Below are 56,467 nucleotides of genomic sequence, written 5' to 3'. Positions count from 1 at the left end.
CCACACCGAGGATGTCGACGGCGGCCGAGGTGACCTTGCGGAAGCGCGCGGCCTCGCGGTCGCAGAAGATGCCGCCCCACGTGAAGCGCTCGGGGGCCTCGCGCACGGCGATGGTCTCCGGGAAGAGCACGGCGGAGTGGGTGTCGTAGCCCGCGGTGAAGTCCTCGAAGGTGATGCCGAGGAAGAGCGGGTTGTCGTACCGGGTGCGCTCCAGCTCGGAGAGCCACTCGGGCCACACCATCTTCAGCGCGACGGCCTCCAGGTTGCGGTCCGGGTTGCCGTTCTGCGTGTACATGGGGAAGACGACGAGGTGCTGGAGCCCGTCGGCGCGCTCGGCGGCCGGGTGGAAGGCCAGCAGCGAGTCGAGGAAGTCGGGCACCTGGAAGCCGGCCGCGGCCCACTTGCGCAGGTCGGCGACGAGGGCCTCGTGGTACGCCGTGGCGTGCGGCAGCAGCGGGGAGAGCTCCTCGACGGCGCGGATCACGCGGCCGACGGCGGCCTCGGCCGTGTGCTGGGCAGGTGCGCCCTCGGCCTCGAAGTCGATCGACCCGTCCTTGGACTGCCAGGGGCGGATCTCCTCCACGGCGGCCTTGAGCTCGGGCCACGCCGGGTGGTCGACCACCCGCGCCCCGGCGGTTATTGCGGCCCCGCCGATGCCCGGCACAAGAGTTTCCGTCATGTCACTTCCTCCACAGGAGAACCTCACGTCAAGGCAGCGTATGCATATGAGGCTCTCCCGTTCAAGAGGTGAAGCGGGAAATTATCCTGCGTCACCCCCTGCTTCACCGGAAGTCTTCCCGTTCGAAAGGGTGGAACGTATGGCTCCGCCCAACCCGTCCAACGCGGCCCGGGCCACCGGCAGTACGCCCGCCAGTGCCAGGAAGCCGTGGAACAGCCCGGGACGGACATCGAGGACCGATGTGATCCCGGTCTCCTTCAGCCGTCGGTGGTACGCCACGCCCTCGTCCCGCAGCGGATCGCATCCGGCGACGACCACGTGGGCCGGAGGCAGCCCCGCCGGGTCCGCGCGGAGCGGCGAGGCCAGGGGATCGTCCGCGCGGCCGTCCGGCCCGAGGTACTGCGCCCAGAACCAGCGCATGTGGGCGGCGGTCAGGAAGCAGCCCTCGGCGTCCGCCCGGTACGAGGCGCTGTCCTGGGCCGCGTCCAGGGCGGGGTAGACCAGCACCTGGAGCGCGACGGCCGGTCCCCCGCGCTCGCGGGAGAGCAGCAGCGAGGCGGCGGCGAGGTTGCCGCCCGAGCTGTCCCCGGCGACCACCAGGGCCTCAGGGGCGCCCCCGAGCTCGTCGAGGTGGGCGCCGGCCCAGCACAGGGCCGCGTGGACGTCCTCCAGAGCGGCCGGGAAGCGGTGCTCGGGGGCCCGCCGGTAGTCGACGCAGACCACGGCGGCGCCGGCCGCGCGGGAGATGTTGCGGGCCGTGGTGTCGTGGGAGTCGAGGTCGCCGAGCACCCAGCCCCCGCCGTGGCTGAACACCACGGTCGGGCGGGGGCCGGGCCACTGCTCCGGGTCGGGCAGATAGACCCGTACGGGGACCGGCGGGGCCCCGGGCGGGCCCGGGACGCTCCGGTCCTCCACCGCCCCGACCCGGGGCCGCGCGGCGGCCGGGCGCGTCGCGGCGGCGAGGATCCGCCGCGCCTCGTCGGCGTCGGTGACGAGCCCGCCGAGGTCGGGGAAGCCGGCGGCGAGGGCGTCGAGGTAGGGCCGGGCGGCGGGGTCGAGACGAGCGGCGGGGGCGGGCTCGGGCATCACGCGCCCCGGAAGTGCGGGATGACCTTCTCGCCCCACTGGCGCAGGGTCTCCAGGCAGGCCTCCTGCTCGACCGTGCCCATCTGGATCAGGCACATGATCTCGTCGGCCCCCGCCGCCCTGAGCCGCTCCACGTACGCGATGGCGTCGTCGGCGCTCCCGTAGGCGTGGTCCGCGTTGAAGGTGGCCGTGGAGGTGGGCCGCACCGGGATGTCCAGCTCGTGCAGCCGGGCCACCACCTGCTCGGCGGCCTTCCGCATCTCCGCGGCCTCGTCGGCCCCCGCCACCACCGCCTCGTCCGGGATGCCGGCGCCGCCGTACCAGTGGCCGATGGACTGCGCGAAGAACCGCTGGCCCCGGATGCCGATCCGCCGCGCCTCCTCCCGGTCGTCGAGGACGATGGTCGGGCAGAGCACCGAGAAGTGGTCGTTGACGACGGTGGAGACGAACCGGCTGCCGTCCCGCCCGGCGACCGCCGCGTCGTAGACGGCGCGCATCCCCGCGATCGACTCGGGTCCGGCGAAGCCCATCACCAGGGCCCCGATCCCCAGCTCGGCGGCCTGCGCGAGGGTCTCGCCCCGGCTGCACGCGAGGAAGAGCGGCGGGTGCGGCGTCTGCTTCGGCCTCGGCAGGATCGGGTGCGGGTCGATGTCGATCAGCTCGCCGTGGTACTCCAGCTCCTCCTCCTGCCAGGCCTTGCCGATGATCCGCAGGGCCTCCTCGACCTCCGCCGTGGTCCGCTCCCGGTCCACCCCGCACAGCGAGGTCTCCTGTTCGGTGCCCCCGCGCCCGGCCCCGAGGTCGAGCCGCCCGCCCGAGAGGAGGTCGAGCATGGCGGCCCGCTCGGCGACCCGCGCCGGATGGTTGAAGTTGAAGGGCATGCACACGACGCCGTGCCCGATGCGTATGGTGTTCGTCCTGGCCGCGACCCAGGTCAGGAATATCTCGGGGGCACTCATGTGTGCGTACCACTTGAGCGAGTGGTGCTCCACGGCCCAGATCCGGTCGAAGCCCATGCGCTCGGCGAGCACGGCCTGCTCGACGCAGTCGTGGATGACCTGGTGCTCCCGCTCCACCGTCGGGTCCGCAAGCTGAGCCTCGAAGATGACGGAGAATTTCACTGTGCCTCCAGGGTTGCGTCCGGTGCCTGGCCTCACTTCAATTCGGAATATGACTAGTAGTCAGGAGCCGAAGAAGCAAGAGCTGCCACCGACCGCGTGGGCCATGCTCGGCCTCCTCTCCTTCCCGGGGGAGCGGACCGGTTACGAGCTGAAGAAGTGGGCGGACTCCTCCCTGCGCTTCTTCTACTGGTCGCCCGCGATCAGCCAGATCTACGCGGAACTGCGCCGCCTGGAGGAGCTGGGGTACGCGTCCTCCGCGCGCTCGGGTCCCGAGGAGGCACGTGCCAAGCGGCGTTACGCCATCACCGACACGGGCCGCGAGGCGCTCGCTGGCTGGGCCGCCGACACCGCCGAGGCCGGCCCGCCGGTGCTCAAGCACGGGCTGCTCCTGCGGATCTGGCTCGGTCACCTCGCCGAACCGGAGCGGCTGCGCGCGATGGTCGCCGAGCACATCGAGCGCACCCGGGGCGAACTGGCCTCCGTGCGCGAGGCCATGGAGCACGCGGCCGACGTACCGGAATGGGCGTTCCCCGCCCTCGCGCTGCGCTGGAGCGAGCGTCAGCACCTCGCGGAACTGGAGTTGGCGCAGGCCCTGCTCACCGACCTGGAGGAGCTCGACGCGGCCGCTCCGGCTGCCGGTCCGACTGCCGGTCCGGCCGGTCGTCAAGCCGATGGGGACGCGCCCACGCCCGGGTGACGCGATCACGCCGCCGGCGGCCGCGAAGGACCGCACGACCCGTGCGGGAAGCGGCCGGAGCGCCCCGTTCAGGGCCTTGCACGGGCGGTCCCTTCGCACGGCGGGCGCACTAGCATGCGTCCTCACCGCGCGGGGCCGGTCGGGACACCGCGACCGCGCGCGGAGCCGCCGTCGACGGAAGCGAGAGAACCTTGACTTTCCTCACCATCGGTCACCGCGGGGTCATGGGTGTCGAACCGGAGAACACCCTGCGGTCCTACCTGCGAGCGGAACGTTCGGGCATGGACGTCATCGCCCTCGACCTGCGCCTGAGCAAGGACGGCGCCCTCGTCGCCCTGCACGACCCCGAGGTGGACCGGACCACCGACGGTTCGGGGGCCGTCGCCAACCTGACCCTGGCCGAACTGCGCGGGCTCGACGCCGGGCAGGGCGAGCGCGTGCCGGTCTTCGACGAGGTCCTGGACACGGTCCGGGCCCCGCTCCAGGCGTCCGTACGGGACCACGGGACCGTCGGGGCGCTCGCGGAGCTGCTGCTGCGCCGCGATCTGACCTCGCGGGTGGACGTGGCCTCCCCCGATGCGACGGTGCTCGCCGAAGCGGCCCGGCTGGCGCCGGGTGTGCGGACCACCCTGCTGGCGCCCTCCCCCGCCGACGACGTCGTCGCCCGGGCGCTCGGCGCCGGCGCCTCGACGGTCTCGCTGGACGTCCGTCTCCTCAGCCTGGAGACCGTCGAGGCGGCGCACGCGGCGGGTCTGCGCGTGGTCGGCGGGCGGGTCGACACCCTGGACCTGCTGCGGCTCGCCAGGGCCCTGGGGCTGGACGGCGCGGTCACCGGCTACCCGGAGATCCGCAGCACGGGCCGCTTCACCGCCTGACGGGTGTCCTGACGGCCGTGGTGACGATGCGTCCTACAGCGCCTTGACCAGCAGCTCGAAGGCCAGGTCGTCGCGGAGCGGGATGCCGAAGCGCTCGTCGCCGTAGGGGAAGGGGCTCAGTTCGCCGGTGCGCCGGTAGCCGCGGCGCACGTAGTAGGCGATGAGCTCCTCCCGTACGTGCACCACCGTCATCCGCATCTCGCCGACGCCCCAGGTCTCGCGGACCCGGCGTTCGGCCTCGGCCAGGATCTCCTTGCCGAGGCCGCCGCCCTGGAGGCCGGGGCGGACCGCGAACATGCCGAAGTAGGCGTGGTCTCCGCGGTGTTCGAGGTGGCAGCAGGCCACCAGCTCGTCCGCGCGCTCGACGACGAGCAGGGTGGCGTCGGGAGCGTCGACGATCCGGCGGACCCCTTCCTCGTCGGTGCGCCGGCCCTCCAGGTAGTCCGCCTCGGTGGTCCAGCCGCCACGGCTGGCCTCACCGCGGTACGCCGACTCGACCAGCGCGACCAGCTCGGTCACGTCCCCCTCCCCTGCGTCACGGAAACTGAGGGGGGCGGGCTGGGCGGTCGACATCTGGCGCTCCGTTCTGTGCTGCGTTCCGTGCTGCGTTCCGTGCGATGGCATATGACATGCCGGTCAACGCACCGAGAGCCTAACCCGGGACCGCGTGAGGACGCCGTGAGGCGGGAATCCCTTCCCCTGACCGTCTCTTCGGTGGTACCGGAGAGCGCCGACGAACCGGGGGTTGTGCCGTGCACGGTTCCGCCATGTCCCTCCCCGCCTCCGTCTCCGCGTGGCTGCTGGTGCTGCTGTGCGCGGTGAGCGGCGCGTACTGCCTGGGACGGGTGCGGAGAGCGGGCGGCGCGGCGGCCGGGGAGGCCTTGATGGGCTTCGGAATGGCGCTGATGGCGGTTCCGCTCCGGCAGCACGGCGACGGGTGGCAGACCACGGCCCTGGGGCTGGTGTTCTGCGCCGCGGCCCTGCACGCCCTGTGGCTGCTGCGCCGGGGGGCGCACCACGTGCACCACTTGGTGGGTTCGCTGACGATGGTCTACATGGCGGTGGCGGCGGGGTACGGATCCGGGCACGGCGGCGGACTTCCTGCGCTGACCGGCGTGCTGCTCCTCTACTACGCGGGCTACGTGGTGCTCGGCGGGGCCCGCCTGATCACGACGGGTGCCACGACGGGCCCCGCGCTCCGGCACGCGTCCGGTGCCTGGTCGGGGTCCGCCGAGTTGACCCGGGCCTGCCGACTGGCCATGGGGATGGGGATGTTGGCCATGTTGCTCGCCATGTGAGGGTGGCGGACCACGTGTCCTGCGTCACCAATGCCCCGAGGCCATACCCGCAGGTAGCCATCGCTCATAGGGTGAAGACCATGATGGTCCCCGCCGCACTGCTGCTGCTCGGCGCCCTGACCGCGGTGCTCGCTCCCCGCCTGCTGGCCCGGGCCCGATGGCCCGAACGAGAACCGGTCGTCGCCCTGTGGGTATGGCAGTGCGTGGTCGGCGCGGTGCTCCTGTGCTTCGGGCTGTCGATGCTGCTGAGCGCGGCGGCGGCCTGGCAGGCGGTCCGCGGTTGGCTCTTCGCCTCCGCCCCGCACGGGGTGGTCGACGCCTACGCCCTCGGCTCCTCGGGCGGTCCCTGGGCCGCCGGTACGGCGCTCGCGCTGGCGGGTGGCGCTCTGTGGACGGGGGCGATGCTGACGCGGGAGGTGCTGCGGGCGCGGGCCCGGCGGCGCGCGCAGGGCAGCGAACTGCTGGTGCGGGCCCCGCTGCTTCCCGGCGAGGACCCGGTGGGCGCCCGGCTCGTCGTACTGGAGGGACCTCGGCCGGACGCGTGGTGGCTGCCGGGGACGGCGCCCCGCCTCGTGGTGACCACGGCGGCACTCGGCCGACTGAAGGGGAGCCAGCTGGACGCCGTGCTGGCGCACGAGCAGAGCCACACGGCGGCCCGGCACGATTGGCTGCTGCACTGCTCGCGGGCGCTGTCCGGGGGTTTCCCGCAGGTGCCGGTCTTCGCGGCGTTCGAGGCCGAGATGCACCTCCTCGTGGAGCTGGCCGCCGACGACGCGGCCTCGCGGCGGTACGGGCGGCTCACCGTGGCGCTGGCGCTGGTCGGACTCAACGAGGACCGAGGGGCGTTCGGGCCCGGAGCCACGCCCGATGCACACGTCCCGCAGCGGGTGCGGCGGCTGTTGACGGCCGAACCCCGCCTGCCGGCGAGCCGCAGGCTCCGGCTGACGGCACTGGCGACCCTGCTCCCGGCGGTACCACTGCTCGTCGCCTTCGTACCGGGGCTGAGCGCGCTGGCCTGAGGCGGTGAGCACCTCGGGCACGCACGGGTGCGAGGATCACCCGCATGCGGAACGATCACTTGCGGTGGGTGGGCATCGGCTGCGCATTGCTCGCGGCCGTACTGACGGCACTGGTGGTGCTGGAGTGGCCACCGCTCCTGGCCCTCGACGTGCAGGTCGCCAGCGATCTGCACGCCCATGCCGTCACCCATCCAGGTGTCACCCGGCTGATGGTGGTGTTGACCGACTGGGTGTGGGACCCCTGGACCATGCGCGCGCTGGCCGCCGTCGCGTGCGTGTGGCTGTGGCAGCGCGGCGACCGGGAGCGCGCCTGGCGGGTGGGTCTGGCGACGCTGGCGGCCGGGGTGGTGAACCAGGGGCTGAAGGCGCTCGTGGGCCGGGAGCGTCCGGTGTGGCCGGACCCGGTGCACACGTCGAACTACGCCTCCTACCCGTCCGGCCACGCCATGACGGCCGCGGTGGTGTGCGGACTGCTGCTGTGGCTGCTGCCCCGCAAGGCGGATCGGGCGGGGTCGGCGACCGCATGGGTGGCGGCGGCCTGGGTGGCGGCCGTGATCTCGGTGGCCGGGGTCGGATTCACCCGGCTCTACCTCGGGGTGCACTGGCTGTCGGACGTGGTCGGCGGCTGGTTGCTGGGCGTGGTCCTGGTGGCCCTCGCGGTGTGCCTGCCGGCCCGTCGGCCCCGGTTCGGTGCCGCCCGGCGGTGAGTGTGAAGGTGTGCCTGCCCTGGGCGATCCCCCGTGTCACCCAGAGCAGGCCGACCCGTGCGCTGAGTATATTGGCTCCGAGCCAGTCAACGCAGGAGTAAGCATGTCCCCGCGTAGCCCATCGGTCAATGAAGAATTGCGCAGACGTTCCCGGGAGCGACTGCTGCAGGCGACGGTCGAGCTCGTGTCCGAACGCGGGTACGAGGCGACGACGCTCGGCGACATCGCCGACCGGGCCGGAGCGGCGCGCGGCCTGGTGTCGTACTACTTCCCGGGCAAGCGGCAACTGCTGCAGTCCGCCGTGCACCGGCTGATGCACCTCACCCTGCACGCGGCGCTGGAGCGGGAGCCGCGCTGCGACGACGGGAGGGAGCGGCTCGCGCGCGCGATCGACGCGATCCTCGGCCTGGCCCGGGACCAGCCGCTGCTGATGCGCACCCACATGGCGGGCATCCTCACGGCCGAGGGCTTCGTGCAGTGCCCGGAGCAGCAGAGACTGGCGGAGCTGCTCCGGGACACGGTCGTGCGGTACGGCTCGGACGACGCGGACGCGGACTATCCGCTGCTGCGCGCACTGCTCATGGGCGCGGTGGTGGCGGTGCTGCTGCCGGGGGCACCCATGCCGCCGGCGAGGCTGCGGGCGGAGCTGTTCCAGCGGTACGGACTGGACTGGGAGCTGGGTGTTCCGCCGGACGGCGGGCCGCCCGGCGGAACGTCGCGCTGGATCGTGCCGGTCAGTGGTAGTCGGGCTGGCTCTGGACGTTGAGCCGGTCCAGCCAGACCCACTTGGCGCTCTCGGTGCGCCAGTCGTCGAGCCGCAGCACGTCCAGGCCCTTGGCCATGTCGTTCGAGTAGATGTGCCCGTTGTAGTAGTACGCCGACCAGGAGCCGCCGACGGCGATCTTGTCCGTCGTCAGGGGACCGCGCTCGAAGTACGCGATCTCCTTGGGCTGTGCGGAGTCGGTGAAGTCCCATACCGAGACGCCGCCCTGGTACCAGGCCTGCACCATGAGGTCGCGGCCGCCGCCGACCGGGACCAGCGAGCCGTTGTGGGCCACGCAGTTCTCGGTGTCGGCCTGGTGGCGCGGGATCTTGTAGTAGCCGCGGAAGACGAGTTTGCGCTGGTCGCCCGTGCCGGTGATGTCGTAGATGCCGTCGGCGCCCCGGTTGGGGCCGGTGGCCTCGTTGCAGGTTGCGGCGCCACCACCGCCGAGCTCGTCGGTGAACACCACCTTGTTCGCCCGCTCGTTGAAGGTCGCCGAGTGCCAGAACGCGAAGTTGACGTTGTCCTGCACCCGGTCGACGACCCGCGGCTGTTCGGGCTTGCTGATGTCGAAGAGGATGCCGTCGCCCATGCAGGCTCCGGCGGCCAGGTTCTTCGAGGGCAGCACGGTGATGTCGTGGCAGCCGGTGGTCTTGGAGACGCCCGGGTTGGTGGGCGCGCCCGGGTTGCCGCCGTCCGGGAAGAGGACCGGGAAGGCGACGACCGCGGCCTGCGTCGGCGCCTTCTTCGGGACCTTCACCACCGAGATGCCGTCGTGCGGCGGCTTGCAGTCGGGGAAGGCCTCGTTCGGGGAGTACGAGGCGACGTAGAGGTAGATGTCGCGGCCGCCCGGCACCAGGGTGTGGGTGTGGGAACCGCAGGCCGTCTCCACGGACTTGATGTACTTGGGGTTCTTCTTGTCCTTGATGTCGAAGATCTTGATGCCCTCCCACGAGGACTTCTCCGTGGCGGGCTGCGAGACGCTGTTGCAGGAGTCGTCGCTGCGGGAGGAGTCGGTGGAGAGGAAGAGCAGGTCGCCGCTGACGGAGATGTCGTTCTGACCGCCGGGGCAGAGGACCGTGGTCACGGTCTTGGGCGCCTTCGGGTTTGCGATGTCGTAGATCGTGAAACCGTTGTAGTTGCCCGCGTAGGCGTACCTGCCCTGGAAGGCGATGTCCGAATTGATGACGGTGGGGTCGACCGAGGGGATGTTGGCCAGGGGCTTGATGTTCGCGCTGTGGACGATCTCGTCCTGCCCGGGGATCTCGCCCGGGGCGAGCTCCCGTCCGGCCGCGAGGCCCGCGCCGCTCTGACCGGTGCCGACGCCTGGCGATAAGTCACCCGGGTCGGGGGTGGCCGCCGCCGGTCCGGCGGCGAGGAGTGCGGTGAACAGCCCGGCCGCCGCGACGACCGCTCCCATCCTCCCTTTTCGCACTCTCCTGTGGTGTAGCGAGGTCACTGTGCCCTCCCTTGGGAGTCCGGTCGATTCCGTTCGGGGTGGGAACGGAACCAGGACCCCGGCAGTATGGTCCTTTGCATGGACATGGCAAAAGCCCCCCGTGGCCTCATGGCCTTATTGGTACGGCCCCGCCGTTTCACCGGCGCGGCCGCGATCGCCGGAATCCTGCTCGCCCTGACCGGCTGCGACTCCGGTGGCGGGACGGACGGCGCCCGGGACGGACGACCCGTGGTGATCGCACCCGGCAGACCGGGCGAGGCGGCCCGCACACTCACTCCCGAGCAGGCCGCCAAGGAGAAGCCCGACGACAGTCCGAACGCCGCCGACCACACCTACGTGCAGAACATGATCGAGCACCACCGGCAGGCCCTGACCATGAGCGCCCTGGCCCCACAGCGGGCCTCGGCGGACGGTGTCAGGCGGCTGGCGGAGCGGATCACGGCCTCGCAGCAGCCCGAGATCGGGGCGATGGAGAAGTGGCGGGCCCTCCACCCGGCGCCGCCGGCACCCTCCGGCGGGCACGCCCACGACCACTCCACGATGCCCGGCATGGCGACGGAGCAGCAGCTGACGGAGCTGACGGCGGCCACGGGCGCCGATTTCGACCGGCTCTTCCTGAAGCTGATGACCACCCACCACGAGGGCGCTCTGAAGATGGCGGGCGAGGCGCTGGCCGACGGCAACAACGTGGCCGTCGAGGAGATGGCCACCGAGCTGGTGGCCGTGCAGACGGCCGAGATCAACCGGATGCGCTCGATGGGCTGACGGCCGGGGAGGCCGGTGTCATGCTGGGACCACCTGCGGGAGGAGCTCCGCCGTGCTTCGTGTCGCCGTCGTCGGATCGGGCCCCAGTGGGGTCTACGCGGCCCAGACGCTGGTCCAGCAGCGCGAGGTGCCCGGGGTACTCGTCGATGTCCTCGACCGGCTGCCCGCGCCGTACGGCCTTGTGCGGTACGGGGTGGCGCCCGACCACGAGAAGATCAAGTCCCTCCAGGGCAGCCTGCGCACCGTGCTGGAGGACGAGCGGATCCGCTTCCTCGGCAATGTCGAGGTGGGCGGGCCCGCACTGCCCACCGGGCGACTGCTTGAGCTGTACCACGCGGTGGTCTATTGCGTGGGCGCCGCCCGGGACCGGCTGCTCGGGATCCCCGGCGAGGAACTGGCCGGCGTGCACTCCGCGACCTCGTTCGTGTCCTGGTACAGCGGGCACCCGGACGCGGTCGACGAGAGCTTCGACCTGCCGGGGGTGGACTCGGCGGTGGTGGTCGGCGCGGGCAACGTCGCGGTGGACGTGACCCGGATCCTGGCCCGCGGCCCCGCGGAACTGGAGCCGACGGACATGCCCCAGCCGGCGCTGGGCGCGCTCGCGCTCAGCGGGGTGCGCCGGGTGGCGATGGTGGCCCGACGGGGTCCTTCGCAGGGGAAGTTCACCACCAAGGAACTACGGGAGCTGGGCACGCTGCCGGGTGTGGACGCGGTGGTCGACCCGGCCGAACTGGCCATCGACCCGGTGTACGAGGACCCGGCCGCGGCCGCCGCCCTGCCCGCGGTCGCGCGGCGGAACCTGGAGGCGCTCCGCGGGTGGGCCGAGGCCGGCCCCGGCGGGTCGGGGCGCCGGATCGCGCTGCGGTTCTACCTGCGCCCGGCGGAGATCCTGGGCGGGCCCGACGGCCGGGTCACGGGGATGCGCTTCGAACGGACCGCCCCGGACGGGCGGGGCGGGGTGACCGGGACGGGCGTCTTCGAGGACATCGAGGCGCAGCTGGTGCTGCGCTCCGTGGGCTACAAGGGCGTTCCGCTCGCCGGCCTGCCCTTCGATCCGGCGAAGGGCACGGTCCCGCACGCGGCGGGCCGGGTGCTGCGCGCGGGCCGGGCCTCGGTCGGCGAGTACGTGGCGGGCTGGATCAAGCGCGGCCCGACGGGTGTGATCGGCACCAACCGGCCCTGCGCGAAGGAGACAGCGTCCTCCCTGCTCCAGGACGCGGGCGTGCTGGCCCGGCGGGAGCTGTCCGGGGACCCCCTGGACGCCCTGCGCGCGGCCGGCCTGCGCCCGGTGGAATGGCCGGGCTGGCTGGCCATCGAGGCGGCCGAGACGGACCTGGGCCGCTCCTTCGGCCGGGGCTCGGTGAAGATCCCGGACTGGGCGGGCCTGTTGGGGGCGGCGGGCCTGGCATAGCGTGATCCGGACGGCGCGCCGGATCAAGGGAGTTGTGCGGGTGGGACGCGGGATCGCTCTGACACTGACGGTGGTGGCCTGCGCCGCCGCGCTGACGGCGTGCACGGACGAGCCGTCGCCGACCGGATTCCCGCCCGGCCCGACGGCGACGAGCACGGCGGCCCCGCCGGAGGCCGCGACGCTGGCCGACCGCTATCACGAGGCCGGCGGGGACGCCGACGTGTACGGCATCGAGCCGAACTTCAAGCGGGAGGGCTACCCCCCGCACATCGTCGTCCGCACCCGCGACGCGGACTCGGGCCACGCCCTCTTCAAGGAGCAGGCGGCCTCGATCACCTCGTTCCTGACCCGCGAGGAGGGCCTCTCCCTCGACGGCGGCTACACGATGGACGTGTACGGTCCCGACGGCCGCCTGCTCCACCGCTGGGACGCGACCATCTAGACGACCTGGCCGAGCCGCCCCGCCTCGGCCTGCGCCGCCGTCAGGACGGCGTCGAGCAGGCCGGGGAAGAGGGCCTCCAGCTCGTCGCGGCGCAGCGTGTTGAGCTTCGTGGTGCCGCGGTAGGTCTGGCGTACGACACCGCTCTCGCGCAGCACGCGGAAGTGGTGCGTGGTCGTCGACTTGGTGACCGGCAGATCGAAGTACGAACACGCCAGCTCCGCCGCCGAGGCGTCGAGGTCGCGGACGATGGACAGGCGGACCGGGTCGGAGAGCGCGTGCAGCACGCCCTCCAGGCGGATCTCCGCCGCCTCGGGGTGGTCGAGGGTGCGGGCCGCGTCCCGTTCCGTCATGTCATTGGCTCCGCTCACTCGGTTCGCTCCGGCCTCCATCGTACGAGAACCATCGTACGACCGGTGTTCACCAGGAGCGGTGGTACTGGTTCGGGGTGCGCGGCTCCCCGCCCAGTTCGGCGGCCGCGCGGCGGGCCCAGTAGGGGTCGCGGAGCAGTTCCCGGCCCAGCAGGATCGCGTCGGCCTCGCCGTTGGCGAGGATCTTCTCCGCCTGCTCCGGTTCGGTGATCAGGCCGACGGCCGCCACCGGCAGGGAGGTCTCCGCCTTGACGCGGGCCGCGAAGGGCACCTGGTAGCCCGGTCCGACCGGGATCGTCACCCCGGGGGCGAGGCCGCCGGTGGAGACGTCGAGGAGGTCGACCCCGTGCTCCTGGAGCAGGGCGGCCAGCCGGACCGTCTCGTCGGCCGTCCAGCCGCTCTCCTCCAGCCAGTCGGTGGCGGAGATCCGGAAGAACAGCGGGAGTTCCTCGGGCCACACCGCCCGCACCGCGTCCACGACTTCGAGGGCGAGGCGGGTGCGGTTCTCGAAGGAGCCGCCGTAGGCGTCGGTGCGCCTGTTGCTGTGCGGGGAGAGGAACTCGCCGATGAGGTAGCCGTGTGCGCCGTGGATCTCCAGGACCTCGTAGCCCGCGTCCAGCGCGCGCCCGGCGGCGGCCGCGAACCGGCCGGTGATCTCGGCGATCTCGTCGGGCGTCAGCTCGTGCGGCACCGGGTGGCCTTCGGCGAACGGCACGGCGCTCGGGGCGACCGGCTGCCAGCCGTGCGCCTCCGGACCCACCGGGCCGCCGCCCTTCCAGGTCTGGTCCGTGGACGCCTTGCGGCCGGCGTGCGCGATCTGGATGCCCGGGACGGCGCCCTGGGCCTTGACGAAGGCGGTGATCCGGCGCAGCGCCCCGACCTGGGTGTCGTTCCAGATGCCGAGGTCGTAGGGGCTGATCCGGCCTTCCGGGGAGACCGCGGTGGCCTCCTGGATGATCAGGCCGGTGCCGCCGACGGCGCGGGCCGCGTAGTGGGCGAAGTGCCAGTCGTTGGCCACGCCCGCGTTCGGGCCGAAGGCCTCGGCGCTGTACTGGCACATCGGCGCCATCCACACGCGGTTGGGGATGGTGACCGAGCGGAGCGTGTGCGGTGCGAACAGGGCGGCGAAAGCGGCAGGGGCGGCGGATGCAGCACTCATCAGGGATCTCCAGATGTCACCGGGCGCGCCGGGGATCGGCGGCTAAGTACGAGAGACACCGTACTACGAAATCTCTCGTACTACGAGACCTGTCGTACAAGCTCGTCCAGTTCCGCGCGCAGCGCCCTCGCCAGGGCCTCCAGGTCCGGGACGGCGGCCGCGTCGCCGACCAGGCCGTAGTGGACCGTGCCCTGGTAGGTGGAGACCGCGACGGCGAGGGACTGGCCGTGGGCCAGCGGGGCGAGCGGGTAGACCTCGCGGACCCGGCTCCCGCCGAGGGCGAAGGTGAGCCCGGGCAGCGGGACGCTGGTGACCAGGATGTCGAAGAGCAGCCGGGCGGCCTGGGCGACGAGCGGGCCCCCGAGCCGGTGGCCCAGCGGGTGGACGTGGTCGGCGAGCAGGGCGACGGCTCCGGCGCCGCGCGCGGGACCGGCGTCCTTGTTGCGGTCCATGCCGACGCGTACCGAGTACAGCCGGCGCAGCGGGTCGGCCTCGGCGAGCGGGAGCCGCAGGAGGTAGCCGGAGAGCCGGTTCCCGCCGCCGGTCCCGGGCCGGCCCCGCCGCGACACGGGGATCAGGGCGCGCGGGCCCGGCCCGTGCGGCAAGGGCTCGCCCCGCTCCGCCAGCCAGCGCCGGAGCGCTCCGGCGACCAGGGCGATCAGCACGTCGTTGACGGTGCCGCCGGCGCCCTTGCGGACCAGGTTGACCTCGTCCAGGTCCAGCGCGAGGGCGGCGACGGTACGGGTGCCCACGCTCCCGGGGCCCGCGACGAGGGCCGCGGGAACCCCGAGCGGCAGACCGGACCGGGCCACCGCGGCGCCGATCTCCAGGGCCTGGCCGACGTCCTGGACCCGGGCCGCCAGGGCGCCGGGGAGCCGGCGCAGGGCGGAGCCGGCCCGCTGCTCGGGCACCGGACGCGCGGAGGTCCGTACGGCGGGCTCCTGGTCGAACCCGTCGAAGAGGGAGGCCGCGAGGGCGAGGGCGCCCATGCCGTCGGCGAGGGCGTGGTGGAACTTGAAGAGCACCGCGAAGCGCTCCGGGTCGGGGCCGGCCAGTACGTGCGCCTCCCAGGGCGGCAGCTCCCGGTCCAGCGGGCGCGCCATGAGCGGACCGGCGGCGGCGTGCGGGTCCGCGGTGTCCGTCCGTACGAGGAACACGTGGCGCGCCGGGTCGAAACCGGGGTCCGGCGACCAGGCGGCCGCGCCGACCGGCAGCAGCACGTCACGGATCCGGCGACGCAGGCCCGGCACGGCGGCGCACCGGGCGGCGAGCAGCTCCGCGGCCCGCTCGGCGGCCGGTCCCCCGGCGGACCCGTCGCGGGACGCCTCGAACACGGCCAGGGCGCCGAGGTGCATGGGATGGGCGGCGGATTCGATCCGCCAGAAGGCGAGGTCGAGCGGGGAAAGGTGCTCGGTGGCCACGTAGGTCCTCTCGCGTGTGGCGGTGATGGCCTGAAGTCAACCCATTCCAAACAGCTACATGCAAGCGGCAATGATTTCCTGTCGGTAAACGATCAGTATCGATCAGCTAATCCGGACCCCGGTTCGCCCCCGGGTAGCTGTCAGTGGGCGGGTGCAGACTGGCCGGAAAGAACCGGTGCGAGCCGGGAAGAAGAGGTCCGAGTCCGGAGGTGCCGGCCATGGCCGAGGTACTGCTGCTCGTGGGAACCCGCAAGGGACTGTTCATCGGCCGTCGGCGGGGTGACGGCCCGTGGGAGTTCGACGGACCCCATTTCAACGCCGAGGCCGTCTACGCCGTGGCGGTCGACCGGCGGGGCCCGGCGCCCAGGCTGCTCGTCGGCGCGGACAGCTCCCACTGGGGGCCGTCCGTCTTCACCTCCGACGACCTCGGCGCGACCTGGCGGGAACCGGCTTCGCCCGCCGTGAAGTTCCCCAAGGACACGGGTGCCTCGTTGGAACGGGTCTGGCAACTCCAGCCGGCCGGCCCGGAGGCCCCGGACGTGGTGTACGCGGGGACGGAGCCCGCGGCCCTGTTCCGCTCCACCGACCGGGGCGAATCCTTCGAGCTGGTCCGCCCCCTGTGGGAACACCCGAGCCGCGGGAAATGGGTGCCGGGCGGAGGCGGCGAGGGTCTGCACACGGTGATCACCGACCCGCGCGACGCGGACGCGGTGACCGTGGCCGTGTCCACCGCCGGGGTGTTCCGCACCGCGGACGGCGGGGCCAGCTGGTCCCCGTCCAACGAGGGCGTCTCGGCTGTCTTCCTGCCGGATCAGCACCCCGAGTTCGGCCAGTGCGTGCACAAGATCGCCCGGGACGCCGGGGACGGGGACCGCCTGTACCTGCAGAACCACTGGGGGGTCTACCGCAGCGACGACGCGGGCGCCCGGTGGACGGACATCGGCGGCGGGTTGCCCTCGGACTTCGGCTTCGCGGTGGCCGCCCACCCGCACCGGGCGGACACCGCGTACGTCTTCCCGCTCAACGCCGACTCCGACCGCGTCCCCGCCGAGCACCGCTGCCGGGTCTTCCGGACCCGGGACGCGGGCGCCACCTGGGAGCCGCTCTCCAAGGGGCTGCCGCCCGGCGACCACTACGGCACGGTGCTGCGCGACGCCCTGTGCACGGACGACGCGGACCCGGCGGGGGTCTACTTCGGCAACCGCAACGGCGAGCTGTACGCCAGCCATGACGACGGCGAGAGCTGGCAGTTGCTGACCGAGCACCTGCCTGACGTCCTGTGCGTACGGGCGGCCGTGGTGGACGGGTAGGCCCGCCGGGGACCGTTCGGACCGCCCGTCAGCCGGTCAGCCGACCCGCCTGTCGTACGGCCAGCGAGAGCTCCCGTACGGCGGGGTCCTCGGTGCGGACGGCCAGCCGGTCCGCGTGCTCCGCGAGGCCGGCCAGCGATACGGCGCCCGGCACCCGCTCCCAGCCGCCGCCCCGTTCGCGCAGCGCCGAGGCGAAGTACGCGGCCACCGCGCTGATCTGGAGGCGCGGGGGCGCCTCGGTCCACAGGTCACCGGCCAGCGCGGCCGCTTCCACCCGGCCCGATTCCTCGTGCGGAGCCCGTGTGTTCGGGTCCAGCCAGCGCACCGTCGCCGTCGCCACGTGCCCGCCGGCGCCGGGGCGCAGCCGTACCGCGTACAGCGCGGTCACGGTGTGGCCGGAGCCGACCTCTCCCCCGTCCACGGTGTCGTCGCGGAACGCGTCGTCGGCGACCCGTCGGTTCTCGTAGCCGATCAGCCGGAACCGCTCGACGGTCGCCGGGTCGAAGGAGACCTGGGCCTTGGCGTCGCGGGCCCGCAGCTGCACCTGCGCCGGCAGGTCCTCGCAGAACACCTTGCGGGCGCCCTCGGTGTCGGAGACGTAGGTGGTGTGGCCGTCTCCCTTGTCGGCGAGCGTTTCCATGAAGGCGTCGTTGTACTCGCTGCCCACTCCCACCCCGAAGAGGGTGATCCCGTGCTCCGTCCGCGCCGAGGCGACCCGCTTCAGGATGGTGTCGGCGGAGGTGGAGCCGGTGTTGGCGAGGGCGTCGGAGAGCAGGACGACCCGGTTGGTGGCGCCGGGCCGCAGCCCCTTCACGGCCTCGTCGTACCCGCGCGTGACCCCCGCCTCCACATTGGTGGAATCGGCGGTGCGCAGTCCGTCGACCACCTGGTGGATCCGGCCGCGTTGTCCTTCGACGCGGGTCATGGACAGCAGGGTCCGGGCGGTGCCGCTGAAGGTGACGACGGCGACCGAGTCGTCCTCGCGCAGCTGGTCGGTCATCAGGTTCATGGAGGCGCGGACGAGGTCGAGGCGTCCGGGTTCGGCCATCGACCCGGAGACGTCCACGACGAAGGTGAGGGCGGCGGGCGGTCGCCGTTCCGCGTCCGTGCCGCCTCCCGCGGCCCGGGTGGCGAGGCCCACGCGGACCAGGGACCAGCTCGGGTCGGTGGTCCGGGCTCCGTCGACGGTGACCGTGAAGCCGTCGCCGCCGGGCTGCCGGTAGTCCTGGCGGAAGCTGTTGACGAACTCCTCCGGTCGTACGCTCGCCGCGTCGGGCAGTCGGCCTTCGGCGAGGGTGCGGCGGGCGTAGCCGTAGCTGGCGGTGTCCACGTCGAGCGCGAAGGTCGAGAGGTAGTCCGCGGGCGGCTTCGTGGCGTCGCGCCCGTCGCTCTCGCCCTCCGGGGCGGCTCCGCCGGGGAAGGAGGCGGCGGGCCTCGGCCGGGAGTCGGCACCGTTCGCGGCCCGGTCGGTGGTCCGGTTCCCGTTCCCGCCGCCGTACGCGCACCCGGCCAGCAGGACGCCTCCGGCCGCGACCGCGGCGATCAGCCGGCCGCGGGGTCTCCTGCGGGCCGTGCGGGGTGTTCGGGACGTGCGGTCATCCTGATGGGGTGTCATGCCGTCTCCCTCGGAGCGTCGTCGGTGTTGAATCTGACGCGCGCGAAGGGGCGTTGGAGCAATCGGAGGGATTGCGAACCGGTATCGAAGCGACAACGGCATGCGGAACGTCAAGGTCGGATGTCGATTCCGGCGACATCCCGCATCGGCCGTGGCCTCGGGGACCCGGGTTCCGCTAGGGGAGCCGCCAGTCGACCGGCTGGGCCCCCTGGCGGGCCAGGAGGTCGTTGGTCCGGCTGAACGGCCGCGAGCCGAAGAAGCCGCGGTCCGCGGACATCGGCGACGGATGGGCGGACTCGATCGCCGGGAACTCCTGGAGGAACGGCCGCAGGTTGCGGGCGTCGCGTCCCCACAGCACGGACACCAGCGGCTTGCCGCGGGCGGCGAGCGCGCGGATGGCCTGCTCGGTCACTTCCTCCCAGCCCTTGCCCCGGTGGGCGCCGGGGTTGCGGGGCGCGGTGGTGAGTGCCCTGTTGAGCAGCAGCACGCCCTGGCGGGTCCACGGCGTCAGGTCGCCGTTGGAGGGCCGGGGCAGTCCGAGGTCCGTGTTCAGCTCCCGGAAGATGTTCTCCAGGCTCCCCGGCAGCCGCTGCACGTCGGGCGCGACGGCGAAGCTGTGGCCGATGGCCATCCCCGGGGTCGGGTACGGGTCCTGCCCCACGATCAGGACGCGCACCTCGTCGAAGGGCTGCTGGAAGGCGCGCAGGACGTTCGCCCCGGCCGGAAGGTACGTGCGACCTGCGGCGATCTCGGCGCGCAGGAAGTCGCCCATGGCCGCGATGCGACCGGCCACGGGGCTCAGGGCCTCGGCCCAGCCGGGCTCGACGAGTTGGTTCAACGGAAGAGCTGCCACAAAGGATCACTCTACTGGCGCAAGCGCCACCTCTCCGCACCCGGTCGACGGTATAAAGTACGACCGCTCGGTTTTCGACCAGGACCGGCTGACCGTATGTGATATTCATCGGATAAATACGGACAGATGCCGCCCGAGAAGGCCCTCCCGAACACCTGGTTCCGATAAGCCAGTAGCATGCGGCGCCATGAGCTCCCCCACTGGGCCCGCGAATGGCCTGCCCGTACGAATGCCGCGACCCCGCCAGACCGGACGGCACCGCCGGCCCGAGCCCGCGGCGGCGCCAGAGGGCGCGCCCGCGCTGGTTCTCGCCGTGCCGGGTACGCCGTCGGCCGCCTCGCGGGGGCTGGCGGAAGAGATCATCAGCATCGGCCGTTCCGAGCTGCCCGGCCTGGACGCCCGCATCGGCTTCCTGGACGGTGACGACGAGACCGAGTTCCCGTCGCTGTCCGGCGTGCTGACGGCCGTCGCGACCGAGCGTGCCGCGCGCGCCGAGTTCGCCCGTGCCGCCGGCCACGAGGTGCCCGCGCCGACCGGCCCGGACGCCGTGGTCGTGCCCCTGCTGGCCGGTCCGGACGGCGGTCTGCTGCGCCGGATCCGCCAGGCGCTGATGGACTCCTCGGCCGCCGCCGAGCTGGCCGACGTACTCGGCCCGCACCCGCTGCTCGCCGAGGGCCTGCACGTGCGGCTCTCCGAGGCGGGGTTGGCCCGTGCCGACCGCGCGCGCCTCTTCACCGTGACCACCGCCGCCGACGGCATCGTGCTCGCCACCACCGGTGGCGAGGAGGCCGTGCAGGCCGCCGGCATCACCGGCATGCTGCTCGCCGCCCGCCTCGCGGTGCCGGTGAAGGCCGCCGCGCTGGACGAGGAGGGTTCGGTGGCCGCGGTCGCCGAGCAGCTGCGCCGCGAGGGTTCCACCCAGCTCGCGCTCGCCCCGTACCTGATCGGTCCGGAGGCCGCCGACGGGCTGCTGGACACCGCCTGCAAGGAGGCCGACTGCGCCACCGCCGAGGTGCTCGGTGCCTACGGCGCGCTCGGCAAGCTGGCCGTCGCCCAGTACTCCGCGGCCCTCGGGATCACCCTGGGCGCCCCCGCGAACTGACGACCACCTGCACCACGCGTGCGTGAGGCCCCGCCCCGATCGGCGAAACGCCGGGGGCGGGGCCTCACGCGCGAGCGGGTCAGGAGACGGCGCGGGCGAACAGCACGCAGGTGGCGGCCGGGACCGGCAGCGAACCGGCTCGGCCGGGCCGCCCGGTCACCGGATCCACGTCGAACCAGGTGACGTCCCCCGAATGCTCGTTGGCCGCGTAGAGCCGGGTCCCCCAGGGGTCGAGGGCGAGGTCGCGGGGCCAACGCCCTCCGCACTCCACCGTGTCGGTCCGCCGGGGTTCCTCGGGGCCGTCGGCGAGCGAGAACGTGACCAGGGCGTCCGCGCCGCGCACGGCGACCCAGACGAAGCGGCCGTCCCGCGCGACCACGATCGCGGAGGGATAGGCCCTGACGCCCGCCGGGGCGGGCTCTGCGGCGATCGGAACCTCCACGACCGGCTCCAGCGCCCCCGCCCGCGCGTCCCACCGGCAGACGGTCAGCAGCGGCCTCAGCTCGTTCACCACGTACGCCACTTCCCCGTCCGGGTGGAAGGCGAGGTGGCGCGGGCCGTTGCCGGGGGTCAGCGCGGTCTCGGAGTGCGGCCGCAGCGTGCCGGTGCTCGCGTCCAGCGCGCAGACGCGTACGAGGTCGGCGCCCAGGTCCACGCTCAGCACCCAGCGGCCGCTGGGGTCGGGCAGTACGTGATGGGCGTGCGGACCTTCCTGGCGCTCGGGGTCCGGACCCGATCCGCGGTGGCGCAGCACCCGCGGGGGCCCTGCCAGGGATCCGTCCCCGGTGATGGCGAGGGCGCCGACGCCACCCGAGGTGTAGTGCGCGGTGAGCAGCCACGGCCCGGCCACGGCGAGGTGGGTGGGTCCGGCGCCGCCGACCGGCACCGGGTCCCCGAGCGCCCGCAGCCCCCGGCCCGCCGAGACGAAGGCACCGGCCGCCCCCTCGGCACCCTCGCTCACCGCGTAGAGCACCCCGTCGTGCGCGCCCGCCACGAGGTACGACGGGTCGGCCAGCGCATCGGTGGCGGAGAGCTCCGTGAGGGCTCCGGTCGCCGCGTCGAGGGCCGCGGTGGTGATGCCGCGCCCGCCCGCCGAGGTGAACGAGCCTATGTGGACCCGGTGTTCCGCCTCGGCGGCCGTCCTGTCGCCCATGCCCTGCACCTCCGTCGATCGGTTCGGAGCCGACCGTAACAGAAGGTCTAGACCAAGTCGCGCCCCTGCGCCCTTTCCTGTGCGCCGGGATGGTGGACGTACGCGATGCTGCTCGGCCGGTCCTCATAGGTGCGGTGGAAGACCGGGGTCGCGGAGCCGGAGATCGGCGGCACGATCCAGGACCAGTCCGCGCCCACCTCGCGCCCCTTGCGCTCCTCCCGTTCCATGTGGGACAGGAAGCGCCGGGACTCGCTGTGGTGGTCGGCGATGGTGACCCCGGCGCGGTCGAAGGAGTGCAGCACCGCCCGGTTGAGCTCGACGAGCGCCCGGTCCTTCCAGAGCGAGCGGTCGCTGCCGGTGTCCAGTCCGAGGCGGCGGGCGACGGCCGGCAGGAGGTTGTAGCGGTCGACGTCGGCCAGGTTGCGGGCACCGATCTCGGTGCCCATGTACCAGCCGTTGAACGGGGCCGCCGGGTAGTGGATGCCACCGATCTCCAGGCACATGTTGGAGATGGCGGGTACGGCGTGCCAGCGCAGCCCCCAGTCCGCCCAACCGTCGCCCTCGGGGTGTTCGATCGGCACCTCCAGCACGGCGTCGGCGGGGAGGTCGAACCAGCGGGGCTTGTCGTCGACCCCCTGGACCACGAGCGGGAGCGGGTCGAACGGGGTCCCGGCGCCGCCGGCCCAGCCGAGCCGCAGCAGGGCCTCGGTGAGCGGGGCGTTGCGGGCGTCGCCGACGGTTATCGACGGATGGTCTCCGTACCCGGCGTAGCGGACGAGCTGCTCGCTCCAGATCAGCGGCCCGGGGCCCTGCGGGGTGTCCGGGGCGAAGACGGTGATGGTGGGCCGGACCCGGCCGCCGTTGGTCGCCTCGCGCAGGTGCTCGAAGCACTCGTCGGCGATCTCGTCGGCCTCGGTGAGCCCGCGCCGGTCGCGGACCCGCAGCGAGTTCCAGTAGAGCCTGCCTATGCAGCGGTTGCTGTTGCGCCAGGCGACCCGGGCCCCGTGGACCAGTTCCGCGTGGGTGTGCCGGTAGGTGCCGGTGTCCGCGAGCTCGGCCCGCACTTCTGCGAGCCGGGTGCGCGGATCGCCCGCGCCGTGGCTCTCCCTGTGGAAGAGTCGGATGAACTCCTCGGCCGCTTCCCACACCTGAGCGGTGGTGGCGCGCTGTTGAAGGATTTCCATTCCGGGCGGTTACCCCCTGTCCGACCAGATCCACCCTGTACATGCCGGATGAATGTGCAATAAACAATCACCGTTTGTACATGCAGCAGGTCAGCGAAGTGCGGCAGGCGGGCCGGGAACACTCCTCCGTGTGTTCTTCGACGATCCTGCTGCGAAAGGGAACTGACGGGGCGTACTATCCGTCAATCGCAGGGCCGGGCCATGAAGAGCGCCCTTTCGCCGGCGGACGGCGTACCCCCGTACAGGGTGGTGTCGAGGCCGCAGAGGACGAATCCCATGCGCCGATAGGCGTGCACCGCAGGGGCGTTGACCGAACTCACCTCCAACCAGAGGTGTTCGGCGCCCCGTTCGCGGGCGAACTCCGCCGCGCACTCCATCAGCGCCCGCCCGACGCCCCGTCCCCGGCGGTCCGGCGCGACCTCGATGTCCTCGATGGTCAGGCGGCGGTTCCAGGCCGCGTAGCCGGCGGCGACGAAGCCGCACACCCGCTCTCCGTCGAGGGCCACGTACGTGCGCCCGTCCGCGTCGGCGCCCGAGCCGCGGCCGAGCCCCTGCTCGTCGTGCTCCTCGGGCGGGAACTCCTTGTAGACCGGCGGGTCCGCGGGGACCTCGCGGAGCAGGAAGCCGAGGCCCCCCTCGGCGGGGGCGACCTCGAAGACCGTGGCGGTGGTGAAGGAGCCGTCCAGGGCTTCGATGGCACCCGCGTCCTCGGGACGGGCGGGGCGGTAGACGATGCCGTCGGCGGAGCCGTGTGCGATGGTCATGAGATCCACGGTACGCAAAAAATCCCCCGGCCGAATTCGCTGCCGAGGGAGAGGAGAGCGTATATTGATTGATTCACGCCTTGCCTGAAAACAAAGGCGTGAACAACCTTACGAGGACACTGTAGCGCGGTGGGAGTGCAATTGTCAACCGAGGAATTCCGGAAAGAGCAGCAATTCGTCACGGACCTCTATCGGCGTCTCGACGGCCTGCGTGACCAGGCCGAACACGCCGTGGCAGGAGCATTGCGCGAGGTCGGGAACGGGGCGCAGGCCCGGCTGGAACGCGATGTCCTGGTCGCGGAGCAGTCCGGTCTCCTGTCGGCTCTGAATGCCGGCGAGAACGGTCTCTGTTTCGGCCGTCTGGAGTTCTCCGACGGCCGCGACCACCACATCGGAAGGATCGGAATCCGCGCCGACGACGCGGAACGCACCCCGCTCGTCCTGGACTGGCGCGCGGACGTGGCCCGCCCCTTCTACCTCGCCACCGGCCACACTCCCATGGGGCTGCGCCGCCGCCGGCACATCGGCAGCCGGGGGCGGGTCGTCACCTCCCTGCACGACGAGATCCTCGACCTGACCGACACCGAGCGCACCGGCCACGAGGGCGCCGACGCGGACGCGGTGCTGCTCGCGGCGCTCGACGCCGCGCGGACCGGCCGGATGCACGACATCGTGCGCACCATCCAGGCCGAGCAGGACCGGATCATCCGCTCCACGCACCGCGGGGTGTTGGTGGTCGAGGGCGGGCCGGGCACCGGGAAGACGGCGGTCGCGCTGCACCGTGCCGCGTACCTGCTCTACGCCCACCGGGAGTTGCTGGCCAAGCGAGGCGTGCTGATCGTCGGCCCGGGTCCGGCGTTCCTCGGGTACATCGGCGGGGTGCTGCCCGCGCTCGGCGAGACGGGCGTGCTGCTCGCCACTCCCGGTGAGTTGTTCCCCGGGGTGCACGCCACGGGAACCGACCGTCCCGGGGCCGCCGCCGTGAAGGGCCGGGCCGGGATGGCCGAGGTGCTGGCCCGGGTGGTCGCCGACCGGCAGTGCCTGCCGGAGACGGTGCCGGCCGACACCGGCGAGGAGTACGACGCGGTCCCCGAGCCCGCGTTGGAGATCGACCACGACGACTACGGGACCCTGCTGCTGGACCGCACCATGGCCCACGAGGCCCGGGACCGGGCCCGCGCCACCGGACTGCCGCACAACCAGGCGCGTCCCTCCTTCGCCTTCCCGATCATCGACGCGCTCACGGCGCAGCTCGCCGACCGGCTGGGCGCCGATCCGTACGGCGGCCCCAACCTGCTCGGCTCGGACGACGTCGCCCAGCTGGGCAAGGAGATCGCGATGAGCCCCGCCGTGCACGCGGCGATCGACTCGTTGTGGCCCTCCCTCACCCCGGAGCAACTGGTCGCCGACTTCCTGGCGGAGCCGACGCACCTGCCCCCGCACGAGGCCGAGCTGATCCGGCGCGCGCCCTCGGCGCGCCCGCAGTGGACGCCGGCCGACGTTCCGCTGCTGGACGAGGCCGCCGAGCTGCTCGGCGAGGACGACTCCGCGCGGAGGGCCGAGGAGGAGCGGGCTCGGGCGCGGCGCATCGCGTACGCGCAGGGGGTGCTGGACCTGTCGCAGGGCTCGGAGTCCTACGAGTTCGAGGACGAGGAGAACGAGTACCTCGCGGCGCACGACATCATCGACGCCGAGCGGATGGCCGAGCGCCACGAGGAGGCCGACCACCGCAGTACGGCCGAGCGGGCGGCCGCCGACCGCACCTGGGCCTTCGGGCACGTCATCGTGGACGAGGCGCAGGAGCTGTCGGAGATGGCCTGGCGGCTGCTGATGCGCCGCTGCCCGACCCGCTCGATGACCCTGGTCGGCGATCCCGCGCAGACCGCGGAGGAGGCGGGCTGCGGTTCCTGGGAGCGGATCCTCTCCCCGTACGTGGGCGAGCGCTGGGAACTGGTCCGGCTGGGGGTCAACTACCGCACGCCCGCCGAGATCATGGAGGTGGCGGCGGCCGTGCTCCGCGAACGCGATCCCGGCTTCCGGCCGCCGAGTTCCGTACGGTCCACGGGGGTGCGTCCCTGGGCGCGCGCCGCGGCACGGCTGCCCGCGGCGCTCGCCCGGGCCGTGGAGGCGGAGCGGCCCGCCGAGGGCCGGCTCGCGGTGATCGCCCCGCGGCCCCTGCACGCGGAGCTGGCGGCCGCGCTGCCGGAGGTACGGGCGGGCGAGGAGCCGGACCTGACCCGGGAGGCGGTCCTGCTGGACCCGCGCCAGGCCAAGGGACTGGAGTTCGACACGGTGATCGTGGTGGAACCGGACGGGTTCGCGCCGAGCGACCTGTACGTGGCCCTGACCCGGGCCACCCAGTCCCTCGGCGTCCTGCACGGCCCCGGCCGGCTCCCGGCGGGGCTGCACGGGCTCGCGTCCGGGGAGCAGGCGGAGCGCTGATCCCCCGCCCCTCCCCGGGACGCGTCAGGCGTCGACCAGCGGGGAGGGTCGGGAGCTGCGCAGGGGGGCGGCGAGGCCCGCGAGGGCCTGCTCCAGGCCGTACAGGTGCGCGAGCGCGGGTTCGGTCGCGGCGGCCCGGGGGACGGTCCCGGGCGCGGCGGTGTGCCCCTGGCCCTCCTTCTCCTCGGCGGCGGTCAGCGCCTCCACGGCCGCCTCGACGCGCCAGCAGGCCGCGGCGAGGCGGGCGTCGTGGCTCGCGTCCGGGTCGGCGGCGACCGCCGCCAGGCCGCGGACTTCGCGGGCGCAGTCGTCCAGCAGCGCGATGACCTGCACCGCGCGCTCCTTGCGGCCCCGGAACGGGCTCAGCGGGTGCACCAGCGGGGCGAGCGCCATCCGTACCCGGGCCAGCAGGACCTCCAGCTCGGCGGCGTGCGGCGCGGGATCCGCGGTGGGGGATCCGGCGAGGCGCGCGGTGGCCTCGGCGGTCGCCGCGTGGACGGAGCGCAGGGCCCGCTGGATCCAGGCGGAGTTCGTGGCGTGGGTGGTCACCGGCAGGATCAGGACCACGGCGAGGGCGGCGCCGATCGCGCCGATCGCGGTCTCCTGGAACCGCAGGAGCAGCAGACCGGGGTCCAGCACGCCGAGGAGGCCGTAGAGCAGCCCGGCCATGACGGTCGCGAAGAACATCATCCAGGAGTACGAGGGGGCCGCCGTGTAGAAGATCCCGAAGACGCACACGGCGACGAGCACGGCGGTCGGCAGGGGCGCTCCGTGCAGGGGTACGGCGATCAGCAGGCCGGCGGCGATGCCGACGACCGTGCCGAGCACCCGGCGGAAGCCCCGTACGAGGGTCTCCCCGCGGGAGGTGGTGTTGACGAAGATCCACCAGGCGGCGCCGACGGCCCAGTACCAGCGGTCCTCGGAGAGGTACTGGCCGATGACGAGCGCGAAGGCGCAGGCGGCGGTGGCCTGGAAGGCCTGTCGGGTGGTGGGCCGGGCGAGTCCGGTGCCGGGCAGGCCGGGCGGGACGGGCGGCGGCGGGGTGCGCCGCTCGATGGGCCACAGGACGAAGCGGACGGCGCCCGCGGCGAGGAGTGCGAGCCCGACGGCGGCGAACACTTCGGGCAGCTGCGCCGGCACGGCGTGCAGGAACTGGGTGACGAAGAACATCATGAAGCCGAAGACGCCGAGGGCGTGCCCGCGCGGCCCCCAGCGGCGGGCGTACACCCCGGCGAGGACGACGGCGAGGAACGCGGCGTCCCGGGCGACGGGCATCGTGTGCAGGGCGGAGGCCAGGGCCAGGACCGGGAATCCGGCGACGGGCAGCAGGGCGGTGGTGAGGCGCTGGGCCCGCACCTTCGGATCCAGGACGGTGAAGAGGGCCAGCAGGGCCGCCAGTCCCCCGGTGATGGAAGCGGTGAGGGAGAGACCGCACAGTTCGGCGAGGGCCACGGCGGCGGCGACGCCGATCACCGCGCGGGCCGAGTTCCGCAGTCTCGTGCGCCCCGGGTCCGGAGCAACGAACATCCTCTTCACGGCGGTGTGCCGCCCCCCTTGCGATGCTGCGCGCCGTGTCCGGCGGCCGCCCGGGGGTGGTGGGAGGCGTACGGACACGACGAAGGCACCGCGGTCCGGTCCGGCCTCGTTGCCGGTCCGGCGCTGCGCGGCGCCGTAGATACATGGATAGGACACAGATAAGCATGTAGAGGGCAATGGTTCAACCGAGGAGCGGATCGGTGGGCCAATGGCACAGTCATGAGCGGCGATTCTCGGCCATGGGAAGACCAACGGACGGCAAACGTCCTGGCAGGTCGCTCCGCACCCCTGGGATAGGCGGTTTCGCGCCGCTACATTGCCCACGGCCCCGCGGGTACGCAGGCGGGCGGAGGGGTGAGGAGCGGGGGACATGGGCTCTGGGGTCTTCGCGAGACTGGGCGGAACGATCAGTGGGAAGACCGCGGCCTCGGTGGCCGCGGGCGTGCTGGTGGTCGGCGGCGCCGCGGGGGCCGGCGTGTGGTGGACCACGCGGGGGGAGCCACACGTGGTGGTCGTCCAGCGCAGTGCGTCGGTGGAGGTGCCCGCGGGCGGCGAACAATCGGTGATCGCGCCGTGCGAGAAGCACGAGACCGCTCTCGGCGGCGGGTACGCGATCGGGGGCGGTGGTTTCGCGACGACGAGCGAGTTCGTCGGCGCGGCATGGCTGTCGGCGGCGTACAACCCGGGGGACGCTCCCGTCACCCTCACCTCGTACGCGCTGTGCGTGAACGCCAAACCGGAGTTCGAACCGCACCAGGAGTTCACCGACCGGGCGGCGCACGCCTTCAAGGACCACTACGTGAAGCTGACCAGTACCGACGAGGGCCCCTTCCACGACCTGTCGACGGACGGCCCGTACGCGAAGGCCTTCCGCGAGGCGCTGGCGCGCCCCGCGTGCACGGGCGGCTTCACGATGATCGGAGTCGAGTTCCGGGCGACGCGCTACCTCCAGGGACGGGGCGTGGCGCCCGTGCCGATGGACACGCTCAGCACGGACGAGGTCCTCGACGGAAAGCCCGCGCCGGGGCACTGGACGGTGTCGGTCAATCCGGGTACGGAACTGAGCCCGGTCTCGTTCCGGATGTGGAATTCCGAGGGGGCGGAGCGCAAGACCCACGTCCTGGACCCGCAACCCCCGCAGTCGAACTACGCGGTCGACGTGCGGCCGGTCTGCGTCAGGCTGAAGGACGTCTCGATCGCCACCGCCGCGGTCACGGTCGGGGCGGGGGACACTGCGGACGCCACCGTGAAATGCCCGAAGGGCCGACTGCTGCTGGGCGGCGGCTTCCATTTCCCGGCCGACAACGAGCGGGGCGGAGGTCCCCAGCGCTACTTCGGTGACGGCTGGTTGTACGCGTCGACGGACGCTCCCACGCCGGGGACATCGGGCCGGCCGGTGAAGGACTGGCACGTCACCGGTGTCAACCGGCAACGGGCGGGCGCCGACTACCACGACACGGTCTGGATCGAGCACTCCGACGGCGAGACCCTGACGGGCAACGTCTACCTCGACAACCACGCGCACGGCGCCGGCGACAACCAAATACGCATCTTCCCCGCCCCCGACAGCCAGCGGATGGTCGCGAGCGCCGTGTGCGGCACCATCGACGCCGAGCCCACCTCCCCGGACAAGGGCGCGGCGCCGCCCACCGTGAACCGGCCGGTGCTGCCGCCCGCCCTGGACCTGGAGCCGTCGAAGTCCGGGCCCGTGAACTCGGCCACCCCGCTGCCCGGCGGCTCCGCCTCGCCCTCGCCGGGCTCCGGCGGGTCCCCGAGCGCCTCGCCCACGCCCCGTACGCCGAACGGTCCCGGCCCGACGACCGGCGGTCCCAACCGGCCGCCCGCCACCCAGCCCGGCCGTTCGCCCTCCGCGCAGCCGCAGGCCCCGGCGGTCTCCATCCAGCAGCCCGGCGCCGGCGGCAGGCTCCGGCGCGGCTGCGAGGAACCCTTCGGCGGTACGGCGCGCACGCGCCCCGGAGACCGCGCCATCACCGATCCACAGGCCACGACCTGGCAGATCATCGGCCCGAACGGGCCGGTGACGATCGGTGCCGGTGCCTCCGGCCGGTTCCAGGTGCCGCTGCTGGCGGACGGGACCTACCCGCTCGTCTTCTCCGCCACCGACACGGCCTCCGGACTGACCGGGAGCGCCAGGGTCTCGATCCAGATCGTGGGCTGCCTGCGCTGACCTCCTCCGGCGCCGCCGGGGCCGCCCGCCCGCGGGCAGCCCCGGGACATGGCACCCGGGGGTAGGCGGCGCGCTTCGCGGCGCGCCGCCGGTCCGGGGGGATCCCGAGCCTGTAGGGGAAGGGGGTGCAGGCGCGGCGGCGAGGCTCTCTGGAGGACGGATGACGTCGGTGGACCCTTCGACGGAAGCGCCGCCACCCGTCGTTCCCGACACGGCCGAGCGGCGGCGGACCGAGCGGCGGGCCGGTCAGGGTTCCGCCGTCCTGCGGTGGCTGTCGACCACCGACCACAAGGTGATCGGCAACCTCTACCTGGTGACGGCCTTCTGCTTCTTCCTCTTCGCCGGCGCGCTGGCCATGGTGATGCGGGCCGAACTCGCCCGCCCCGGGCTGCAGATCCTGTCGAACCAGCAGTACAACGAGGCGTTCACCATTCACGCCACGATCATGATGCTGCTGTTCGCGACACCGACCTTCACCGGTTTCGCCAATGCGATCATGCCGTTGCAGATCGGGGCGCCCGATGTCGCCTTCCCCCGGCTGAACGCCTTCACCTACTGGGTGTACCTGTTCGGGGGCCTGCTGGTCGTGTCCGGATTCCTGACCGCCTACGGGGCCGCGGACTTCGGGTGGTTCGCGTACGCGCCCCTGAACGGCCTGCGCTACTCCCCCGGGACCGGCGCCGACCTGTGGGCCATGGGGCTGGCCGTGTCCGGACTGAGCACGATCCTGGGTGCGGTCAACTTCATCACCACGATCATCTGCCTGCGCGCGCCGGGCATGACCTTGTTCCGCATGCCGATCTTCACGTGGAACGTCCTCTTCACCTCGGTGCTGGCCCTGCTGGCGTTTCCGGTGCTCACCGCCACGCTGCTGGTCCTGGAAGCTGACCGGAAGTTCGGCGCGCACGTCTTCGACCCGGCGAACGGTGGCGCCCTGCTGTGGCAGCACCTGTTCTGGTTCTTCGGGCATCCCGAGGTCTACATCGTGGCCCTGCCGTTCTTCGGCGTGGTGAGCGAGATCCTTCCGGTCTTCAGCCGCAAGCCCATGTTCGGATACGTCTCCCTGATCGGTGCCACGATCGCGATCACCGGTCTGTCGGCGACGGTGTGGGCGCACCACATGTTCGCGACGGGGGCCGTGCTGCTGCCCTTCTTCTCCTTGTTGTCGTTCCTGATCGCCGTGCCCACCGGGGTGAAGTTCTTCAACTGGATCGGGACGATGTGGAAGGGGTCGCTCTCCTTCGAGACGCCGATGCTGTGGTGCGTCGGCTTCCTCGTCACCTTCCTCCTGGGCGGCCTGACGGGCGTGCTGGTGGCGTCGCCGCCGCTCGACTTCCACCTGACGGACAGCTATTTCGTCGTCGCCCACCTGCATTACGTCCTCTTCGGCACCATCGTCTTCGCCACCTTCGGCGGCTTCTACTTCTGGTGGCCCAAGCTCACCGGGCGGATGCTCGACGAGCGGCTCGGGAAGATCCACTTCTGGACGTTGTTCGCGGGGTTCCAGACCACCTTCCTGGTCCAGCACTGGCTGGGCGAGGCGGGCATGCCGCGCCGGTACGCGAACTACCTCGCGAGCGACGGTTTCACCCTGCTCAACACCGTCTCCACCATCGGCTCGTTCCTGCTGGGCCTGTCGACGCTGCCCTTCCTCTACAACGTCTGGCGGACCGGCCGCCACGGCACCCGGGTCACCGTGGACGATCCGTGGGGATGGGGCCGTTCCCTGGAGTGGGCGACGAGCTGTCCGCCGCCCCGGCACAACTTCCACTCCCTGCCGCGGATCCGCTCGGAGTCCCCCGCCTTCGACCTGCACCACTCGGAGGTGCCCCGTGAAGGGTGAGGCCTGGCTGTTCACCGGTACGGCCCTGTTCTTCGGGATCACGGCCGCCGTCTACTTCTGGCTGTCCCGGGAGCCCGCCGGGACCGCGGCGCTCTGCGTCGCCTTCGTCATGGCGGGCCTCGTCTCGGCCTTCCTGTGGCGCCAGTACCGGCGGGGCGGCGAACGTCCGGAGGACCGCGGGGAAGCCGAGGTGGGCGAGGCGGCCGGCCGGCGGCTCTACTTCCCCGCGCGCAGCTTCTTCCCCGTCCTGGCGGCCGCGGGGAGCGCGTTGATCGGCCTGGGCGTGGTCGAGGGGCTGTGGTTGTGCCTGATCGGATTCGGGGTGTTGCTGCCGGGGGTCGTGGGGTTCGCCTTCCAGAACCTCGACCACCCGGAAGCCGAATAGGCGGGCGGTCAGCGGTCCCCGGAGCGCCGCTCCCGGTCGGGGCCCGCGGTGGTTCCGGCGGCCCGCCGGCGTTGCTTCGGGGTCGCCGGGAAGTCGATCCGGTCCTGGTGGTACCAGGCGCCGAGGGCCGACCGGAGCCGGTCGCGCCGGCGCGGTCGGCCGCGGCCGGAGGGGGCCGGCGGCAGGGGCCGCTCCCTCGCGAGCACGGCGTACCGCTCGGTGGGCGTGGGCGCCCGGTGCTGCGGCTCGAAGCCGCCTTCCACGCCCTGGAGTACGAGGCCGGTCTCCTCACCGTCCGTCAGCAGCCCTCGCTCACGCCACTGGAGGGCCAGGCACACCCTCCTGGTGAGCCAGAACGCGGCCACCGGTACGAGGAAGAAGGCGATCCGCAGCGCCCATGTCAGGCCGGGCAGCGGTACGTCGAAGACGAACGCCAGGATGTCCTGCGCCCCGGCGAGCAGCAGGACGCCGTAGCAGGAGACGGCCGCCACGCCGAGCCCCGTACGGACGGGCCGGTCGCGCGGGCGGTCGCAGAGGTGCCGCTCGCCCGTCGGGCCGGTGATCCAGCGTTCGAAGTACGGGTAGGCGTACAGGATCGTGAAGAGCAGGCCGGGCAGCAGTACGGCCGTCACCAGCGGGTTCCAAGCGATCGTGTGACCCCACAGCCGGGTTTCGAGGCCGGGCATCAGCCGTAGCGCCCCCTCCAGGAATCCGACGTACCAGTCGGGCTGGGAGCCGATGGAGACCACGTCGGGCCGGTAGGGGCCGTAGGTCCAGACGGGGTTGATCTGCGCGACGGCCCCGAGGGCGGCGAGCACCCCGGAGAGGGCGAAGAACAGCCCGGCGGACTTGGCCGTGTACTGGGGGAAGAAGGGCAGTCCGACGACGTTGCGGCCGGTCCTGCCCGGCCCCGGCCAGTGCGTGTGCTTCAGCGTGACGACGAGCAGGAGGTGCGCGGTGATCAGGGCCGTGAGCAGGCCGGGGACCAGCAGGATGTGCACGGGGTAGAGGCGGGACACGATGTCCTCGCCGGGGTACTGGCCTCCGAAGACGAGGAAGCTCAGGTACGTGCCGACGACCGGGACCGACAGCATGATCCCCTGGGCGATCCGCAGCCCGGTGCCCGACAGCAGGTCGTCGGGGAGCGAGTAGCCGGCGAACCCTTCCAGCAGCGCCAGCAGGAACAGCGTCACGCCGATCGTCCAGTTGAGCTCGCGCGGGCGCCGGAACGCTCCGGTGAGGAACACCCGGAGCATGTGCACCCCGATGGCGGACACGAAGAGCAGGGCGGCCCAGTGGTGCATCTGGCGGATGAGCAGCCCGCCCCGGACCTCGAAGCCGATCCTCAGGGTGGAGAGGTAGGCCTGCGACATCGGCACGCCCTGGAGCGGTTCGTAGGGGCCCCGGTAGACCGTCTCCCGCATCGACGGATCGAAGAAGAACGTGAGGAACACACCGGTCAGCAGCAGGACGACGAAGCTGTACAGGGCCAGTTCCCCCAGCAGGAACGACCAGTGGTCGGGGAACACCTTGCGCACCCCGTCGCGGGCCGGTTCCGAGAGCGGCAGCCTTGCGTCCAGCTCCTCGAACCCGCGCGCCGCCACGCGCCGCGCCTTCCGCGTCGAACCGGGCACCGGCACGCACCTCCCGTCCGGACTCCCACCGCGGGGTCGGCCGAGCCGTCCGGAATGCACGCAAAGCTACCGAAATCCACTCTCGGTCATCAATCCAGACACGAGACGGCGGTCGTCGTTCCTCTCGGGGCCGCGGCTCAGCCCTCGGTGGGCACGCACAGGACCGGCACCGGGGACAGGTGCAGGAGCTTGTGCGGGGTGGAGCCGAGGAGGGCGCCCCGGATCGGGCTGTCGCCCCAGGTGCCGACGATGATGACGCGCGCGTCGTGGCGTGCGGCGGCGTCGAGCAGGGCCTGGGCCGGTTTCTCGTCGACGACCTCCACGGTCGAGGGGACCCCGGCCTCGTCGGCGGCCTCGACGGCGTGCGCGAGGGCACTGCGGCCCGCCTGGCGCAGGGCCTCCACGTGAGCCTGGTACTCCTCGCCCGCCGCGCCGGGGGCCGCCACGCCGTAGACGAGGACGAGGGGTTCGCCGAAGGCGGCGGCCACCTCCAGCGCGACGCGCAGGGCGCGCTCCGCGCCGGGTGACTCGTCGTACCCGAGGACCACGGACATGGGGCTCCTCCTCAGTTCTTCCGGCCGCGGACGAGGGCCGGGTCCACGACGCTCCGCCGCTCGCTCCAGAACCTGCCGTCGTGGATCCGCCACCAGCACATGACGAGCACGCCGACGACGGCGATGCCGATGCCGATGATCAGGGGCGGGCCGAGGCCGAACCAGGAGACCCCGCCGGCGGAGTTCTCGGGGTTGGACATGTCGCCCACCGACTCCACGAGCAGCCAGATCAGCAGGCCGGCGCCGATCACCGGGCCCGCCCCGATGAGCAGGAAGTTCCCCGGGGACTCCAGCAGGTGGCGGCGGTAGTAGACGGCGCACGCCAGCCCGGTGAGCGCGTAGTAGAAGGCGATGAGCAGGGAGAGCGCGGTCAGCGAGTCCAGGAGGGCGTTCTCGCTGATCTGGTTGACCACGAGGTACCAGCCGATGGCGATGGCGGCCACCCACCAGGTGCTGACGCTCGGGGTCCGGAAGCGCGGGTGGATGTGCGCGAGATGGTGCGGCAGCGCGTGCCGGCGGGCCATGGACAGCGCGGTGCGGGAGGCGGGGATGATCGTGGTCTGGGTGGAGGCGAGCGCGGAGGTGCAGACGGCGGCGAGCACCATCCAGTCCCAGCCGCCCATGACCTCGTGGGCGAGCACGGCGAACACGGCCTCCTCCTCGCCCGCGTTCTCGGCGAGGAACTCGGTGCCGGCGTAGGCGACGACGGCGAAGCCCACGGACAGGTACGTCACCAGCAGGATGACGGTCGACCAGATGCCGGCCCGGCCGGGCGCGGTGGCGGAGTTCTCGACCTCCTCGGTGAGGTTGACCGCGGACTCCCACCCCCAGTAGATGAACACGCCCAGCAGCAGCCCGGCGGTGAGGGCGGCGCCGCCCGCGCCGAAGGGGTTGAGCCATTCGATGGACGGATCGATCGCGTGGAGGGTGCTGGTGTCCGCGTAGACCCGGTAGATGGCCACGACGGCGAAGACCAGGAGGAAGAAGACCTGGGCGAGGATCAGGACGTCCTGGAGGTGGGCGGAGAGCTCGGTGCCGATGACGCAGATGAGCGTCATCACGAGGATCACGACGACGGCCAGCCCTTGCCGGATGGCCTCGTTGGAGGCCCAGCTGTCCAGGCCGAAGGTGAGCAGACCGAACCGGACGGCCACGTCGGCCAGCGAGCCGATGACGAGCACGCCGGTCATGGCGATGGCCCAGCCGCCGAACCAGCCCGCCCAGGGGCCCATGGCCCGGGTGACCCACGAGAAGGTCGTGCCGCAGTCCTGGTCGACGCGGTTGAGGTAGTAGAAGGCGGCGGCGATGAGCAGCATCGGCACGAAGGACGCCAGCATCACCCCCGGCGCGTAGATCCCGACCAGGGCGACGATGGGCCCGAGGACCGCCGCGAGCGAGTAGGCGGGCGAGGTCGAGTTCAGGCCGATGACGAGGGCGTCGAGGAAGCCGATCGCGTTCGCCTTGAGACCCGGTTCGAGGTCGTCGTTCCCCGTACCGCCACCGCTCTCAACGTCATGGGCCATGTACGCATCGTCACGCACCCGGCGGCGCCCCGCGAGGCGGGTTCCGCCGGTCAGGGGCGGGTGTTCCAGCCCGCGATCACCGGGAGGTCGTGTTCCGTGGAGAGCATGCTGACGGTGCCGGTGCGCAGCAGGAACAGCCGGCCGTCGGCGGGGTCCAGGCGCAGGTAGCGGGCGGTCAGCACGCGCAGGAAGTGCCCGTGCGCGACGATCACCACGTTGCCCTCGTCGGCGGCCAGCACGGGGGCGACGCGGGCCAGCGCGCGGTCCGCGCGAGCGCCCACCTGGGTGGCGTTCTCCCCCGGGTGCGTGGCGTCGCCCGGAGGGACGCCGTGGGTCCACAGGGACCAGTCCGGGGTGGTCCGCTGGATCTCCGCCGTGGTGACGCCCTCGTAGCCGCCGTAGTCCCACTCGTGGAGGTCGGGATCGGGGATGCCGCCGGTGAGGCCGGCCAGCTCGGCCGTGGCGACGGCCCGGCGCAGCGGACTGGTCAGCACCAGTGCCGGATGGCGGTCCCGGAAGAACGGGGCCAGTGAGATGGCCTCCTCCACGCCGCGCGCGGTCAGCGGAACGTCGGTGAGTCCGGTGTGCCGCCCGTCGGCGCTCCAGGCCGTCTCTCCGTGCCTCACCAGCAACAGGTCGCTCATTCTCGGGACCCTATGTCCTCGGCATGTCGACACGGCGGGGCGGGGTGGGCGTGTCACTGTCGGGCCTCATGGACGAGGGGCGGCGGCTGCCCGCGCTGATGATCGTGTTGACGCTGGCGACCGGGATGGTGGAGGCGGTGAGCCTGCTCGCGCTCGGGCCGGTGTTCACCGCGATGCAGACGGGCAACGTGCTGTTCCTGGCCTTCGGAGCCGTGCGGGCGGGCGATCTGCCGGCGCTGCCTTCCGCGGTCTCTCTGGCGGCCTTCGTCCTCGGTGTGATCTGCGGGGCGCGGCTGGAATCGGCGACCGAGGCGCGGGGGCGGCGCTGGTTCATCATCGGGCTCACTGTCGAGGCGGCGCTCGTCCTGGCCGCCGCCGGCCTCGGCTGGGGGCTGGAGCCGCGCTACGGCGCGCCGAGCGCGCGGCACCTGGTCGTCACGGCCGTCCTGGCGTTCGCGCTGGGAGTCCGCAACCTGACGATCATGCGGGCGCACGTGGCGGGGGTGCCGACGACCCTGATCACCCGGTCCATGACCGCCTTCTTCGCGGGCCCGGCCATGGGCCAGGAAGGCGCCCTCGCGTACTGGACCCCCGCGTGGCGGTTGCGCGGGCTGGCGGTCCTGGCGATGTTCGCGGGCGGCCTGGCCGGGGCGCTGCTGGTCCGGGCCGGATGGACGGTGGGTCTGCTGCTGCTCCCGGTCGCGGCGCTCGTACTGGCGTCGGCGGCGGCCGAGCTCGGGCAGCCGCGGCTGCTCTCCGGACAGTTCCCCGGCCGCGGGCGATCCGGCTGAAACGGGCCAATGGTGTGCCATTGGTACAGTCAGGGCATGGCGGTGGACGAGCTCGACACGAGGATCCTGCGCCTGTTGATCGAGCAGCCGCGCACCAGCGTCCGTGAGTACGCCCGGATCCTCGGTGTCGCGCGGGGCACCCTCCAGGCCCGCCTCGACCGGCTGGAGCGCACCGGGGTGATCACCGGTACGGGACCGGCGCTCTCCCCCGCCGCGCTGGGGCATCCGGTGCTGGCGTTCGTGCACATCGAGGTCACGCAGGGGCACCTGGACGACGTCGGCGACGCGCTGGCGGCCGTGCCCGAGATCATCGAGGCCTTCTCGATCACCGGCGGCGGGGACCTGCTGACCCGGGTCGCGGCCCGGGACAACGAACATCTGGAGGACGTGATCCAGCGGCTGATCCGGCTCCCGGGCGTGGTCCGCACCCGGACCGAGGTGGCGCTGCGCGAGCGGGTGGCGCACCGGCTGCTGCCGCTGGTCGAATCGGTGGGACGAGCCTCCCGCAAGACCTGACAGAATGGTCTAGACAGGACATGACCGGCAGGACGGGCGCAGCGGATGATTTCCGTCATATTCGATCTCGACGGCACCCTCGTGGACAGTGAGCCGAACTACTACGAGTCGGGGCGCCGCACCCTGGAGCGGCACGGGGTCCTCGGCTTCACGTGGGAGGAGCACTCCCGCTTCATCGGGATCGGCACCCTGGAGACGCTGGAGATCCTGAAGGAGCGCCACGGGATCGGGGCGCCGGTCGAGCAACTGCTGGCCGAGCAGAACGCCGCCTACCTGGAGCTGGCCCGCACGCACACCGAGACCTTCCCGGAGATGCGCGCGTTCGTGGAGCGGCTGCACGGCGAGGGCGTGCCGATGGCGGTGGCCTCCGGATCCTCCCGCGAGGCGATCGACGCCGTGCTGGCGGGCACCGGTCTGGACGCGCTGCTGGGCCTGGCGGTCTCCGCCGAGGAGGTGGCGCACGGCAAGCCCGCCCCGGACGTGTTCCTGGAGGCGGCCCGGCGACTGGGTGCGGAGCCGGCCGACTGCGTGGTCGTCGAGGACGCGGCGCCGGGGGCGCGAGCCGCACACGCCGCCGGGATGCACTGCGTGGCGGTCCCGTACGTGACGCGGACCGCGCGGGACCCGGAGTTCGCGACCGCCGGCCTCCTCTTCCCGGGCGGGCAGGGCGAGTTCAGCGCGGAGGCGGCGTACGACTGGCTGACGGGGCTGCGGACGGCCCGGTCCGGAGCCTGACCGGCGGCCCGGGCGGTCGGCACTCTGGCGGTCTGCCGGGGCGGCTGTCACCATGCCCGCGTGACCTCGACCCAGAGCTCGGAGACCCAGACCCCGGAGACCCCGAGCCCGGGCGGCCGCAGCGGCGGCGGGCCGCGCGGCTGGCCCCTGCTCGGGAACCTTCCTGCCTTCGCCCGCGATCCGCTGGCCTTCTTCGAGTCCCTGCGCGACGAGCACGGCGACTGGGTGCCCTGGAGCCTCGGCCCGCAGCGCAACGTGCTGGTCTCCCGTCCGGAGCACGCGGGCGAGCTGCTCGGCGCCGTGGAGTCCACCTTCGAGCCGTCCGAACTGGGCTGGGCCTTCCGCCAATTGCTGGGCAACGGGGTGGTCGTCGCCCGGGGCGACGACTGGCGGCGCAAGCGGGCCCTGGTGCAACCGGCCGTCCGCCCGCGCCAAGTGCGCTCGTACGCCGCCACGATGGTGGAGTGCGCGGACGCACTGGCCGGGAGCTGGCAGGAGGGCGACGTCGTCGACGTGCACCGGGAGATGGCCGGGCTCACCCAACGGATAGCGGTGCGCACCCTGTTCGGGAGCGACTCCGCCGGCCGCGAGGCTCCCATCAGCGCGGCGATGGCCACGGCGCAGCGGGAGCTGGGGGCCGAGTTCCGGGGACTGACGCTGTTCCTGCCGCCCTGGGTCCGCACGCCCGGCAGGCAGCGGATGCGGCGGGCGGTGGCGGTCCTCGACCGGGAGATCGCGCACGTCATCCGGGAGCACGAGGCGGCCTCGCGCGAGGGCGCGGAGCGGGACGACCTGCTGAGCCGGCTGCTGGCCGCCCGCGACGAGCAGGGCGGCCCCCTGTCCCGCAGGGAACTGCGGGACGAGTCGATCACCCTGTACATCGGCGGCCACGAGACCACCTCGACCACGCTGACCTGGGCCTGGCAGCTGCTGTCGGGGGCGCCCGCGGCACGGGCCCGGCTGACGGAAGAGCTGGACCGGGTACTGGGCGGCCGACTGCCGACGTACGACGACTACGACCACCTGCCGTGGACCCGGCAGGTGGTCAAGGAGGCCCTGCGGATCTATCCGCCGATCTGGCTGATCTCGGCGCTGGCCAGGGAAGGCGCGAGCATCGGCGGCCGGCCGGTGCCCGCGGGGACCGCCGTGTGGACCAGCCCGTGGTCGGTGCACCGCGATCCGCGCTGGTTCCCGGACCCGGAGGCGTTCCGCCCCGAGCGCTGGGACGCGGACGCCCCGCACCCCGTCCCGGAACACGCCTGGTTCCCCTTCGGCGGCGGCCCCCGGGCCTGCCTGGGCGCCCGGTTCGCACTGGTGGAGGCGGCGCTCGTACTGGCCGTACTGGCGCAGCGGTTCCACCTGGACAGCGGCGCCGGGCGGGTCGCCGTGTTCCCGGGGCTCACGCTCCAGCCGAAGAGGCCGGTGACGGCGACGCTGATGGCCCCCTGACCCGACCGGCGGCCGCGGGAAGATCCCGCGGACCCCGCGAGTTGGTAGAACCGTGAACGAAATCTCGCGGGACGTGGACGTGGTGGTCATCGGCGCCGGGCAGGCGGGCCTCGCCGGCGCCTACCACCTGGCCCGGACGGGGATCGGGCACGTGGTCCTGGACCACGCGCCCCGTCCCGGCGGGGCCTGGCAGTTCCGCTGGCCCTCGCTCACCTACGGCAAGGTCCACGGGATGCACGCCCTGCCCGGCATGGAGCTGACCGGCGCGGACGCCCTGCGGCCGTCGTCGGAGGTGATCGGGGAGTACTTCGCCGCCTACGAGGACCGCTTCGACCTGCGCGTACGGCGTCCCGTGGACGTCTCGGCCGTACGCGAGGGCGAGGGCGGACGGCTGCGGGTGGAGGCCTCCGACGGCATCTGGTCGGCCCGGGCCCTGATCAACGCCACCGGGACCTGGGACCGGCCGTTCTGGCCGCGCTACCCGGGTCAGGAGTCCTTCCGCGGCCGGCAGCTGCACACGGCGAACTACCCCGGTCCGCGGGAGTTCACCGGGGCGCGGGTGATCGTCGTGGGCGGTGGCACCTCGGCGGTGCAGCACCTGCTGGAGATATCGGAGGTGGCGGCGGAGACCACCTGGGTGACGCGGCGGCCCCCGGTCTTCCGCGACGGGGGCTTCGGCGAGGCCGAGGGCCGGGCGGCGGTGGCGATGGTGGACGAGCGGGTACGGCGGGGACTGCCGCCGCAGAGCGTCGTCAGCGTGACGGGGCTCCCGCTGAACGAGGCCGTCCGGGCCGGGCTGGCCTCGGGGGTGCTGGAGCGGCGCCCGATGTTCGAGCGCCTCGGCGCCGGCGGCGCCGTCTGGGCGGACGGGAGCCGGGTGGACGCGGACGTGATCCTGTGGGCCACCGGGTTCCGCGCGGCCGTCGACCACCTGGCGCCGCTGCGCCTGCGAGAGCCGGGCGGCGGCATCCGCGTCGAGGGGACGCGGGCCGTCCGTGACGAGCGGGTCCATCTGGTCGGCTACGGGCCGTCCGCGTCCACCATCGGCGCCAACCGCGCGGGCGGTGCGGCGGTGCGCGAGATCCGCGGCCTCCTGGCGCGCGGGCGGGCCGGCGAGCCCGTCGCCGAACCCGTGGGGTGAGCCCGGCGCCGCTCCCTCAGCCGGCTTCCGGTTCGTCGAGGGGCTCGTCGAGGGGCTCGTCGAGGAGTTCGTCGAGGAGTTCGTCGAGGAGTTCGTCGAGGGGGAAGATCCGGTCCGGGGTGCCGTCCGCCGCGCGGTCCTCACGGGTCGGGTACACCCGGCCCGTGCCGTCCCGCACGTCGAGAACGGGATCGGTCCAGCTCTCGCCGGCCTCCGGGACGAGGATGCGCGTGGTGCCCCGCTCCGCGTCGTGGATCAGGAGCGAGACGATGTTGTGGAGTTGGCGGCCCATCGCGCCGATCCCCTGCTCGGGGTGGTCCTCCGGGCCCTCGATCCGGATGGTGAAGAAGCGCTCGGCCTCCCAGGATCCGCCGTTGTCCAGCCAGTGGCCCTCTCCCACGCGTACGCCGTCCACCCAGAGCAGGGCCTTGCCCGGATGGTCGCGGAAGAAGAGCACCGACCGGTGCTCGTCGCCGTCGGCGAAGGTCACGTCGATCCGGTGCTTGGAATGGCAGTCGAGGAAGCTGCTGCACGCCCCGGGGATCTCCCCGTGCCGGTAGTCCGCGAGCTTCTCGCCCGGCGGGGGATCCTGGCTGCAGACCTCGGCGAAGCGGCAGGCCCGGTCGACGCGCCGGGTGCAGCCGAGCCCCATCGCCGCGATGTCGCGCGCCCCGGCCTTCGAGAGCAGTTCCCCCAGCCGTTCCAGGTACCGCTCCTCGCCGACCAGGGCGGTCAGTTCGACCTCGTCGAACCACCAGTGGAGCAGGTCCACCCCGACCGGGGAACGGGCCAGCCAGCCCTGCCAGTCGACCACGCGGTCGCCCCACCGCTCGACCATCCGTTGGTGTCCCGCCCGTTCGGCGGCCGCGGCAGCCTTCGCCTCCGCCTCGATGCGCTCCTGAACGAGCTTCCCGATCCAGTCCCCGTCGGACGCGGGCCCGTCCGCCGCCGTTCCCGCGTCCGCTCCGGCCTTCGCCTCAGCCTTCGTATGCGCTCTCCATGGCCATTTCACGGTTCGCCCCCTCGGTCCACGTACTCGGCAGGGCGCCGATCGTAGGGCCGAGCCGGGGCCTGCCGCCCCTCATTGCCCGGCGGCGGGGCCCGCCTTCGCGCGCAGCCGGTTGAACTCCGCCACGTGCTTCTTGTGTTCGTCGTAGGTCGCGGAGAAGCGGGTGTCCCCCGGCTTCACGGTGACGAAGAAGAGCCAGTTCCCGGGTGTCGGGGCGACCGCCGCCGCCATGGCCTCCAGGCCCGGACTGTCGATCGGGGTGGGCGGAAGTCCCTGGCGTTCGTACGTGTTGAAAGGGCTGTTGATCCGGGTCTCGCTCAGCTTGGTGTCGACCGTGCTGCGGTTCAGCGCGTAGTTGATCGTGGAGTCCATCTGGAGCGGCATCGACTTCGCCAGCCGGTTGTGGACCACCCGGGCGACCTTGCCCATGTCGGCGCGGCCGTCGGCCTCGGCCTCGATGATGCTGGCCATCGTGGCCGTCTGGTACGGGGTCATGCCGTGGGCCTTGCCGCCGTCGGTGACGGCGCGGGTGGCGAGCTTCTCGTTCGCCGTCCGCACCATGTGCGCGAGGAGCGTCGCCGGGGTCGTCTTCGCGGTCACCGGATAGGTCGCCGGGAAGAGGTAGCCCTCCGGATTCCCCTTGGCCTCCGCCGGGAGGGGCAGGCCGGCCGTGGCGACCGCGGCCTTGGTCGAACCCGGCGGGAGGCGCAGCTCGCGGTCGACCGCCGCGTACACCTGCGGGGCACGCCAGCCCTCGGGGATCACCAGTCGTCGGGGGGCTTCCGGTTCCGGTGCACCCCGGAAGACCGGGATCAGGACCACCGCGCCGACCGTGAACAGTGCGGTGAGGAAGAGCGCCAGCCGACCCCGACGGGTGAGCCGGGAGCGACGCTCGGGCGGCAGATACTCATGGCGCATACGGGAACGCTAACGGGCGAAGCATGCCATTCCCGGCAGCCCGCCCGTGCGGCGGTCATACGATCACACGTTTACCGGGGCCAAATGGGTGGCGTCCCGGTCACGACGGACCAGGGCCGCGTACCGGCCCTCCGCCTTGAGGAGCTCCTCGTGGGTACCGCGCTCGGCTATCCGACCCTTGTCGAGGACCACGATCTGATCGGCGTCGCGCACGGTGGAGAGCCGGTGGGCGATGGTGATGGTGGTGCGGCCCGCGGACAGGTTGTCGATGGCCTGTTGGACGGCGTGCTCGGTGCGGGTGTCCAGCGCGCTGGTGGCCTCGTCGAGGATCAGCACCGGCGGGTCGCGCAGGATGGTGCGGGCGATGGCGAGGCGCTGCTTCTCCCCGCCGGAGAACCGGTAGCCGCGCTCGCCGACCAGGGTCTCGTACCCGTCGGGAAGCGACTCGATGTGGTCGTGGATCTGGGCGGCGCGCGCCGCCTCCTCGATCTCCTCGTCCGTGGCGTCCGGCTTGGCGAAGCGCAGGTTGTCCGCGACCGAGGCGTGGAAGAGGTAGGTCTCCTGGGAGACCACGCCGATGGAGCGGGCCAGCGAGTCGAAGTCCAGGTCGCGCACGTCCACCCCGTCGAGGGCGACCCGGCCGCCCGTGACGTCGTAGAGCCGGGGCACCAGGTAGCTGAGCGTGCTCTTGCCGGAGCCGGTGGGGCCGACCACGGCCAGGGAGCCTCCGGCCGGGACGGTGATGTCGATGCCGGAGAGGGTCGGACCGCTCTTGGCGTCGTACTCGAAGTGCACGCCCTCCAGGGTGACCTCGCCCTTGGCCCGGTCGATGCGCACGGCGCCCTCGCGCTCGGTGATGTCCACCGGCAGGTCGAGGTACTCGAAGATGCGGGCGAACAGGGCGAGCGAGGTCTGGATCTGCACGCCGGTCGACAGGAGGCTCACGGCTGGCCGGAAGAGGCCCTGCTGGAGGGTGACGAAGGCGACCAGGGTGCCGACGGAGAGCGAGGGGGCGCCCGTCTGGAGGGCGATGCCTGCGGCCCAGTAGATGAGCGCGGGCATCGCGGCCATGACGATGCCGATGGTGGACATGCGCCACCGTCCGGCCATGCTGGAGCGCACTTCGAGGCCGACGAGCCGCTCGGACTCCTCGGCGAAGGCGGCCGTCAGGGACTCGGAGCGGCCCATGGTGCGGCCCAGCAGGATGCCGCTCACCGACAGGGACTCGGTGACCGTCGCGGCCATGGCGGCCATCTGGCGCTGGCGCTGCGTGGTGATCTTCTTGCGCTCGCGGCCGACGCGCCGGCTGATCCACACGAAGACGGGCAGCAGGAGCAGCGAGACGAGGGTGAGCCGCCAGTCGAGGGCGAGCATGGCGACCACGGTGGCTATGACGGCCGTCAGGTTCGAGACGAGCGAGGTCGCGGTGGAGGTGACGGTCGCCTGCATCCCGCCGATGTCGTTGGCGATGCGGGACTGCACCTCGCCGGTGCGCGTCCGGGTGAAGAAGGCCAGCGGCATCCGCTGGAGCTGTGCGTAGACGGCGGTGCGCAGGTCGTGCATGACGCGCTGGCCGACCGTCGTGGATATGAGGGTCTGGAGCACGCCGAAGACGCTCGTGACGACGGCGGTCAGGATCATGCCGAGGGCGAGCAGGCTGAGGAGACCGGTGCGGCCCTGCGGGATCGCGACGTCGAGGATCGCCTTGAGCATGAACGGCGAGGCGACCGCGACCAGCGAGGAGGCGCCGACGAGCAGCCCCACGACGGCGAGCCGACCGCGGTAGGGGCGGAAGAGCCCCACGATGCGGCGCAGCTCCCGCGGCTGTTCGGCCGGGGCGGGGCGGGTCGGGTCGAGGGGATCCTTCGACGGGATCCATTTGGGTTCGTCGTGCGGCATGGGCACCCTCCGGGGGGTCGGCTGTATTCATTGGAGCATAGGTCATTGTTACCTATGTTCACAATGAGCGTGGTCCTGATATTCTTCCCGGCATGAGCTCCGCCTCCGACACCGACCGCCTCCTCGCCGAGCAGCTCCTCCGCCTGACGCGAAGGCTCCACCGGATCCAGAAGCGCCACATGGAGCCGCTCGGGATCACTCCCGCCCAGAGTCGGCTGCTGCGCCTCGTCTCGCACTACGAGGGCGAGCAACCGCCCCGAATGGCGGATCTCGCGGCCCGCCTGGAGGTGGTCCCCCGAGCGGTCACCACACTCGTGGACGGCCTGGAGGCGGCCGAGTGCGTGCGCCGTGCGCCCGACCCCGCCAACCGCCGGGTCGTCCGGATCGAGCTCACCGACACCGGCCGCGCCACGCTGCGCCGTCTGCGCAACGCGCGGACCGACGCGGCGGAGGAGATCCTTGCTCCACTGACCGTCGATCAGCGCGAGGCGCTCGGCGGTCTGCTCAACGCGCTGTCGGACGCCCCGGCGGAGCGCCGCTGCTGAGCAAGGCGAGGGGTCGCACATGCCGCTGCTGGAACCGAAGCCGGGGGCCGTGCGCCCGCGCGGCATCAGCGGCCCCTCGCCCGACCGGGTGCCCGAGCACCGGGCGGGCGGCACCCCGGAGCCGCTGCGGACCGAGCTGATCGAGCTGCTCGGCGCCGAGAAGGTGCTGTGGAAGGTCTCGGACCTGGTCCGCTACGCCTCCGACGCCTCCCCTTACCGGTTCGTCCCCCAGGTCGTGGTGATCGCCGAGGACCTCGACGACGTCTCCGCGGTGCTCTCGTACGCCCACGGCCGGCAGCGCGACGTGGTCTTCCGCGCCGCCGGGACCTCCCTCAACGGCCAGGCCCAGGGCGAGGACATCCTCGTGGACGTACGCCGCCACTGGGCCGGGATCGAGGTGCTCGACGGGGGCCGGCGGGCCCGGATCCGGCCCGGTACGACGGTCATGCGGGCCAATGCCGCCCTCGCCCGGCACGGCCGGATCCTCGGCCCCGACCCGGCCAGCGCCATCGCGTGCACCCTCGGCGGGGTCGTCGCGAACAACTCGTCCGGCATGACGGCGGGCACCACCCGCAACGCGTACCGCACGCTGTCCTCCCTGACCCTCGTCCTGCCCGGCGGCACCGTGGTGGACACGGCCGACCCGCTGGCGGACGAGGAACTGGCGCGCGCGGAACCGGCCCTGTGCCGCGGCCTGATGGAGATCAAGAAGGAGATCGAGGCGGACGCCGCCCTCGTCTCGCGGATCCGCGCCAAGTACGAGATCAAGAACACCACCGGCTACCGCCTCGACGCGTACCTCGACGGCAACACCCCCGTGGAGATCCTGCGCGGTCTGATGGTCGGGTCGGAGGGCACTCTGGGATTCATCTCCGAGGTCGTCTTCGACACCCTCCCGCTCGACCGCGAACTCTGCTCCGCCCTGCTGTTCTTCCCCTCGCTGCCCGCGGCCGCGGCCGCCGTGCCGCTCTTCAACGAGGCGGGCGCCATCGCCGTCGAGCTGATGGACGGCAACACCCTGCGCGCCTCGGTCAGCGTCGACGGCGTGCCCGCCGACTGGGCGGCCCTGCCCAAGAACACGACCGCCCTGCTCGTGGAGTTCCGCGCACCCGACGAGGAGGGCCGCGCCGCCTGTGAGCGGCGCGCGGCCGAGGTCCTGGCCGGGCTCGACCTGGTGGCGCCCGCGGCTTCGGTCACCAATGCCTTCACCCGGGACGCGCACACCGTCAACGGCTACTGGAAGGCCCGCAAGGCGTTCGTCACCGCCGTCGGAGGGGCCCGCCCCTCCGGCACGACCCTGATCACCGAGGACTTCGCGGTGCCGCCGTCCCGGCTCGCCGAGGCCTGCGAGGCGCTGCTGGAACTCCAGGCGGAGCACGGCTTCGACGCCGCCGTCGCCGGTCACGCCGCCCACGGCAACCTCCACTTCCTGCTCGCCTTCGACGCCTCCGATCCGACCGACGTCGAGCGGTACGCGGCGTTCATGGACGCCTTCTGCCGGCTCACCGTGGAGCGGTTCGACGGCTCCCTGAAGGCCGAGCACTCCACCGGCCGCAACATGGCGCCCTTCCTGGAACTGGAGTGGGGCCCCCGGGCCACCGAGCTGATGTGGCGCACCAAGCGGGTCGTCGACCCGGACGGGGTGCTCGCCCCGCGCATCCTCCTCGACCGCGATCCGGGCGCCCATCTGCGCGGCCTGAAGACGATCCCCCGGGTGGAGGCGGTCGCCGACCCGTGCATCGAGTGCGGGTTCTGCGAACCGACCTGCCCCAGCGGGGACCTGACGACCACTCCCCGCCAGCGCATCGTGCTGCGCCGCGAGATGACGCGCCAACAGCCCGGCTCGCCCGTGCTGGACGGGCTTCTGGACTCCTACGGCCACGACGCCGTGGACACCTGCGCGGGGGACTCCACCTGCGCGCTCGCCTGCCCGGTCGGCATCGACACCGGCGCGCTGATGAAGGACTTCCGCCACCGTCGGCACGGCTCCCGCGAGGAGGCCGCGGCGGCGCTCGCGGCCCGCCGCTTCAAGGCCGTCGAGGCCGCCGCCCGGCTGGCCGTGGCCGCCGCCGGCAGGATCACCGACCTGGTCGGGAACGGGCCCCTCACGGCGGTGACGGGGACAGCCCGCAAGGCCGTACGCCCGGACCTGGTGCCGCAGTGGCTGCCGCAGATCCCCGGGGCCGCCGCCCGCGAGCTGCCCCCGACCCGGCGGGTGGGCGCCCGCGCGGTGTACTACCCGGCCTGCGTCAACCGGATCTTCGGCGGGCCGGAGGGCCGGCCCGGGCCCTCGCTGCCGGAGGCCGTGGTGGCGGTCTCGGAGCGGGCCGGGAAGCCGGTGTGGATCCCCGGCGACGTGCACGGCACCTGCTGCGCGACCATCTGGCACTCCAAGGGCTACGAAGAGGGCAACCGGGTGATGGCCAACCGGATCGTGGAGGCGGCCTGGGGCTGGACGGCCGGGGGCCGGCTGCCGCTGGTCGTCGACGCCTCCTCCTGCACCCTGGGCATCGCGCACGAGGTGGTCCCGTACCTGACGGAGTTCAACCGCGCGCTCCACGCCGAGCTGCGGATCGTCGACTCGATCGTGTGGGCGGCGGACGAGTTGCTGCCGCACCTGGAGATCCTCCGCACGGTGGGCTCGGCGGTGCTGCACCCCACCTGCTCGATGCGGCACCTGGGCGACGAGGCGCAGCTGCGGGCGGTGGCCGGGGCGTGCGCGGACGAGGTGGTGGTCCCGGACGACGCGGGCTGCTGCGCCTTCGCGGGCGATCGGGGCATGCTGCACCCGGAGCTGACGGCCTCGGCGACGGCGCGCGAGGCCGCCGAGGTGACGGCTCGGGAGTTCGACGCGCACCTGTCGGCGAACCGGATGTGCGAGGTGGGCATGGACCGGGCGACCGGCCGCACCTACCACTCGGCCCTGCTCGAACTGGAGCGCGCGACCCGGCCGTGAGCGCCGGTGTGCGCGACCCGTCTGACCAGGTACCAAGCGACCCTCCGGCTCCGCAAACCTCTTCGTCGGGGGCCGCTGTCCACGGAAAATCGATTGCCCGGCGCGCATCCGGAAGGCGAACCTTGCACGGCTTCGAACCTTCGACCAGCCATGGGGCGTCATGCAGATCAGCGATCTTCCGTATCCGGATCCCGGGGTACCCGATGCTCGCTCCGGCCCCCGTTTCCTGCTGTGGCTGGGCCGGGGTCAGTTGGGCGGCCAGCTCAAGAGCCTGGCCTGGGGAATGCTGCACTTCTCGGGCATCGCCGGACTGCCGTACGCGGTGGGCCTGGGCGTCGACGCGGTCGTGGAACGCGACTCGTCGCGGCTGCTGCTCGTCGGCGGGCTCCTCGTCCTGATCGGCGTCGCCATCGCGCTGGGCGACGCCATGCTCCACAGGACGGCCGTCACCAACTGGATCACCGCCGCCGCCCGCGTCCAGCAGCTGCTCGCGCGCAAGACCGCCGAGCTCGGCTCCGCCCTGACCCGGCGGGTCGCGGCGGGCGAGGTCGTCGCGGTCTCCACCGGTGACGTGGAGAAGATCGGCTGGTTCGTCGAGGCGGTGTCCCGCTTCCTCGCGGCCGTGTTCTCCGTCGTCCTCGTCTGCACCGGCCTGCTGTTCTACGCACCCGAGCTCGGCGTGGTCGTCGCGATCGGCGTGCCCCTGGTTGCCCTGGCCGCGCTCCCGTTGCTGCCGCGCGCCACCCAACGCGCCGACGTCCAGCGGGAGAAGGCGGGCAAGGCCACCGAACTGGCTTCGGACACGGTCGCGGGTCTGCGCGTCCTGCGCGGCATCGGCGGTGAGGAGCTGTTCCTCGGCCGTTACCGCGAGGCCTCGCAGGAGGTCCGCAAGGCCGCCGTGCGCAGTGCCCGGACGTGGGCACTGATCTCCGCGATCCAGGTGCTGCTGCCGGGCGCGCTGATGATCACGGTGGTCTGGTACGGCTCCACGCTCGTCCTGGACGGGCGCATCGCGGTCGGTGAACTCGTCGCGGCGTTCAGCGCGGTGGCGACGATGCTGTATCCCTTGCGGCATGTGGAAGAGATCGCCATGGCGTACTCCTTCTCGCGTCCCTCCGCCAAGCGGGCCGCCCGGGTGCTCTCGCTGACCCGGCACGACGCCGCCGAGGCCCCCTCGGGCGTCGCGACGCCGAAGCCCCCGGCTCCGGGCGGGGACCTGTACGACCCGCAGACCGGGCTGCTGGCCCCGGCGGGCCGGTTCACGGCCGTGGTGTGCGGAGATCCGGACCTGGCGGGGCGGCTCGCGGAACGCCTCGGCGGGCACGCGCCGGCCGGGGAGGCCGAACCGACCGGTGGGCCCTCGGCGCTCCTGGGCGGGGTCGCGCTGGACGAACTCGCACTGGACGACGCGCGCCGGCTGGTGCTCGTACAGGACAAGGATCCGGTACTGCTGTCCGGGACGCTGCGCGACCTGTTCGACGTACCGGCCTCCGGGGCGGTGGACGCGGGCGAGGCGCTGGCGGCCGCCCAGTGCGCGGACGTCCTGGACGCGCTGCTGCAGTCGGCGCCCGACGGGACCCTGGACCCGATGGACGCGCGGATCACCGAGCGCGGCCGGTCGCTGTCCGGTGGGCAGCGCCAGCGCCTCGCGCTGGCGCGGTCCCTGGTGACCGACCCGGAGGTGCTGGTGCTCGACGAGCCGACCTCGGCGGTGGACTCGCACACCGAGGCACGGATCGCGGACGGGATCGCCGCACTGCGCGACGGCCGGACCACGGTCGTGCTGGCGTCCTCGCCGCTGCTGCTGGACCGCGCGGACCGGGTGGTACTGATCGACGGGGGAACGGTGGCGGCGACCGGCACCCATCGCGAACTGCTGGGCACCGAACCGCGCTACCGGGCGGTCGTCACCCGCGAGACCGAGGAGGAGCAGCGGCTCGCCGGGCTCGACCTGCCGGATATGGAAGAAGCACTCACCGAAATCGAGGAATCAGCATGATCGGCGTGGCGCCGCCGGACTACGATCCGGCGGCCCCCGAGACGGCCGCGACCCTGCCCGTGGGCACGCCGGCGACCGTACGGGGTTATGTGCGCGGCCTGTTCCGGCGCCACCGGGGCGCCTTCCTGGCGCTCGTGGGCGTCAACGCGGCCGCGGTGACCGCCTCCATGGTCGGCCCGTACCTGCTGGGCCAGGTCGTGGACGACCTGACGGCGGGAGCGCGGGAGCTGCATCTGGGGCGGGTGGCGCTGCTGTTCGCGCTGGCGCTCGCCGTCCAGACGTTCTTCGTGCGGCTGGTCCGTCTGCGCGGGGCGATGCTCGGCGAGGAGATGCTGGCGGATCTGCGCGAGGACTTCCTGGTGCGGTCGGTCGGGCTGCCGCCGGGCGTGCTGGAGCGGGCCGGCACCGGTGACCTGCTGTCGCGGATCACCACCGACATCGACCGGCTGGCCAACGCGATGCGGGAGGCCGTACCGCAGCTGGCCATCGGTGTGGTGTGGGTGTCGCTGCTGTTCGGGGCGCTCGCGGTGACCGCGCCGCCGCTGGCGCTCGCCGCGCTCGTGGCGCTGCCCGTGCTGGTGATCGGCTGCCGCTGGTACTTCAGGCGGGCGCCTTCGGCGTACCGATCCGAGGCGGCCGGTTACGCGGCGGTGGCGGCGGCGCTGACGGAGACCGTGGACGCCGGACGCACGGTCGAGGCGCACCGCCTCGGGCCCGCGCGGATCGCGCGGTCGGAGCGGCGGATCACCCAGTGGGTCGCGTGGGAGCGGTACACGCTGTTCCTGCGGACGGTCCTGTTCCCCGTCGTGAACGTCACGTTCGTGACGATCCTCGGCTCGGTGCTGATGATCGGCGGCTACTGCGTGCTCCGGGGCTGGATGTCGGTGGGGCAGCTGACCACCGGGGCCCTGCTGGCTCAGATGATGGTCGACCCGATCGGTCTGATCCTGCGCTGGTACGACGAACTCCAGGTCGCGCAGGTGTCGCTGGGCCGTCTGGTGGGCGTGCGGGAGATCGAGCCGGACGCGGGCGACGCCGGCGTCTCCCCGGAGGGTCGTGCCGTCCGGGCGGACGAGGTCCGCTTCGGCTACCGGGAGGGCGTGGACGTCCTGCACCAGGTGTCGATGGCCGTGCCGCCGGGCACCCGGATGGCGCTCGTGGGGCCTTCGGGCGCGGGCAAGTCCACGCTGGGCCGACTGCTGGCGGGCATCTACGCGCCGCGGACCGGCGAGGTCACGCTCGGCGGTGCCCGGCTGGCGGGGATGACCGCGGAGCGGGTGCGCGAGCACGTGGCATTGGTCAACCAGGAGCACCACGTGTTCGTCGGCTCGCTGCGCGACAACCTCCGCCTCGCGCGGACGGGCGCCGGGGACGGCGAGCTGTGGGCGGCGCTGGGCGCGGTGGACGCCGACGGCTGGGCGCGGGCTCTGGAGGCCGGTCTGGACACCGAGGTCGGCTCGGGCGGTACGGCGCTGACTCCGGCGCAGGCGCAGCAGATCGCGCTGGCCCGGCTGGTGCTGGCGGACCCGCACACGCTGGTGCTGGACGAGGCCACCTCGCTGCTGGATCCGCGTGCGGCACGGCACCTGGAGCGGTCGCTGGCCCGGGTGCTGGACGGTCGTACGGTCATCGCCATCGCCCACCGGCTGCACACGGCGCACGACGCGGACGTGATCGCGGTGGTGGAGGCGGGCCGGATCAGCGAACTCGGCTCGCACGACGAGCTGGTCGCGGCCGACGGCGCGTACGCGGCGCTGTGGCGGTCCTGGCACGGCTGATCGCGGCGAGTGAGTCGAAGAGGGAGGTGGGGAGGGGGATTTCGGGACGTACCCGCTCCTCGCCACTCTCAACTTATAGCGCAGTGGGGGGCTTGCGGCAAGGCCCCGATCATGACGCAGAATCAGCGGCCCAGACCAGATTCCGCGACATTCGGGGGACCCACCCAGTGCGAGTTTCGACCTCGGCCACCAGCACGTTCGACCTTCCCGACCACCTCTCTCCCAAGGCCGACCCGTCGCTGATCGACGGCGACGAGCAGCACTTCGCGGCCATCGCCGAGAGCCTGGAGCAGTCGATCTCCGAGGTGTCCGAGCGCCTCGACGCGGCGCGCAGGGCTCCCGGCGGCATCGGCCGGGAGGCGATGGACCGCGACACGGAGATCCACCGGCTGACGGGGCGCCTGCGCACGCTGCGCCGGTTCGGCCTGGACCTGTGCCTCGGACGCATCGTCGGCGCGGACGGCGACGAGCCCGTCCACATCGGTCGCCTCGGCCTCACCGACAGTACGGGGCGCCGACTGCTGCTCGACTGGCGCTCGCCGGCGGCCGAGCCGTTCTTCGCGGCGACCCACGCCAGTCCGATGGGGCTCGCGAGCCGCCGCCGGTACCGCTGGACCCGCGGCCGGATCACCGACTACTGGGACGAGGTGTTCACCGCCGACGGACTCGAAGGGCACGCCGCGCTCGACGACCAGTCCGCGTTCATCGCCAGTCTGGGCGGCACCCGCTCGTCCCGGATGCGCGACGTGCTCGGCACCATCCAGGCCGACCAGGACGCCATCATCCGGGCGGGGTCCCGCGGCGCCCTCGTCGTCGACGGCGGCCCCGGCACGGGCAAGACCGTCGTGGCGCTGCACCGCACCGCCCACCTCCTCTACTCCGACCCCCGCCTGGGGCACCGGCGGGGCGGCGTGCTGTTCGTCGGTCCGCACCGGCCCTATCTGGACTACGTCGCCGACGTGCTGCCCAGTCTCGGCGAGGAGGGCGTCCAGACCTGCCTGGTGCGGGACCTCGTCGACGAGGGAGCCGGGGCGACGGTCGAGGGCGACCCGGAGGTGGCCCGGCTGAAGTCGTCCGCGGACATGGTGCGGGCGATCGAGCCGGCCGTCGCCCTCTACGAGGAGCCGCCCGCGAAGGGCATGACGGTCGAGACCCACTGGGCGGACGTCTGGCTGAGCGCCGAGGACTGGGCCGCGGCGTTCGACGCACCGGAGCCGGGCACCCCGCACAACGAGGCACGCGACGTGATCTTCGAGGAGCTGGTCGCGATCCTGCTGGACAAGCACGACGACGAGGAGGACATCTCCCCGCAGTTGTTCCGCAGGTCGCTGCGGCAGAACCGGGAGCTGGTCACCGCCCTGAACGACGCGTGGCCGATGCTGGAGGCGACCGACCTCGTCGGAGACCTGTGGTCCGTCCCCGCCTACCTGCGCAAGTGCGCCCCGTGGCTCGGCCCCGACGAGGTCGCGAGGCTCCAGCGCGCCGACCCCCGGGCCTGGACGGTCTCCGATCTTCCGCTGCTGGACGCGGCGCGGCAGCGGCTGGGCGACCCGGAGGCGTCGAAGCGCAGCCGTCGCCAGGAGGCGGCCGTCGCCGCCGAACGCGCGCGGATGGCCGATGTCATCGACCGGGTCCTCGAAGCCGACGCCGACGGCGAGGGCGCGGTGACGATGCTGCGCGGGAAGGACCTCCAGGACAGCCTGATCGACGAGACCGCGCTGCCCGGCGTCGACCGGGACCTGCTCGCCGGCCCGTTCGCGCACATCGTCGTGGACGAGGCCCAGGAACTGACCGACGCGGAGTGGCAGATGCTGCTGCTGCGCTGCCCGTCGCGGAGCTTCACCATCGTCGGCGACCGCGCACAGGCCAGGCACGGGTTCGCGGACTCGTGGCGGGAGCGGCTGGAGCGGGTCGGGTTCGACCGGATCGAGCTCGCTTCCCTGAGCGTCAACTACCGGACGCCGCAGGAGGTCATGGCGGAGGCGGAGCCGGTCATCCGGGCCGTGCTCCCGGACGCCAACGTGCCGACCTCCGTCCGCGACAGCGGCGTCCCCGTCGGGCGCGGATCGGTTTCGGAGCTCGACTCGGTCCTCGACGCCTGGCTCGCCGCGAACGCGGACGGCATCGCGTGCGTCATCGGTGCCCCCGGCTTCCGGGGGACGTCCCGCGTCCGGTCGCTGACGCCGAGCCTGTCGAAGGGCCTCGAATTCGACCTGGTGGTCCTCGTCGATCCGGAGAACTTCGGCGAGGGCGTCGAAGGGGCGGTCGACCGCTATGTCGCGATGACCCGGGCGACCCGGCAGCTCGTCGTCCTCACGAGCTCCTGACACCGGACGGACGGCCTCCGTCGCCGTGCGGGGCGACGGAGGCCGTCCGGACCGGGGACCTCAGATGAACCCGAGGGCGGAGGCCCCGCCGAAGCCGCCCAGCAGGACGAACACGGGCATCAGGACCTTCAGCTCGACCCAGCTGCCGGCGCGGAAGCGCATCGCCTTCGGCGGGCCCAGCGCGTACCAGCGCTTGCCGGCGATCGGGAGGGGCCACAGCACCGGGCAGCCGGAGACGGTCAGCGCGTCGCCGATGTCGTGGACCAGGGCGCCGAGCACGATCGGCAGGCCGAGCCAGAGGTACTCCTGGCCGGGGCCGGTGAACAGCCAGTTCGCGCCGTTGCCGGGCTGGTCGAGGATCCCGGCCAGGATCCAGGCGCTGGTGGCGCCGAGCAGCCACACCAGGACGTCGCTGGAGACCCGGGCGGCCCGCCACAACAGGCCTTCGACCGCCAGGACCAGGTGGACGAAGAGGATCGCGAGCACGCCCCAGCGGTCGGCGGTGACGGCGAGGGCGGAGGCGCCGCCGCCTATCAGGACGGCCCAGAGCCAGGTGTGCGTCAGAGTGCGGTGGCCGCCGGTGCGGCGCGCGTCCTTCTTGGAGCGGGTGGACTTGTAGACGGCGTAGGAGATCTTGTCGACCACCTCGCACAGGCCCCGGGACAGTGGCCCGAAGGCGCGCGAGATCGTCGCCGACTTGTGGTCGAGGTCGGGGGCGAGGGCCGCTCCGGCGCAGATCAGTGCGCCGACGACGAGGACGGGCCACGGCATCGGGTGCCCGGCGGCCGCGGTCGCGGCGCCCACCCCCAGCCAGGCCGCTGCCCCGGACAGTGAGTGCGCCGGACCCATCATGGTCGTTCCCCGCCCCGGTGGTGTGGTGTTCGGGCCCTGTCGACTGGTTCGTTCGGGCCGCATCGACGGCACAGCGTACCGTCGGTGATCTTCATTCCGTCCGCCGGTTCCCTCATCCGGGGGGAAGCCAGGCAAGATGGGGGGTGTGACCCTCATTGATCAGCTCCCGCCGAACGCCGACCCCGACGCCCTCTTCGAGGCTTTCTCCTCGTGGGCCGAGGACCAGGGCATCACCCTGTACCCGGCTCAGGAGGAGGCGCTGATCGAGGTCGTCTCCGGGGCCAACGTGATCCTTTCCACCCCGACCGGCTCCGGCAAGAGCCTCGTCGCCGCCGGTGCGCACTTCACGGCCCTGGCCCAGGACAAGGTCACCTTCTACACCGCGCCGATCAAGGCGCTGGTGTCGGAGAAGTTCTTCGACCTGTGCAAGCTCTTCGGCACCGAGAACGTCGGCATGCTCACCGGCGACGCCTCCGTGAACGCGGACGCCCCGGTGATCTGCTGCACCGCCGAGGTGCTGGCCTCCATCGCCCTGCGCGACGGCAAGTACGCCGACATCGGCCAGGTCGTGATGGACGAGTTCCACTTCTATGCCGAGCCGGACCGCGGCTGGGCCTGGCAGATCCCGCTGCTGGAGCTGCCGCAGGCGCAGTTCGTCCTGATGTCGGCGACCCTCGGCGACGTGAAGCGGTTCGAGGACGAACTGACCCGGCGCACCGGCCGGCCCACCTCGGTGGTCCGCTCCGCGACCCGGCCCGTCCCGCTGTCGTACGAGTACGTCACGACGCCGATCACCGACACGATCACCGAGCTGCTGGAGACCCGGCAGGCCCCCGTCTACATCGTGCACTTCACCCAGGCCCAGGCGGTCGAGCGGGCGCAGTCGCTCATGAGCATCAACATGTGCACCCGCGAGGAGAAGGACAAGATCCAGGACCTGATCGGCAACTTCCGCTTCACCACCAAGTTCGGCCAGAACCTCTCCCGCTACGTCCGGCACGGCATCGGTGTGCACCACGCCGGCATGCTGCCCAAGTACCGGCGTCTGGTGGAGAAGCTGGCGCAGGCCGGCCTGCTGAAGGTGATCTGCGGTACCGACACCCTCGGCGTCGGCGTCAACGTCCCGATCCGCACGGTGCTGTTCACCGCTCTCACCAAGTACGACGGCAACCGGGTCCGCACGCTGCGCGCCCGCGAGTTCCACCAGATCGCCGGCCGCGCCGGACGGGCCGGCTTCGACACGGCGGGCTATGTGGTCGCGCAGGCGCCCGAGCACGTCATCGAGAACGAGAAGGCGCTCGCGAAGGCGGGCGACGACCCGAAGAAGCGCCGCAAGGTGGTCCGCAAGAAGGCCCCGGAGGGCTTCGTCGCCTGGTCGGACACCACGTTCGAGAAGCTGATCGCGGCCGACCCGGAGCCGCTCACCTCGCGCTTCAAGGTCACCAACATCATGCTCCTGTCGGTCATCGCCCGGCCGGGCGACGCCTTCCAGGCGATGCGCCACCTCCTGGAGGACAACCACGAGCCGCGCAAGGCCCAGCTGCGGCACATC

At 72.7% G+C, this 56,467-nt stretch carries 48 protein-coding genes (2 of these 48 cut by a window edge); 26 read left to right on the top strand and 22 right to left on the bottom strand.

Features of this window, described 5'->3' with window-relative positions; all coding sequences use genetic code 11:
* From ACFYYJ_RS14875 to ACFYYJ_RS14865, 3 genes are all read right to left on the bottom strand, one after another.
* Positions 1-679 carry the beginning of a DUF6421 family protein gene (locus ACFYYJ_RS14875; protein ID WP_385362156.1) on the bottom strand. Its footprint begins 728 nt before the window's first position, so 679 of the gene's 1,407 nt are visible here — the first part of the coding sequence; it begins with the start codon at positions 677-679; its stop codon lies beyond the left edge, outside the window.
* 81 nt (positions 680-760) lie between these two features.
* Positions 761-1,765 (bottom strand): alpha/beta hydrolase, encoded by a 1,005-nt coding sequence (locus ACFYYJ_RS14870; protein WP_385127886.1) that lies wholly within the window; start codon positions 1,763-1,765, stop codon positions 761-763.
* A complete protein-coding gene (locus ACFYYJ_RS14865; RefSeq protein WP_389132286.1) occupies positions 1,765-2,886 on the bottom strand; it encodes an LLM class flavin-dependent oxidoreductase in 1,122 nt (373 codons plus the stop codon). Before ACFYYJ_RS14865 ends, ACFYYJ_RS14870 begins: the two co-directional genes overlap by 1 nt.
* A 49-nt stretch (positions 2,887-2,935) precedes the next feature.
* Here ACFYYJ_RS14865 and ACFYYJ_RS14860 point away from each other — a divergent pair, with 49 nt between their 5' ends.
* Together ACFYYJ_RS14860 and ACFYYJ_RS14855 are read left to right on the top strand one after the other, a co-directional pair.
* On the top strand, positions 2,936-3,583 hold the full coding sequence (locus ACFYYJ_RS14860) for a PadR family transcriptional regulator (RefSeq protein ID WP_389132284.1): 648 nt from the start codon (positions 2,936-2,938) through the stop codon (positions 3,581-3,583).
* A gap of 191 nt (positions 3,584-3,774) precedes the next feature.
* Positions 3,775-4,458, top strand: coding sequence for a glycerophosphodiester phosphodiesterase (locus ACFYYJ_RS14855; protein ID WP_389132281.1), 684 nt, complete (start codon positions 3,775-3,777; stop codon positions 4,456-4,458).
* A 33-nt stretch (positions 4,459-4,491) separates the two neighbouring features.
* Here the strand turns inward: ACFYYJ_RS14855 and ACFYYJ_RS14850 are convergent, their stop codons facing one another.
* Positions 4,492-5,031 (bottom strand): GNAT family N-acetyltransferase, encoded by a 540-nt coding sequence (locus tag ACFYYJ_RS14850; RefSeq protein WP_385127878.1) that lies wholly within the window; start codon positions 5,029-5,031, stop codon positions 4,492-4,494.
* A gap of 194 nt (positions 5,032-5,225) precedes the next feature.
* On the opposite strand from ACFYYJ_RS14850, the gene ACFYYJ_RS14845 reads away from it, so the two are divergent.
* From ACFYYJ_RS14845 to ACFYYJ_RS14830, 4 genes are all read left to right on the top strand, one after another.
* Entirely contained in the window at positions 5,226-5,756 is a 531-nt protein-coding gene (locus ACFYYJ_RS14845) for a DUF5134 domain-containing protein (protein ID WP_385127876.1), read from the top strand.
* 80 nt (positions 5,757-5,836) lie between these two features.
* On the top strand, positions 5,837-6,775 hold the full coding sequence (locus ACFYYJ_RS14840; protein WP_385127874.1) for a M56 family metallopeptidase: 939 nt from the start codon (positions 5,837-5,839) through the stop codon (positions 6,773-6,775).
* A 44-nt stretch (positions 6,776-6,819) separates the two neighbouring features.
* Entirely contained in the window at positions 6,820-7,482 is a 663-nt protein-coding gene (locus ACFYYJ_RS14835) for a phosphatase PAP2 family protein (protein WP_389132277.1), read from the top strand.
* A 103-nt stretch (positions 7,483-7,585) separates the two neighbouring features.
* On the top strand, positions 7,586-8,248 hold the full coding sequence (locus tag ACFYYJ_RS14830; RefSeq protein WP_385362146.1) for a TetR/AcrR family transcriptional regulator: 663 nt from the start codon (positions 7,586-7,588) through the stop codon (positions 8,246-8,248).
* Here ACFYYJ_RS14830 and ACFYYJ_RS14825 read toward each other — a convergent pair.
* The gene (locus tag ACFYYJ_RS14825; protein ID WP_389132272.1) at positions 8,217-9,665 is read right to left on the bottom strand and encodes an LVIVD repeat-containing protein; all 1,449 of its coding nucleotides are present in this window, start codon (positions 9,663-9,665) and stop codon (positions 8,217-8,219) included. The genes ACFYYJ_RS14830 and ACFYYJ_RS14825 overlap by 32 nt on opposite strands.
* 147 nt (positions 9,666-9,812) lie before the next feature.
* Between ACFYYJ_RS14825 and ACFYYJ_RS14820 the strand changes: the two genes are divergently transcribed.
* The 3 genes from ACFYYJ_RS14820 to ACFYYJ_RS14810 are packed head-to-tail and all read left to right on the top strand — an operon-like array spanning position 9,813 to position 12,322.
* Entirely contained in the window at positions 9,813-10,469 is a 657-nt protein-coding gene (locus tag ACFYYJ_RS14820) for a DUF305 domain-containing protein (protein WP_385127867.1), read from the top strand.
* A 52-nt stretch (positions 10,470-10,521) separates the two neighbouring features.
* On the top strand, positions 10,522-11,880 hold the full coding sequence (locus tag ACFYYJ_RS14815; RefSeq protein ID WP_385127866.1) for an FAD-dependent oxidoreductase: 1,359 nt from the start codon (positions 10,522-10,524) through the stop codon (positions 11,878-11,880).
* Between the two features lie 40 nt (positions 11,881-11,920).
* On the top strand, positions 11,921-12,322 hold the full coding sequence (locus ACFYYJ_RS14810; protein ID WP_385362140.1) for a hypothetical protein: 402 nt from the start codon (positions 11,921-11,923) through the stop codon (positions 12,320-12,322).
* On the opposite strand, the gene ACFYYJ_RS14805 is transcribed toward ACFYYJ_RS14810, so the two are convergent.
* The 3 genes from ACFYYJ_RS14805 to ACFYYJ_RS14795 form a co-directional block, all read right to left on the bottom strand.
* Positions 12,319-12,672 carry an ArsR/SmtB family transcription factor gene (locus ACFYYJ_RS14805; protein ID WP_385127863.1) on the bottom strand — a complete coding sequence of 118 codons (354 nt, stop codon included), beginning with the start codon at positions 12,670-12,672 and terminating at the stop codon, positions 12,319-12,321. The two genes, ACFYYJ_RS14810 and ACFYYJ_RS14805, sit on opposite strands and share 4 nt — an antisense overlap.
* 67 nt (positions 12,673-12,739) lie before the next feature.
* On the bottom strand, positions 12,740-13,849 hold the full coding sequence (locus ACFYYJ_RS14800; protein ID WP_389132267.1) for an NADH:flavin oxidoreductase/NADH oxidase: 1,110 nt from the start codon (positions 13,847-13,849) through the stop codon (positions 12,740-12,742).
* Positions 13,850-13,929: 80 nt separating this feature from the next.
* Positions 13,930-15,270, bottom strand: a complete 1,341-nt coding sequence (locus tag ACFYYJ_RS14795) for a wax ester/triacylglycerol synthase family O-acyltransferase (protein ID WP_385362134.1) — start codon at positions 15,268-15,270, stop codon at positions 13,930-13,932.
* 218 nt (positions 15,271-15,488) lie between these two features.
* Here ACFYYJ_RS14795 and ACFYYJ_RS14790 point away from each other — a divergent pair, with 218 nt between their 5' ends.
* Positions 15,489-16,580, top strand: a complete 1,092-nt coding sequence (locus ACFYYJ_RS14790) for a WD40/YVTN/BNR-like repeat-containing protein (RefSeq protein ID WP_385362132.1) — start codon at positions 15,489-15,491, stop codon at positions 16,578-16,580.
* A gap of 28 nt (positions 16,581-16,608) precedes the next feature.
* Here ACFYYJ_RS14790 and ACFYYJ_RS14785 read toward each other — a convergent pair whose 3' ends face one another.
* On the bottom strand, positions 16,609-18,195 hold the full coding sequence (locus tag ACFYYJ_RS14785) for a von Willebrand factor type A domain-containing protein (RefSeq protein ID WP_385362130.1): 1,587 nt from the start codon (positions 18,193-18,195) through the stop codon (positions 16,609-16,611).
* Positions 18,196-18,370: 175 nt separating this feature from the next.
* Positions 18,371-19,048, bottom strand: coding sequence for a uracil-DNA glycosylase (locus ACFYYJ_RS14780; RefSeq protein WP_385127854.1), 678 nt, complete (start codon positions 19,046-19,048; stop codon positions 18,371-18,373).
* A gap of 187 nt (positions 19,049-19,235) precedes the next feature.
* Between ACFYYJ_RS14780 and ACFYYJ_RS14775 the strand changes: the two genes are divergently transcribed.
* Positions 19,236-20,150 carry a sirohydrochlorin chelatase gene (locus ACFYYJ_RS14775; protein WP_389132262.1) on the top strand — a complete coding sequence of 305 codons (915 nt, stop codon included), beginning with the start codon at positions 19,236-19,238 and terminating at the stop codon, positions 20,148-20,150.
* A 79-nt stretch (positions 20,151-20,229) separates the two neighbouring features.
* Here ACFYYJ_RS14775 and ACFYYJ_RS14770 read toward each other — a convergent pair whose 3' ends face one another.
* The 3 genes from ACFYYJ_RS14770 to ACFYYJ_RS14760 all read right to left on the bottom strand — a co-directional run bounded on the left by ACFYYJ_RS14770 (position 20,230) and on the right by ACFYYJ_RS14760 (position 23,251).
* A complete protein-coding gene (locus tag ACFYYJ_RS14770) occupies positions 20,230-21,303 on the bottom strand; it encodes a lactonase family protein (protein ID WP_389132259.1) in 1,074 nt (357 codons plus the stop codon).
* 47 nt (positions 21,304-21,350) lie between these two features.
* Positions 21,351-22,487, bottom strand: a complete 1,137-nt coding sequence (locus ACFYYJ_RS14765; protein ID WP_385362124.1) for a nitric oxide synthase oxygenase — start codon at positions 22,485-22,487, stop codon at positions 21,351-21,353.
* 182 nt (positions 22,488-22,669) lie between these two features.
* Positions 22,670-23,251, bottom strand: a complete 582-nt coding sequence (locus tag ACFYYJ_RS14760) for a GNAT family N-acetyltransferase (protein WP_389132256.1) — start codon at positions 23,249-23,251, stop codon at positions 22,670-22,672.
* A 141-nt stretch (positions 23,252-23,392) separates the two neighbouring features.
* Between ACFYYJ_RS14760 and ACFYYJ_RS14755 the strand changes: the two genes are divergently transcribed.
* Positions 23,393-25,693, top strand: coding sequence for a HelD family protein (locus ACFYYJ_RS14755; protein ID WP_389132253.1), 2,301 nt, complete (start codon positions 23,393-23,395; stop codon positions 25,691-25,693).
* A gap of 24 nt (positions 25,694-25,717) precedes the next feature.
* Here ACFYYJ_RS14755 and ACFYYJ_RS14750 read toward each other — a convergent pair whose 3' ends face one another.
* Positions 25,718-27,220 (bottom strand): FUSC family protein, encoded by a 1,503-nt coding sequence (locus tag ACFYYJ_RS14750; protein WP_389132761.1) that lies wholly within the window; start codon positions 27,218-27,220, stop codon positions 25,718-25,720.
* 379 nt (positions 27,221-27,599) lie between these two features.
* Between ACFYYJ_RS14750 and ACFYYJ_RS14745 the strand changes: the two genes are divergently transcribed.
* From ACFYYJ_RS14745 to ACFYYJ_RS14735, 3 genes are all read left to right on the top strand, one after another.
* The gene (locus ACFYYJ_RS14745; protein WP_389132250.1) at positions 27,600-29,417 is read left to right on the top strand and encodes a hypothetical protein; all 1,818 of its coding nucleotides are present in this window, start codon (positions 27,600-27,602) and stop codon (positions 29,415-29,417) included.
* A 160-nt stretch (positions 29,418-29,577) separates the two neighbouring features.
* Complete coding sequence (gene ctaD / locus ACFYYJ_RS14740; RefSeq protein ID WP_389132248.1) at positions 29,578-31,260, top strand: cytochrome c oxidase subunit I; 1,683 nt, start codon at positions 29,578-29,580, stop codon at positions 31,258-31,260.
* Positions 31,250-31,645: a cytochrome c oxidase subunit 4 gene (locus tag ACFYYJ_RS14735; protein ID WP_385127840.1), complete on the top strand. Its 396-nt coding sequence runs from the start codon at positions 31,250-31,252 to the stop codon at positions 31,643-31,645. The genes ctaD and ACFYYJ_RS14735 overlap by 11 nt, the downstream gene beginning before the upstream one ends.
* 8 nt (positions 31,646-31,653) lie before the next feature.
* Here ACFYYJ_RS14735 and ACFYYJ_RS14730 read toward each other — a convergent pair whose 3' ends face one another.
* The 4 genes from ACFYYJ_RS14730 to ACFYYJ_RS14715 all read right to left on the bottom strand — a co-directional run bounded on the left by ACFYYJ_RS14730 (position 31,654) and on the right by ACFYYJ_RS14715 (position 36,000).
* Positions 31,654-33,279 carry a cytochrome bc complex cytochrome b subunit gene (locus ACFYYJ_RS14730; RefSeq protein ID WP_389132244.1) on the bottom strand — a complete coding sequence of 542 codons (1,626 nt, stop codon included), beginning with the start codon at positions 33,277-33,279 and terminating at the stop codon, positions 31,654-31,656.
* 137 nt (positions 33,280-33,416) lie between these two features.
* Positions 33,417-33,833: a universal stress protein gene (locus ACFYYJ_RS14725; RefSeq protein ID WP_385127837.1), complete on the bottom strand. Its 417-nt coding sequence runs from the start codon at positions 33,831-33,833 to the stop codon at positions 33,417-33,419.
* Positions 33,834-33,844: 11 nt separating this feature from the next.
* A complete protein-coding gene (locus tag ACFYYJ_RS14720) occupies positions 33,845-35,356 on the bottom strand; it encodes an APC family permease (protein WP_385127835.1) in 1,512 nt (503 codons plus the stop codon).
* A gap of 50 nt (positions 35,357-35,406) precedes the next feature.
* On the bottom strand, positions 35,407-36,000 hold the full coding sequence (locus ACFYYJ_RS14715) for a histidine phosphatase family protein (RefSeq protein ID WP_385127833.1): 594 nt from the start codon (positions 35,998-36,000) through the stop codon (positions 35,407-35,409).
* Positions 36,001-36,023: 23 nt separating this feature from the next.
* Between ACFYYJ_RS14715 and ACFYYJ_RS14710 the strand changes: the two genes are divergently transcribed.
* Genes ACFYYJ_RS14710 through ACFYYJ_RS14690 form a run of 5 tightly spaced genes read left to right on the top strand, consistent with a single transcriptional unit; the run spans position 36,024 to position 40,632 of the window.
* Positions 36,024-36,791, top strand: coding sequence for a YoaK family protein (locus tag ACFYYJ_RS14710; protein WP_385127831.1), 768 nt, complete (start codon positions 36,024-36,026; stop codon positions 36,789-36,791).
* A gap of 36 nt (positions 36,792-36,827) precedes the next feature.
* Positions 36,828-37,307: an Lrp/AsnC family transcriptional regulator gene (locus ACFYYJ_RS14705; RefSeq protein ID WP_385127830.1), complete on the top strand. Its 480-nt coding sequence runs from the start codon at positions 36,828-36,830 to the stop codon at positions 37,305-37,307.
* 45 nt (positions 37,308-37,352) lie between these two features.
* Positions 37,353-38,042, top strand: a complete 690-nt coding sequence (locus ACFYYJ_RS14700) for an HAD family hydrolase (protein ID WP_389132237.1) — start codon at positions 37,353-37,355, stop codon at positions 38,040-38,042.
* 60 nt (positions 38,043-38,102) lie between these two features.
* Positions 38,103-39,491 (top strand): cytochrome P450, encoded by a 1,389-nt coding sequence (locus ACFYYJ_RS14695; RefSeq protein ID WP_389132234.1) that lies wholly within the window; start codon positions 38,103-38,105, stop codon positions 39,489-39,491.
* A gap of 52 nt (positions 39,492-39,543) precedes the next feature.
* Positions 39,544-40,632: an NAD(P)-binding domain-containing protein gene (locus ACFYYJ_RS14690; RefSeq protein WP_385127824.1), complete on the top strand. Its 1,089-nt coding sequence runs from the start codon at positions 39,544-39,546 to the stop codon at positions 40,630-40,632.
* Between the two features lie 16 nt (positions 40,633-40,648).
* Here ACFYYJ_RS14690 and ACFYYJ_RS14685 read toward each other — a convergent pair whose 3' ends face one another.
* From ACFYYJ_RS14685 to ACFYYJ_RS14675, 3 genes are all read right to left on the bottom strand, one after another.
* Entirely contained in the window at positions 40,649-41,644 is a 996-nt protein-coding gene (locus ACFYYJ_RS14685) for a hypothetical protein (RefSeq protein WP_389132231.1), read from the bottom strand.
* A 69-nt stretch (positions 41,645-41,713) separates the two neighbouring features.
* Positions 41,714-42,559, bottom strand: coding sequence for an endolytic transglycosylase MltG (gene mltG / locus ACFYYJ_RS14680; RefSeq protein ID WP_389132229.1), 846 nt, complete (start codon positions 42,557-42,559; stop codon positions 41,714-41,716).
* 63 nt (positions 42,560-42,622) lie between these two features.
* A complete protein-coding gene (locus ACFYYJ_RS14675; RefSeq protein WP_389132226.1) occupies positions 42,623-44,458 on the bottom strand; it encodes an ABC transporter ATP-binding protein in 1,836 nt (611 codons plus the stop codon).
* A 92-nt stretch (positions 44,459-44,550) separates the two neighbouring features.
* Between ACFYYJ_RS14675 and ACFYYJ_RS14670 the strand changes: the two genes are divergently transcribed.
* The 5 genes from ACFYYJ_RS14670 (at position 44,551) to helR (ending at position 54,063) form a co-directional block, all read left to right on the top strand.
* Entirely contained in the window at positions 44,551-45,003 is a 453-nt protein-coding gene (locus ACFYYJ_RS14670) for a MarR family winged helix-turn-helix transcriptional regulator (protein ID WP_385127816.1), read from the top strand.
* Positions 45,004-45,022: 19 nt separating this feature from the next.
* Positions 45,023-47,959, top strand: a complete 2,937-nt coding sequence (locus tag ACFYYJ_RS14665; RefSeq protein ID WP_385127814.1) for an FAD-binding and (Fe-S)-binding domain-containing protein — start codon at positions 45,023-45,025, stop codon at positions 47,957-47,959.
* Positions 47,960-48,119: 160 nt separating this feature from the next.
* Positions 48,120-49,958 carry an ABC transporter ATP-binding protein gene (locus tag ACFYYJ_RS14660; RefSeq protein WP_389132222.1) on the top strand — a complete coding sequence of 613 codons (1,839 nt, stop codon included), beginning with the start codon at positions 48,120-48,122 and terminating at the stop codon, positions 49,956-49,958.
* Positions 49,955-51,736 (top strand): ABC transporter ATP-binding protein, encoded by a 1,782-nt coding sequence (locus ACFYYJ_RS14655; RefSeq protein ID WP_389132219.1) that lies wholly within the window; start codon positions 49,955-49,957, stop codon positions 51,734-51,736. The genes ACFYYJ_RS14660 and ACFYYJ_RS14655 overlap by 4 nt, the downstream gene beginning before the upstream one ends.
* 167 nt (positions 51,737-51,903) lie before the next feature.
* Positions 51,904-54,063, top strand: coding sequence for an RNA polymerase recycling motor ATPase HelR (gene helR, locus ACFYYJ_RS14650; protein ID WP_389132216.1), 2,160 nt, complete (start codon positions 51,904-51,906; stop codon positions 54,061-54,063).
* Between the two features lie 60 nt (positions 54,064-54,123).
* Here the strand turns inward: helR and ACFYYJ_RS14645 are convergent, their stop codons facing one another.
* Positions 54,124-54,915: a metal-dependent hydrolase gene (locus tag ACFYYJ_RS14645; protein ID WP_385133364.1), complete on the bottom strand. Its 792-nt coding sequence runs from the start codon at positions 54,913-54,915 to the stop codon at positions 54,124-54,126.
* A gap of 145 nt (positions 54,916-55,060) precedes the next feature.
* On the opposite strand from ACFYYJ_RS14645, the gene ACFYYJ_RS14640 reads away from it, so the two are divergent.
* Positions 55,061-56,467 carry the 5' portion of a DEAD/DEAH box helicase gene (locus ACFYYJ_RS14640; RefSeq protein ID WP_389132212.1) on the top strand. Its footprint extends 1,116 nt past the window's final position, so only the first 1,407 of its 2,523 coding nucleotides appear in the window; the start codon lies at positions 55,061-55,063; its stop codon lies off the right edge, out of view.

The organism is Streptomyces sp. NPDC002467 (assembly GCF_042889825.1).
Classification (GTDB): Bacteria; Actinomycetota; Actinomycetes; order Streptomycetales; family Streptomycetaceae; genus Streptomyces.
The sequence above is the reverse complement of the archived record's forward strand: the minus strand, read 5'-3'. Positions and strand labels throughout refer to the sequence as shown.

Excerpts from the sequence above, each read along its gene's own strand:
- ACFYYJ_RS14775 (WP_389132262.1), top strand. The coding sequence starts at position 19,236 with ATGAGCTCCCCCACTGGGCCCGCGAATGGCCTGCCCGTACGAATGCCG.
- ACFYYJ_RS14845 (WP_385127876.1), top strand. The coding sequence starts at position 5,226 with ATGTCCCTCCCCGCCTCCGTCTCCGCGTGGCTGCTGGTGCTGCTGTGC.
- ACFYYJ_RS14820 (WP_385127867.1), top strand. The coding sequence starts at position 9,813 with ATGGCCTTATTGGTACGGCCCCGCCGTTTCACCGGCGCGGCCGCGATC.
- ACFYYJ_RS14655 (WP_389132219.1), top strand. The coding sequence starts at position 49,955 with ATGATCGGCGTGGCGCCGCCGGACTACGATCCGGCGGCCCCCGAGACG.
- ACFYYJ_RS14800 (WP_389132267.1), bottom strand. The coding sequence starts at position 13,849 with ATGAGTGCTGCATCCGCCGCCCCTGCCGCTTTCGCCGCCCTGTTCGCA.
- ACFYYJ_RS14835 (WP_389132277.1), top strand. The coding sequence starts at position 6,820 with ATGCGGAACGATCACTTGCGGTGGGTGGGCATCGGCTGCGCATTGCTC.
- ACFYYJ_RS14660 (WP_389132222.1), top strand. The coding sequence starts at position 48,120 with ATGCAGATCAGCGATCTTCCGTATCCGGATCCCGGGGTACCCGATGCT.
- ACFYYJ_RS14850 (WP_385127878.1), bottom strand. The coding sequence starts at position 5,031 with ATGTCGACCGCCCAGCCCGCCCCCCTCAGTTTCCGTGACGCAGGGGAG.
- ACFYYJ_RS14715 (WP_385127833.1), bottom strand. The coding sequence starts at position 36,000 with ATGAGCGACCTGTTGCTGGTGAGGCACGGAGAGACGGCCTGGAGCGCC.
- ACFYYJ_RS14700 (WP_389132237.1), top strand. The coding sequence starts at position 37,353 with ATGATTTCCGTCATATTCGATCTCGACGGCACCCTCGTGGACAGTGAG.
- ACFYYJ_RS14840 (WP_385127874.1), top strand. The coding sequence starts at position 5,837 with ATGATGGTCCCCGCCGCACTGCTGCTGCTCGGCGCCCTGACCGCGGTG.
- ctaD (WP_389132248.1), top strand. The coding sequence starts at position 29,578 with ATGACGTCGGTGGACCCTTCGACGGAAGCGCCGCCACCCGTCGTTCCC.
- ACFYYJ_RS14860 (WP_389132284.1), top strand. The coding sequence starts at position 2,936 with ATGACTAGTAGTCAGGAGCCGAAGAAGCAAGAGCTGCCACCGACCGCG.
- ACFYYJ_RS14710 (WP_385127831.1), top strand. The coding sequence starts at position 36,024 with ATGTCGACACGGCGGGGCGGGGTGGGCGTGTCACTGTCGGGCCTCATG.
- ACFYYJ_RS14760 (WP_389132256.1), bottom strand. The coding sequence starts at position 23,251 with ATGACCATCGCACACGGCTCCGCCGACGGCATCGTCTACCGCCCCGCC.
- ACFYYJ_RS14645 (WP_385133364.1), bottom strand. The coding sequence starts at position 54,915 with ATGATGGGTCCGGCGCACTCACTGTCCGGGGCAGCGGCCTGGCTGGGG.
- ACFYYJ_RS14725 (WP_385127837.1), bottom strand. The coding sequence starts at position 33,833 with ATGTCCGTGGTCCTCGGGTACGACGAGTCACCCGGCGCGGAGCGCGCC.
- ACFYYJ_RS14790 (WP_385362132.1), top strand. The coding sequence starts at position 15,489 with ATGGCCGAGGTACTGCTGCTCGTGGGAACCCGCAAGGGACTGTTCATC.
- ACFYYJ_RS14785 (WP_385362130.1), bottom strand. The coding sequence starts at position 18,195 with ATGACACCCCATCAGGATGACCGCACGTCCCGAACACCCCGCACGGCC.
- ACFYYJ_RS14805 (WP_385127863.1), bottom strand. The coding sequence starts at position 12,672 with ATGACGGAACGGGACGCGGCCCGCACCCTCGACCACCCCGAGGCGGCG.
- ACFYYJ_RS14765 (WP_385362124.1), bottom strand. The coding sequence starts at position 22,487 with ATGGAAATCCTTCAACAGCGCGCCACCACCGCTCAGGTGTGGGAAGCG.
- ACFYYJ_RS14825 (WP_389132272.1), bottom strand. The coding sequence starts at position 9,665 with ATGGGAGCGGTCGTCGCGGCGGCCGGGCTGTTCACCGCACTCCTCGCC.
- ACFYYJ_RS14830 (WP_385362146.1), top strand. The coding sequence starts at position 7,586 with ATGTCCCCGCGTAGCCCATCGGTCAATGAAGAATTGCGCAGACGTTCC.
- ACFYYJ_RS14665 (WP_385127814.1), top strand. The coding sequence starts at position 45,023 with ATGCCGCTGCTGGAACCGAAGCCGGGGGCCGTGCGCCCGCGCGGCATC.
- ACFYYJ_RS14745 (WP_389132250.1), top strand. The coding sequence starts at position 27,600 with ATGGGCTCTGGGGTCTTCGCGAGACTGGGCGGAACGATCAGTGGGAAG.
- ACFYYJ_RS14675 (WP_389132226.1), bottom strand. The coding sequence starts at position 44,458 with ATGCCGCACGACGAACCCAAATGGATCCCGTCGAAGGATCCCCTCGAC.
- ACFYYJ_RS14670 (WP_385127816.1), top strand. The coding sequence starts at position 44,551 with ATGAGCTCCGCCTCCGACACCGACCGCCTCCTCGCCGAGCAGCTCCTC.
- mltG (WP_389132229.1), bottom strand. The coding sequence starts at position 42,559 with ATGCGCCATGAGTATCTGCCGCCCGAGCGTCGCTCCCGGCTCACCCGT.
- ACFYYJ_RS14705 (WP_385127830.1), top strand. The coding sequence starts at position 36,828 with ATGGCGGTGGACGAGCTCGACACGAGGATCCTGCGCCTGTTGATCGAG.
- ACFYYJ_RS14720 (WP_385127835.1), bottom strand. The coding sequence starts at position 35,356 with ATGGCCCATGACGTTGAGAGCGGTGGCGGTACGGGGAACGACGACCTC.
- ACFYYJ_RS14770 (WP_389132259.1), bottom strand. The coding sequence starts at position 21,303 with ATGGGCGACAGGACGGCCGCCGAGGCGGAACACCGGGTCCACATAGGC.
- ACFYYJ_RS14750 (WP_389132761.1), bottom strand. The coding sequence starts at position 27,220 with ATGTTCGTTGCTCCGGACCCGGGGCGCACGAGACTGCGGAACTCGGCC.
- ACFYYJ_RS14870 (WP_385127886.1), bottom strand. The coding sequence starts at position 1,765 with ATGCCCGAGCCCGCCCCCGCCGCTCGTCTCGACCCCGCCGCCCGGCCC.